Annotated in this window: 36 protein-coding genes and 2 riboswitches; of the genes, 19 read left to right on the top strand and 17 right to left on the bottom strand. The window is 46.9% G+C overall.

The annotated features are described in order from the left end of the window. Positions 1 to 452: 452 nt before the first annotated feature. From AB5542_RS06410 to AB5542_RS06365, 10 genes are all read right to left on the bottom strand, one after another. Positions 453 to 3,524, bottom strand: coding sequence for a DUF4906 domain-containing protein (locus AB5542_RS06410; protein WP_279038563.1), 3,072 nt, complete (start codon positions 3,522 to 3,524; stop codon positions 453 to 455). Positions 3,525 to 3,542: 18 nt separating this feature from the next. Beyond that, complete coding sequence (locus AB5542_RS06405) at positions 3,543 to 4,619, bottom strand: hypothetical protein (RefSeq protein ID WP_279038564.1); 1,077 nt, start codon at positions 4,617 to 4,619, stop codon at positions 3,543 to 3,545. After that, complete coding sequence (locus AB5542_RS06400) at positions 4,616 to 5,623, bottom strand: FimB/Mfa2 family fimbrial subunit (RefSeq protein WP_279038565.1); 1,008 nt, start codon at positions 5,621 to 5,623, stop codon at positions 4,616 to 4,618. Before AB5542_RS06400 ends, AB5542_RS06405 begins: the two co-directional genes overlap by 4 nt. Positions 5,624 to 5,631: 8 nt before the next feature. Next, a complete protein-coding gene (locus tag AB5542_RS06395; RefSeq protein WP_279038566.1) occupies positions 5,632 to 7,551 on the bottom strand; it encodes an Mfa1 family fimbria major subunit in 1,920 nt (639 codons plus the stop codon). An 11-nt stretch (positions 7,552 to 7,562) separates the two neighbouring features. Then, positions 7,563 to 8,984, bottom strand: a complete 1,422-nt coding sequence (locus AB5542_RS06390; protein WP_279038567.1) for a DUF3868 domain-containing protein — start codon at positions 8,982 to 8,984, stop codon at positions 7,563 to 7,565. A gap of 10 nt (positions 8,985 to 8,994) precedes the next feature. Continuing rightward, on the bottom strand, positions 8,995 to 9,579 hold the full coding sequence (locus AB5542_RS06385) for a DUF3575 domain-containing protein (protein WP_279038568.1): 585 nt from the start codon (positions 9,577 to 9,579) through the stop codon (positions 8,995 to 8,997). A gap of 478 nt (positions 9,580 to 10,057) precedes the next feature. After that, positions 10,058 to 10,819, bottom strand: coding sequence for an adenosylcobinamide-GDP ribazoletransferase (locus AB5542_RS06380; RefSeq protein ID WP_279038569.1), 762 nt, complete (start codon positions 10,817 to 10,819; stop codon positions 10,058 to 10,060). 250 nt (positions 10,820 to 11,069) lie between these two features. Further along, the gene (gene cobT, locus AB5542_RS06375; protein ID WP_118303650.1) at positions 11,070 to 12,110 is read right to left on the bottom strand and encodes a nicotinate-nucleotide--dimethylbenzimidazole phosphoribosyltransferase; all 1,041 of its coding nucleotides are present in this window, start codon (positions 12,108 to 12,110) and stop codon (positions 11,070 to 11,072) included. Between the two features lie 76 nt (positions 12,111 to 12,186). Beyond that, the gene (locus AB5542_RS06370) at positions 12,187 to 12,699 is read right to left on the bottom strand and encodes a bifunctional adenosylcobinamide kinase/adenosylcobinamide-phosphate guanylyltransferase (RefSeq protein ID WP_279038570.1); all 513 of its coding nucleotides are present in this window, start codon (positions 12,697 to 12,699) and stop codon (positions 12,187 to 12,189) included. A gap of 64 nt (positions 12,700 to 12,763) precedes the next feature. Beyond that, a complete protein-coding gene (locus AB5542_RS06365) occupies positions 12,764 to 13,159 on the bottom strand; it encodes a DUF2809 domain-containing protein (protein WP_340279694.1) in 396 nt (131 codons plus the stop codon). 148 nt (positions 13,160 to 13,307) lie between these two features. On the opposite strand from AB5542_RS06365, the gene AB5542_RS06360 reads away from it, so the two are divergent. Genes AB5542_RS06360 through cbiB form a run of 5 tightly spaced genes read left to right on the top strand, consistent with a single transcriptional unit; the run spans position 13,308 to position 17,939 of the window. Next, the gene (locus tag AB5542_RS06360; RefSeq protein WP_279038571.1) at positions 13,308 to 13,844 is read left to right on the top strand and encodes a histidine phosphatase family protein; all 537 of its coding nucleotides are present in this window, start codon (positions 13,308 to 13,310) and stop codon (positions 13,842 to 13,844) included. A gap of 17 nt (positions 13,845 to 13,861) precedes the next feature. Then, on the top strand, positions 13,862 to 14,434 hold the full coding sequence (locus tag AB5542_RS06355; RefSeq protein WP_087419669.1) for a cob(I)yrinic acid a,c-diamide adenosyltransferase: 573 nt from the start codon (positions 13,862 to 13,864) through the stop codon (positions 14,432 to 14,434). 60 nt (positions 14,435 to 14,494) lie between these two features. Next, complete coding sequence (locus AB5542_RS06350) at positions 14,495 to 15,973, top strand: cobyric acid synthase (RefSeq protein ID WP_279038572.1); 1,479 nt, start codon at positions 14,495 to 14,497, stop codon at positions 15,971 to 15,973. A 1-nt stretch (position 15,974) separates the two neighbouring features. Continuing rightward, complete coding sequence (locus tag AB5542_RS06345; protein WP_087419667.1) at positions 15,975 to 16,991, top strand: pyridoxal phosphate-dependent aminotransferase; 1,017 nt, start codon at positions 15,975 to 15,977, stop codon at positions 16,989 to 16,991. 9 nt (positions 16,992 to 17,000) lie between these two features. Further along, a complete protein-coding gene (cbiB, locus tag AB5542_RS06340) occupies positions 17,001 to 17,939 on the top strand; it encodes an adenosylcobinamide-phosphate synthase CbiB (RefSeq protein ID WP_279038573.1) in 939 nt (312 codons plus the stop codon). Between the two features lie 53 nt (positions 17,940 to 17,992). Here cbiB and AB5542_RS06335 read toward each other — a convergent pair whose 3' ends face one another. Beyond that, complete coding sequence (locus AB5542_RS06335; RefSeq protein WP_087419665.1) at positions 17,993 to 18,475, bottom strand: ferritin; 483 nt, start codon at positions 18,473 to 18,475, stop codon at positions 17,993 to 17,995. 109 nt (positions 18,476 to 18,584) lie between these two features. Beyond that, positions 18,585 to 19,901 (bottom strand): cobyrinate a,c-diamide synthase, encoded by a 1,317-nt coding sequence (locus AB5542_RS06330; RefSeq protein WP_279038574.1) that lies wholly within the window; start codon positions 19,899 to 19,901, stop codon positions 18,585 to 18,587. A 177-nt stretch (positions 19,902 to 20,078) separates the two neighbouring features. Between AB5542_RS06330 and AB5542_RS06325 the strand changes: the two genes are divergently transcribed. The 4 genes from AB5542_RS06325 to AB5542_RS06310 are packed head-to-tail and all read left to right on the top strand — an operon-like array spanning position 20,079 to position 24,271. Then, entirely contained in the window at positions 20,079 to 21,566 is a 1,488-nt protein-coding gene (locus AB5542_RS06325) for an amino acid adenylation domain-containing protein (protein ID WP_279038575.1), read from the top strand. 6 nt (positions 21,567 to 21,572) lie between these two features. Continuing rightward, positions 21,573 to 21,815, top strand: a complete 243-nt coding sequence (locus AB5542_RS06320; RefSeq protein WP_279038576.1) for an acyl carrier protein — start codon at positions 21,573 to 21,575, stop codon at positions 21,813 to 21,815. A gap of 3 nt (positions 21,816 to 21,818) precedes the next feature. Beyond that, on the top strand, positions 21,819 to 23,258 hold the full coding sequence (locus AB5542_RS06315; protein ID WP_279038577.1) for an MBOAT family O-acyltransferase: 1,440 nt from the start codon (positions 21,819 to 21,821) through the stop codon (positions 23,256 to 23,258). Between the two features lie 35 nt (positions 23,259 to 23,293). Next, positions 23,294 to 24,271, top strand: coding sequence for a histidine kinase (locus AB5542_RS06310; protein ID WP_279038578.1), 978 nt, complete (start codon positions 23,294 to 23,296; stop codon positions 24,269 to 24,271). 297 nt (positions 24,272 to 24,568) lie between these two features. Here AB5542_RS06310 and AB5542_RS06305 read toward each other — a convergent pair whose 3' ends face one another. After that, a complete protein-coding gene (locus AB5542_RS06305; protein WP_279038579.1) occupies positions 24,569 to 25,786 on the bottom strand; it encodes an aminopeptidase C in 1,218 nt (405 codons plus the stop codon). A gap of 390 nt (positions 25,787 to 26,176) precedes the next feature. Continuing rightward, positions 26,177 to 28,534, bottom strand: a complete 2,358-nt coding sequence (locus AB5542_RS06300; RefSeq protein WP_279038580.1) for a TonB-dependent receptor — start codon at positions 28,532 to 28,534, stop codon at positions 26,177 to 26,179. Between the two features lie 105 nt (positions 28,535 to 28,639). Continuing rightward, a riboswitch (cobalamin riboswitch) is annotated at positions 28,640 to 28,841 on the bottom strand. A 180-nt stretch (positions 28,842 to 29,021) separates the two neighbouring features. Beyond that, positions 29,022 to 29,232: riboswitch (cobalamin riboswitch) on the top strand. 52 nt (positions 29,233 to 29,284) lie between these two features. On the opposite strand from AB5542_RS06300, the gene AB5542_RS06295 reads away from it, so the two are divergent. The 10 genes from AB5542_RS06295 to AB5542_RS06250 all read left to right on the top strand — a co-directional run bounded on the left by AB5542_RS06295 (position 29,285) and on the right by AB5542_RS06250 (position 42,328). After that, positions 29,285 to 31,498, top strand: a complete 2,214-nt coding sequence (locus AB5542_RS06295) for a TonB-dependent receptor (RefSeq protein WP_279038581.1) — start codon at positions 29,285 to 29,287, stop codon at positions 31,496 to 31,498. Beyond that, on the top strand, positions 31,498 to 32,424 hold the full coding sequence (locus tag AB5542_RS06290) for a sirohydrochlorin cobaltochelatase (RefSeq protein WP_087419657.1): 927 nt from the start codon (positions 31,498 to 31,500) through the stop codon (positions 32,422 to 32,424). Before AB5542_RS06295 ends, AB5542_RS06290 begins: the two co-directional genes overlap by 1 nt. Positions 32,425 to 32,431: 7 nt before the next feature. Next, the gene (locus AB5542_RS06285; RefSeq protein ID WP_279038582.1) at positions 32,432 to 33,925 is read left to right on the top strand and encodes a PepSY domain-containing protein; all 1,494 of its coding nucleotides are present in this window, start codon (positions 32,432 to 32,434) and stop codon (positions 33,923 to 33,925) included. A 132-nt stretch (positions 33,926 to 34,057) separates the two neighbouring features. Further along, positions 34,058 to 35,464, top strand: a complete 1,407-nt coding sequence (gene cobJ / locus AB5542_RS06280; protein ID WP_279038583.1) for a precorrin-3B C(17)-methyltransferase — start codon at positions 34,058 to 34,060, stop codon at positions 35,462 to 35,464. A gap of 121 nt (positions 35,465 to 35,585) precedes the next feature. Beyond that, on the top strand, positions 35,586 to 36,002 hold the full coding sequence (locus AB5542_RS06275; protein ID WP_279038584.1) for an endonuclease domain-containing protein: 417 nt from the start codon (positions 35,586 to 35,588) through the stop codon (positions 36,000 to 36,002). A gap of 125 nt (positions 36,003 to 36,127) precedes the next feature. Further along, positions 36,128 to 37,312 carry a precorrin-6y C5,15-methyltransferase (decarboxylating) subunit CbiE gene (gene cbiE / locus AB5542_RS06270; protein WP_279038585.1) on the top strand — a complete coding sequence of 395 codons (1,185 nt, stop codon included), beginning with the start codon at positions 36,128 to 36,130 and terminating at the stop codon, positions 37,310 to 37,312. A 4-nt stretch (positions 37,313 to 37,316) separates the two neighbouring features. Further along, the gene (gene cobM, locus AB5542_RS06265; RefSeq protein WP_279038586.1) at positions 37,317 to 39,137 is read left to right on the top strand and encodes a precorrin-4 C(11)-methyltransferase; all 1,821 of its coding nucleotides are present in this window, start codon (positions 37,317 to 37,319) and stop codon (positions 39,135 to 39,137) included. 194 nt (positions 39,138 to 39,331) lie between these two features. Further along, a complete protein-coding gene (cbiD, locus tag AB5542_RS06260; RefSeq protein ID WP_288215286.1) occupies positions 39,332 to 41,122 on the top strand; it encodes a cobalt-precorrin-5B (C(1))-methyltransferase CbiD in 1,791 nt (596 codons plus the stop codon). 216 nt (positions 41,123 to 41,338) lie between these two features. After that, complete coding sequence (locus AB5542_RS06255; RefSeq protein ID WP_340279706.1) at positions 41,339 to 42,019, top strand: hypothetical protein; 681 nt, start codon at positions 41,339 to 41,341, stop codon at positions 42,017 to 42,019. A gap of 69 nt (positions 42,020 to 42,088) precedes the next feature. Beyond that, entirely contained in the window at positions 42,089 to 42,328 is a 240-nt protein-coding gene (locus AB5542_RS06250; RefSeq protein ID WP_279038589.1) for a hypothetical protein, read from the top strand. A 48-nt stretch (positions 42,329 to 42,376) separates the two neighbouring features. Here AB5542_RS06250 and AB5542_RS06245 read toward each other — a convergent pair whose 3' ends face one another. From AB5542_RS06245 to AB5542_RS06235, 3 genes are all read right to left on the bottom strand, one after another. Continuing rightward, positions 42,377 to 43,387 carry an ABC transporter ATP-binding protein gene (locus AB5542_RS06245; protein ID WP_279038590.1) on the bottom strand — a complete coding sequence of 337 codons (1,011 nt, stop codon included), beginning with the start codon at positions 43,385 to 43,387 and terminating at the stop codon, positions 42,377 to 42,379. Positions 43,388 to 43,594: 207 nt separating this feature from the next. After that, positions 43,595 to 44,641, bottom strand: coding sequence for an iron ABC transporter permease (locus tag AB5542_RS06240; RefSeq protein WP_117721651.1), 1,047 nt, complete (start codon positions 44,639 to 44,641; stop codon positions 43,595 to 43,597). Positions 44,642 to 44,645: 4 nt separating this feature from the next. Beyond that, positions 44,646 to 45,377: ABC transporter substrate-binding protein (locus AB5542_RS06235; protein WP_368243018.1), on the bottom strand; the 732-nt coding region annotated here is incomplete at its 5' end.

Genomic DNA, 45,377 nt, shown 5'->3' with positions numbered 1-45,377 from the left:
ATCTGAGGCATCGCCAAACGCCCGGAAATAAATAGACAACGATCCACGCCTAACCAGCGTGAATTCACCGTCTAATCCTATTTCCTTCAATTGGCGATTTTCAGATAAAGATTAGCACTAACTCACAATATTTTAAAAGGCAGGCTCTCCCACCTATTCGTATCATACCTGCAAATATATAAATACTTTTTCATTTTTCAATACTTTTTCTATTTTTAGAATTAACCAAAAACAGACTATATTGCTAAATCTAAAGAGATGGCATGATTACTATTTTTCAACAAGAAATACTATTTTTTCCTCTGTTTCCTCGTTATACCCCAAACAACGGCACATTCTTCCCTAGTTATTACAGCCATAATCGTAAGAAATGTAGCACACTCTCATCAAATAAAAACGACCGCAACTAGTATCCCAACAAGTCACGGTCATGATATATGATTGCAAAAAAATTAATCTTCCACGCAACGGATAAAACAAGCATCACTTTTGCCATCTCCACCACCGTCTTTCGGAAAAACATTAGCATGATCTAACGAGTTAAAATCAAAAGTAAAATAATTTATATCCCAAGCAACTATAGAACCTGGGTTTACTTTATTATTCAACCAATAAATCGCACCTGGTCGCCGGAATAGATCATAGAATAAAGGATTACTTTTAGGACTGGGATAATAATCTATCCTCCCGGAAGCATATCTAAGTACTCCCCTTGCATTAGTATTCGCATTAAAGGGAGTTCCCCCCCACGGCTCATAATCATAGTTTCTTCGGTGTCCATATCCCGATGCTCCTACAGGGAAAAACACATGCTTACCATTACTCTTGTTATACACGAAACATCCTCTCATGCCATAACCACTAACACGTTTTCCATCCGCTCCCACACGATATTCATAAACGTCTTGAATCTTTGTACAAGTTGCATTAGCCTCATCGCCATAAAGTACCCCATACCCCTGTTGGATATTTTTATCATCAAAAAGTGCTTTATAATCCTCGTACTTTGCAATTCTTACTCCATCCCCTAATTTCACCTTCCACGTGGGAGATGTGTTGGAAGTGCCAGCGTTTATTTCTTCCCATCGCAAAGTTTTTTCACTTCCAACTATTGTAAAAAGCTTGTCTTTAGCATTTTTAAAATCTTCTTTTTTAACATTAGTCCACGGGCTTCGGGAATTTTCCTGATTGGATGACGCAATGGGTTGCTCTAAGTTATTGAAGCGAAACAAGGAACCTTCGTCAAGAGGATTCGCAGCCTCTTGCGTCTCGCTAACTAAATTACTGATATGCCATTTTGCTCCATTATCCACAAGTTGCACCGGAGCCTCTCCCCGTGTCACAAAAATCAGGTGTTGGCAAGTGTAATTATGATAGTCCACACGTATCACCGTGTGATAACCTTCCCCCTCATTGGGTCTCTTTGGAAAATTCACCCTAAATTCAATAGGACTTCCTGTCTTCCCAGTTACCTCCTTCTGACCGCCATTGAATGTAATAAAATCATCGCCTTTAAAAGGAAGTCCATCCACCTCTTGGGGAATATACGCCCGCCAAGGACCTTCAGATGGGAAAACTTCAAACTCCTCAGCTTCCTCCTTCGGCAATCTCATTAGTTTGACATCAAAAGATTCGCTATTATCCGCACTCCGATAAATTCCCTTGGGATTAACGACACGTCGCACCTGAAAGATTTTTGCCGTATCTTTCAATGTTTGCACTCCCCTCTCATCATCAAATTTAATTTCTGCAGTAAATTCCACTTCTGCCCGACGTTGATAAGCAACATAAGGATTATTACCAGTATAAGCGGTAGTGGCAATCATCTGTTTCGCCCGGGTGTACATCGGAACCATCACATTGACAGTCTTATTTCCTTCGGTAGGTTTTATACTATAATTACCATCCTTATCATCTATGTAATCTATTTGTCCCTTAGTGACGGAGTACTTTCTTATTCCCCTGTTTTCTTTTTCATAGTAGAGCTTATTACCAAGATCTTTTTCCTTAGTTCCAACATATTCCACACCTGCAGCCTCTGACGCTTGTTTTTCGTCAACTGTCAGCACCTTAGCTGTTGTCTTGCGAAGAGAAAGAAAACCGTTCCAAGGCGCATTATTTTCAGCAGTAGGCGTCACGGCATAATCATAATCATGAGCATAATCAAGCGTCGAGGCTCCCTCCGGAGCCCAATTGTTGAATATAATTCTCGCATCCAAAGATATAAGTTCAGCTCCGGCAGTATTGATTTTTAAAGGGAAATCCATGGTACGATTATAAAGATAGGAAATGTAATAAGGCTGTGGTACTTCGATTCCGGGCACTTCCTCTTCATACTCGATATGCCAATCCACATCATTGGCAAAGTTCTTCAATACTAACGTAAGTTTATAGTGATAATTTCGTTCGGCATTGTAATCAGTTGTAACATTTTTGCCAAGCATGAAACGATACTTAATAGGACCACTACCCACTTTTTCGGAATTAATGGAAACATAATAAGCGTCCACTTCGATATAGGTACCACAAGGCACACCATCTTTAGGGCGATAGGTCGGGGCACCAGGCAAACCGGGATAATCTAGTCCTTCTTTTCCATCTGCATCTTGACGTTTATCAGGCATATCATCTCCCCCTCCCTGCATATTTTCAAAGAAGAACAAAGCATCGGATGTTTCACCATGTTCGCCATACGTGAACTTACCGCTTGATAATCGCGCATCATAGTTTTCGTTAAATGTCGGCTTCTCTCCCTCATAATAACGTATAATTTCCCCTTCAATAAGATCACCCTGCTCCTCTATTTTATTCGTATTGCCCAAAAAACAAGTCTTAGGAATATCTCTAATCTGAACCGATTTAAGGTAAACGAAAACACCTTCATTCAATCCGGAGGCATCATAAGCAACAGTCACCTTCGATGCAGCACGCCGCACCCACGCATGCAACTTCGCTGTATTCTTATTGATTAACACCGATTCTTCCTTGGCAAGTACTTTTTCATCCACTGAAAAATGACCAAACATTTGGCTGTTATTTGCTATCTCCTTGGTGTCCCAATCGAAAGATATTCCTTTCAACCCTTCCCGTGTTTGAATTGACGCTTCGTATTTGGGGTGATCCAAATCCAGATTGGCAACTGCATAAACATAGTACCTCCCCTGAGGAACAACCAATCTAAACGATACACGGGAAGTTTCCGATTCCGCATAGGGTTCTCCCGGTTTAAGATCCTCCCTATTAACCGGAATTGGCTGCAAACCTTCAAATTTTTTCATTTCAACCAAATTCCCATCCTCCGAGTACAACAATACCCACAAATCGTTAATCACTTTTATCGCATCTCCCGCAGTCCTGCTCGCCCCATTCAATGCGGGCACCAACGGTTTGAATTCCACGATAGCAGTCACCGTACTTTTGGCCCCGGGAGTAAAATCATCTTCTTCTCCCAGTGGTTCATCCTCGCAAGCAGTAAAACAAATGAACAACATGCATAAAAGACTATATATTAAATCCCGTTTCATATTTCCAGCTATTTTCTGTTATAACCCGAAACCCGGCTTTAATTCAACTTCCCTATAAGGCTCAACATTAACTTCGAATTCTAACTCTTTATCGGTAAGAGTGATATAAACCACGACATGCGTGTTTCTTGGTAGTTTATCAGGCAAATTATCGAGTTCCCCTTCTAGATAAACTCCGTTCACCGTGATACCCACGGAATACTTCCCTTCTCGTTTTCCCTCCAGTAAATAAATAGGCGACAATTCTGTAAGTATCGGAGTATCCCCTTCTTTCATCGCAGGTAACGTGATCTCTAAATCCTCGTTGTAATCGTATTCCCTGACAAATGAAGGTACATCAAAACTTTTTATCGTTAAATACTCTTTTCCCTCAATATTCTCGCTCTCGTATTTAGCGTTACGCGGCAAATAATATTCTTTATCCGCCATATCTTTAATAGTCAATCCGGTCAATTTTTTCTCGACCGCACTACTGTTTGCTATCCTGAACGTGAATTTCACGGCAGCCCTTGTCACGAAAAGTTTACACTCGCTATCCGTTTTGGGTACATACACTTGATGGCACTCGCTCATGGGCAAAGCCCCCACGAGCTGCCCGGAAGGCACGTCCACCCGAACAACCAGATTGGTAACTTCTTCTGTCGGGAATACTTCCCCGACCTTTATATTATCAAGGAAACGAGCCAAGGTGAGTGCATCATTACTATCTCCTTGACCAACCTTGATTTGCTCATTATCCTCATTCACGAAAAGATAAATCCGTTTCCACTCCCTACTAACCACCTCAAATTTACCCGACACACGATCACTCACCATGGTGGGGGACAAAGGACCTATAAAATCATTTTTCTCGACCACATCATTCTCCCGCACTACGATCACCCGCAATCTTTGCATCTTCTCGTGTTCCCCTTTCGCCCCCGCATCCTCCTCTACACCGCGAGCCATGGATTGTGCCACATCGGACAACGCCACACTGATATTAAGGTTCACCAGAACCTCTTCCCCGGCATCCTCCTTCGCATCCCGGCTACATCCCCCTATCAACAAGGATGCCGTCAACCAAGATATGATAACACAAGCAACCTTTTTCATTCTTGAATCTCATTGACTCTAACAACCCAATCGTTAATCTTTATCTCCGTTCTCAGCCACACGTGGTTAGCATCAAGAAAAAACAACATCGACCATTCGCTCTCCCGATCCAAGAATTCTTGTTTGTCCATATCTCGATGAAACTCACTCCTAAACGCCAACAAATAATTATTCAGCGGGATGTTCACTACCTCCCCGCCATCCGCCTTCCGACGAATCACGAGCTTCGGGCTATTCTTGAGCATCAACCGTGAAGTCGAGAACTCCGCGTACGCCATAATAACCTCCTTGTCATTCCCCATCAATCCTGCCGAAACTTGTCCTCTCGCCCAAGGCGTGTACACGATTTCACCATTGGGGATTAAATCATTATCACAAGCAAATAACGTGTTGTCGTCCGTAATTTCGAAATCAAAATCCTTGTCATCTACCGGATCGCCGTTCATCTGTTGCAACATGATCCGGATATTGTTCGTGTTCTTCATCATCTCCACCACCCCCTCTTGATACAAGTCCGCCGTGGTGAGCGTAAGCTGCCCCCAATACATATCGTGCAATTTTTTCCGGTCGGGATTCGTCAAACAATCCTCATCCATCCTTGCCCGTGCATTGCGATACTCGCTTCCCCCTGTCGGTGTCTGCATGGAAAAAGAACTTTTCTCGCAGGCCATTCCCCCGTAAGCCACGAAGCGATAATTCCCCGGCTCCAGGTCCAACGTCATCCGGTAACTTTCGTCCCGCAATTCCGGTCCCGTCACCACGCGGGTATCCACGTAATTTCCTTTCTCGTCGTATATATAAAGCGTCAAGCAATCCACCTTTTTGGGGAAAGCATTGGCAAACTCCATGTTGTAATCGTAGATAAAACGAAGCGATACTCCGTGTGCGCATGGGTCAAGATCTTCATATATATTCTCGCACGAAGAGAAAGCAAAGCTCATCGATGCAACACAGAGTGCCGCACCGATGATTCTTGAAACTATATTTCGTTTTCTACTTTGCATGTTAATTTTTAAAATTCGATATTATTTATACGAACTGTCCAAGGCAATACTTCCACGGAAAGCGTCAAGTAAACATCACCACTTTCATCCGGATCATCCGGATTTATTGGGTCCGGATCGTTATCCGAGATACGCGGGTGACCGAGTTTGTTTATTCCCGTAACTGCTAACTTGTAAACATTATTACGTACCACGGCAAACTCCATCGGCCCCATTTGTCCGAGTTCTCCATTATCGTTATGCCGGTTCCAATAGAAATAATAACAATAATACCCGGGAACACTACCCTCTTCACTACTAGACTGGTAAATGGTAAACAAGGATTTTACCGCAGCCTTTCTGAAGCTATCCCAATACGCATTATTATTTATGTTATTTTCATGCCATTGATTCCATAAATAATCAGGACTCTCAGGATCATTACTATATACTGCCGCTTTCTTTACGTCACCATCTTCCTCTACACAAATATCTTCCGCATTTGTAGGTGCTCCAAATACAGCCTTATAAAATTCTCTGCTAGCCCCAGATTCTAATGCTGCGGCACGTACTTCTTTCCAAGTCACATAAATATTCGTCAAATACGTGTAAAGTATTTTATCTTTCTTAGGATCTCCCGTAATATTTTTAGAATCAAGAGCCTGTACCAAAGAAGATTCTGGATCTGCACCTTCGGGTGCCATCATTTTACCTTTAAAAACAATTCCGGTAGAAAACCCTTGTTTTTGCTGTGGTATCCCGGGTATGGTATTTTCCGTTACATAACGCCAAATCTTATATTCTTTTTTATTATAATTATCTTCTGTACCCTTCAATACATCAGCAATATCATAAGTATCCCATTGTCCGCGTGCCGCCACATCTATTTTCCACACACCATCAGTCACATTTCCAAGAGGATACATGAAATGCTCCTCATAAGTATTTACATCAACATCCGTCACTTTTTTATAATCGTAATCTGTGTCTACCACGTAGTTCTCTGCAGTTTCTACTCCACAAATATTCCAACCTTCCTTCTCTCCATTTTCAGAGACACGGCGCAAGTAATAGAATTCCTTACTCATGTTCACCAATGCCATCTTTTGCAATTGAATTTGCATGATGGTTTGATCATTTCTTTTGACAACATTATAAGTATTATCCCCGACTTCACTTGCATCTTTAAAATCAAAACGAGCAACGGAACGTTCCACTTTTATAGCCCCAGCGTTATTAACTTCCTTATCGGTACCATTACCGTTATTCCCGGACAAATCGAACGCTTTACTCTCGGATGTGTAATCATTCCAATAATCCAATTTTTTAGGTAATTTCTTTTTCGCAATTACGGCATTAGACATCAAAAAACTTTTTTCTTTCCAAATCTCTTCCGAAACATTGGCGATCGCATTCACCCAATCTGTTGCCCCCTGTGTTGCTGCAGTAATTACAGTTTTCAAGTCCTGCGTGGGATTACAGAATACATAAACGTGAATTTCATCGTTTTTCAAATTCCCGTTGGGATCTACATTATCCTTAGAATAATAATCACCCAATATCGATTTACTGATTTTTTTAGTCGTGTTGAAAGATGACTCCGTCAATACTTTTATGGCGTTATTCGTTTCCTCCACGATACTATGAGCGATAAATTTGTCATCTGTTGTTGCCAACACGAGCAAAACTTCTCCCACGTTATTCTCGTAGTCCTTCCCCTCTTCAGTTCCACCCGTACTGGTTCCATAATCTCCATTTTCCGGTGTGTCCGTTTCACTACGAGCAATCCCTCCCCCGGCAGGGAGCTGTACCGATACATTCATGTAAACGGCATCTTTAGATCCATTCAGTTCTCCGTTTGGATCATCACCTGTAAGGGTGTCATTGCTACACCCGGCGAACAGACCCATCACGAGAATGCTCGCGAAATAATTCCACATTCTTTTCATTTTTTTACTTTTTATTTAAATTGGTCATTTTTTACTTCTTCTATTTGGTGCAGGGCATCTTCAGCTTCGGCTATACCACCTCGGGCAGCCTCAGCGAAAAACCTCATTGCCGAGTCGTAATCCCCCGAAAGAGCAGCATAAACCCCTCTAGCATAAACCGCTTCTCCGCAATCGCCTGCCTTATCCAAGTAACGAGCAGCTCCCTTCAAGTCACCCTTTACCATGGCAGCATTAGCAGCATTCAGGTTAGCAACCTCGTCTCCCGGAAACATTCGTACCGCAATTTCGAAAGCTTCGTTGTACTCGTCGCTACCCGGTTCCAGATCCTGCACCGCAATATACAACTCGCGTAAGCTGAGTTTCTGCGGCTGTGTTTTCATGATTCTTCTGATTTCTGCAACATCCGTGTAAGTACGCACCACGTATTGCACCACATAATCCGAATGCCTGAGACCGGGGTACACGTTTTGCAAAAGGAAACGGTAATCTTCCGGGTAAGTCGATTTTATAGCCTTTTCTTTGGCATCCGGTTCCATGTCCGAACGGATAAGTGCCAGTATCGCATCCCGGTTTTTCAAATTTGTACTATCCACGTACGCTTCCAACCCGGACCAATCTTCTGGTTCATAGGATGTCAAGATTACGCTATCCGGGAAATGGTACAACTCCCGCACATACGTTTTCAACGTTGCCGTTCTCCCCTTAGCAAGACGGGTATTGTTAGCGTAAGTACCCTCTGGAGAAGCGTACCCCTTGATACTTAACGAGGTTATACGAACATCCGGATCATTCCGCACCACGTCTATCGTCTGCCTGATCTTTCGTAATTCCACCGGGTTATTCCGGTAATCTTCGTGAATTTCCGTACGATTCACAGGAAAATCAATGTAAGCAGATCCTTTCACCTCACGCACCTTCACGGGTTCAACATCAGGAGGCAAATAAACAAACACGGGCGTGTAAACTTTCGGCTCAAACCGAAATAGTGTCACACGGTGATCATCTCCCATCTCTTCACCTCGACACCCGCACGAACTTTCGTCCATCACAAGCACTGACGTCGACATCCAGTTTTCAAAAGGAATCACCGCACGGTAATTAATCGTCTCCGTCTTACCCACACGCTCTAAAATACTACCATCCGTAACAGGGGTGTTACGCAAATGATAATAATACCGGTTTCTCCCTGCAATAATCATAAACGGAAGTTGAATACTATCTTGCCCCCCTCTTAACACCGGAATAAGGAGCAATTCTCGATTACTGGCAACATCCAAAGCAGACACATCCACGGTCATCGAAACAAACAAGGAATTCTCCCCACGTACCACATCAATATTCCTTACCTCTCCCCGACCATCAGCAAATTTTTGTCCATATATACTTGCCACGCATGATAATAGCAACAAGCTTAAACACCATATCTTTCTCATAATCGTTCTTTTAAAACAAGTAAACAAAATTCAAAGCTGCCTTTGTAGGCCCCACATAGTGATGTGTCCGATCTTTCGCCATACTGGTACCACATGAAGTACAAGGGTAAACATCATACCGTGTATAGACATACCCGAAACCTATTTCCGCTTCGAAATTCCAATGTTTAGAAAGTATCCACGAGTAACCATAAACAGCCCCGATTCCAAGAAACCATCCTTGGTAACGACGATCCTTCAAACGAGAAAAGTCTGACCCCAGAAAAGAAATATTGTTTTTTAACTTTCCGACATTGTATTTCCCACCTAAAAGATGTCCTCCCAAAAAATGCCCGGAAAAACGGTCACAAAACCAATAACGGGCTTCCGGCTGCACGAGCCAATGTTTCCACTTACGATCCCCTGAAAAAGTCCACCCGTTATAATTACCGGAAACATCCAATGTCCACTTTGGAGCGAGCCGAAACTCTAGTCCAAGGTTTACCGTTGCCGTTGCATCATACAATAAATTACTTTTTATGGCAACCTCTTGGCTTCTTGCTCCCACGCCGAGAAACAAACATGAAAACAAGACTACATAAAATCTTAGATTCATCTTCCTTATATTTAAATTTGCTATTACGCCTTCATTTCATTTACACGCCCTCACACCTGTAAATGGTTATTGTCCAAATCAATAACTCTATACAAAAAATATCTTTAAACGTTCGTTTAAAGATATTTGGGGAATAGAATAAAAAATAATATTTTATAATTGTTACTTGTTTTGTATATCAGATTATTACATAAAGTTTTGATTTTTGCGATAATGATATTACCTTTGTGTCATAAAACGAAGGTTTTAAGATACACAAACAAATATTAAATTGTTTCGTTAGTATTATATCTACTCGTAAGACTGCGAAATGTATTTACCACTTCAACACGATGTAGGCTCTATTACACTAAAATCAAATCCTCATAATATACCTTTCCCATGAAAATGAGTAGTTTCTCTTTGCTACACATTTCACAAGTAACTTTCTCGATCTTCTTGACAACGTTAACGGAGTGATCCCGAAGAATACAAAGTATTAAAACAAAAATTGATGGCGACACCAAATCACTAACACACTCAGATAAAAGACCTGTTCGATGATTAACACGGATGCACCGCAACAATCTCCCGTGTAACCCCCGATCTTGATTTTCAAGAAGAAACGCAACCCGATGGCAGTCAATATGGCGGGGATCATTGCGAAACAGAAACTTGCATCTTTCAGGAAGAAAAAGGGAATCAAGGTGATCAATCCCACGATCACGAATATGAACGCGCGTACCTTGCTGTAAACAAGTTTTATTTTACTCTCTTCCTCTTTCCGGACATAAGGTAACGTATTTACCATCACGGCCGCACAGAGTTTGGAAAAACAATCTGCCGCAATCACGATCGGGAAAATCATGGCCGGGTCGAAACTGGACAATAAGGAATAATAGAGAATAAAGTAGAGTACCAAACCGATGGTCCCGTAACACCCGATATGCGAATCTTTCATGATGGCTAGAATCTTCTCTTTAAAAGTTCCTCCACCAAACCCGTCAAAAAAGTCCGCCAACCCGTCCTCGTGCAATGCCCCGGTCAACAGGATTCGGGCAATAATCGCCAAAATACACGCCACCTCCAAAGGCACAATCTGTGCCGACAGCCATAAAACACCCCCTGTCACGGTCCCCGTCAAAAAACCGACCAAAGGCCAGTATTTAATAACATCCGTGAAATAACGCTTGTCCACGTTGACAATCCGCCACAAAGGTAGTCGAGTAAACATCATGATTGCTGCCAAAAGAGAACGCATACTAATTTTAGATTTAATGATTTATGATTTTAAATTTGGTAATTATATATTACTTTACAGTCCATTAAGGTAATGCTTGTTTTCATACTCAAACTCCTCCGTCACTTCGTGCCACCTCCTCTATAAACAGAGGAGGAACTGGTGACTCTTCCCGAATATAGAGAGTATTTTAGCTCTCCCTCTGTTTATAGAGGGAGTACCCCGAAGGGGGGAGGGAGTTCATTTTCAATTTTCCACTTTCAATTTTCAATTACTTAAAGTATTTCGTTACTGCCGCTGCCTTGAAAGAGGCCATTTCGTTGATCATATTCACGGCTGAAACAAGTAAGGGGTAAGCGCAAATGGCTCCCGTCCCTTCACCTAAGCGCAAACCGAGATTTAATAACGGTTGGGCGTGTAGGAAGTCCAAAACTAATTTATGCCCACACTCGTCACCTTGATGACCATAGATGCAATAATCCGTTAAGGCGGGGTACAACATCTTTCCGGCAAGAACACAATTCGTCATGATAAAGCCATCCACGATAATAACCATACCCAATTCGGCAGCACGCAGCATACCTCCCACGGCAGCCACCATTTCAAAACCGCCAAAATAACGGATAATGTCTTTCGGAGTTCCATCCCCCTTGTAATTTTCCATACACCGTTTCAACACGTTATACTTGTGTTCAACGCCTTCCCTAGACAACCCACTACCCGCTCCGACACAATCGCTCAAAGGAATACCTGTCAGGTAAGTCATCCACAGGGAAGAAGAAGAGGTGTTGGCAATACCCATTTCCCCGAAACTCACCACGTTCGAACCCTCATCATGAACCATATCCACGATCTCCACTCCGATCTCGATTGCCCGGTCAAATTCTTCCGGAGTCATGGCGGCCTCGTACAAATAATTTGAAGTTCCCTTACGGATTTTACGATCAATCAGCCCTTCCATAGGTTCGAAATCCGCATTTACCCCACAATCCACCAATTTAATCCCGAAATGATGTTGACGGGAAAACATATTCACCCCGGCCCCCCCTTTGATGAAATTAAAAATCATCTGGGCGGTCACTTCCGGAGCCGAAAAGCTAACCCCCTCTTTCACGATCCCGTGATCGGCAGCAAAAATAATATTCTGGGGGTTCCGTAACTCCGGGGAAAGCGTTTGCTGTATCAACCCAATCTGGTGTGCTGTTTTTTCAAGTAATCCCAAAGATCCCTTGGGCTTGGTCAAATTATTAATCTTATCTATCAAAGCCTCCGACAAAGCCTTGTCGGTCTCTTTTATTGTAAAACTTCTCATACAATTGAAAATTAAAAATTGAAAATTGAAAATAAGATATACACTTTCAGGTTTCAATTCAGATTATATTATCATTTTATTTTACTCGCATGGCAATACCGGAAACCATCAGGACAACTTCGTCCGCCCGATCTCCTATATATTGATTCACCCATCCTTGCAAATCCGTGAACCGCCGCTGAACAGGGTCAACAGAAACTCCCCCCATACCGATCTCGTTCGTGACGAAAATAAAGGTTGCCTCCTGCCCGGTGAACCGGTCGAACTCTTCCTTTATCTCCCGCAAAGATTTATCCACGTCGGAATCATTGTCAAAAAAGAAATTGGTACTCCACAAGGTCACGCAATCAATGACCACGACCCGCCTCGACACGTCACATCGACCAATCGCTTTTTCTTCTTCCAAATTGGTCCATCGCGGTCCCCGGTCCTGTTGATGACGTCTCACCCGTTCCCGGAATTCATCATCCCACACCCTCGAAGTAGCCAGATAAACGGGATTCTCTGCCAACTTTAGCGCAAGCTCTTGGGCATAACGACTTTTCCCGGATCTTTGTCCTCCCGTAACTAAAATTATTTTTCTTTTCATCATGACGACAAATTTCTCTGTTTTTTCAAGAAATACAAAGTAATCGCCCGAAAAATCTACAACTTTATTTCCGGCTCCATCCCAGCAAGCCATCCACGATGATTCCCAGCAAAACACCCACGGTATAACACAGAATATCACTCCACAAAAAACCGAATCCCAAGACCAAACCTCCTAACGTGGTCTCCCGGATGGCGTCAATCCAAGGAGCATGATACAATTGGCTGATCTCGATCAAGTAGGAAAAGGCCAATGCCAACACACAAGCCACCCTTTTCCTAGTATTCACGAACAAAAAACGACATCCGAAATACACCATCATGGCCCACAAGACATCCCCTAGGTATAATTTTACAAAATCAAGCGTGCAAGCACTCATTTTCCGGGAAAGTAATCCCAGTATAACCACGAAAAGGGTTAACAACAAATATTTCAACCGTTTATTCTTCATCCCTATCATACATCCAACGTTTCCTTTTGACAACAAATTTAGGAAGAATCTCCCATAATACCACGCCACACGCAAAAACAATCAAGCACCCCGACAAATACTCTAAAGATTTAAAATTGTTTACTAACTTTGTGAGTTAGAAGTCTAAAAAGAAGTGATGATGGAACTCATATTATCCCGACACGGGGAAACATTAGAAAATCAACAACATATACTCCAGGGCCAACTTCCCGGGACCTTATCTCCATTGGGGATAGCCCAAGCCGAGAAACTGGCGGAGATGCTCCAAGAGGAAACGATTGACAACATTGTTTCCAGTGATCTGGCCCGAAGTTATAACACGGCAGTCGCCGTCGCCCGGAAACACGGGCTGACTCCTCACCAAACTCCTCTCCTGCGGGAAATGGACTGGGGCATATACACGGGTAAGCGCTTGGATGACGTGGACTGGACCAACCTGCCTCCCAGCGTGGAATCCCTAGATGCACTCTTCCAAAGAGCTATCGATTTCATTGCCTATTTAAAAAAGAATTTCTCCGGCCAACGGGTAGTGGCCATTGGACACGGAGCATTCAACCGGGCAATTATCGCATACCTCAACGGGAAAAAGGCTATTGACATGATCGACCTTCCTATCATGGAAAACACGAGTTGCCTACGTTTTACATTAGTGGACGACAACCAAACAGTATAACTCAATTTTCAACTAACATGAGAATATACACGAAAGGCGGGGACAAAGGAACAACGGGAATATTCGGCGGGAGCCGGGTGGATAAAGATGATATTCGTATTGAAACAAACGGGACCCTTGACGAGCTGAATGCCACACTAGGTGTCATTCGAGCCTTACTGGACGAGAAGGATGAACGGCAAGAAATTCTGGCATACATACAGCGCACGTTAATGATAGTCATGTCACAAGTAGCAACTCCCTCAAACATCCGGGAACAAAACCAGAACATCCTACCGGAAGATATAGACCGGTATTGCGAACAACAAATCGACCGCATGAACAGCGAGATGCAACACCCGTCCACCCATTTCATCCTGCCGGGCGGAACGCTGATTTCAGCCCAATGCCACGTGGCCCGCACGATCGCCCGCCGGGCAGAAAGAAGATTGTGTACCCTAAACAAGACAGACGAGGTTCCCCCACTTATCCTGCGATTCGTGAATCGCCTCTCGGACTTACTGTTTACCATGGCCCGCTGGGAAATGGACCAGCAAGGTGCAGAAGAAGAGAGATGGAAAGCGTTCCTTTACAAAAAAAAGAATCAATGAATAGCGTTCGCCTTGTGCGGCTGAAATCTAAAATCTAAAATCATTAAATCTAAAATATAAATGTCTTTTCTTCGTTCAATCATGTTTGTCGGGACCTGCTCGGATGCGGGTAAAAGCATCATCAATACGGCGTTTTGCCGAATTTTCAAACAAGATGGTTACCACCCGGCCCCCTTCAAGGCGCAAAATATGTCGCTAAATTCATATTCCACTCCCGACGGGCTGGAAATCGGACGGGCGCAAGCGGTACAGGCCGAGGCATGTGGCATTGCCCCGGAAAGCGACATGAATCCTGTCCTGCTAAAACCCACGAACGAACAATGCTCGCAGGTCGTACTCAACGGAAAACCGGTCGGAAATATGTCTGCCAGAGAATACTTCATGTCCAACAACAAGGCCGAATTATTCAACCAAGCATACGCTGCCTATGAACGTCTGCAAGCCCGCTACTCTCCCATCGTGCTGGAAGGAGCCGGGAGCATCTCGGAAATCAACTTGCGGGAAAGAGACATTACGAATATGCGGATGGCATTGCGCACGAATGCCGCCACGTATCTGGTGGCGGACATCGACCGGGGGGGAGTGTTTGCCTCCGTCTACGGTTCCATCGCCTTGCTTTCAGAGGAAGAAAAAAAATTGATTAAAGGAATTATCATCAACAAATTCAGAGGGGACATATCCCTTTTCGACGAGGGAAGAAAGATTATCCACGACCTCACGGGTATACCTGTTGTCGGCGTGATTCCCTATTTCAAGGACATTTATATCGAAGAAGAAGACTCCGTCTCACTGGAAACCAAAAACACCAAAGCCGGGAGCGGCAAGATTAACGTGGCCATCGTACTCCTGAAACGCCTTTCCAATTTCACGGACTTCAGCGTGCTGGAACGAGACGAACGATTCCATGCTTACTACACGAATAACGTGGAAGAAATAGGCAAAGCCGACATCATCATTCTACCGGGAACGAAAAACACAATCTCCGACCTGCGGAACATCCGGGCAAACGGTATCGCGGAGGCAGTCATCCGGGCTCACAAGGAAGGTAAAAAAGTGATCGGTATTTGCGGGGGATACCAGATGATGGGCGCCCGGATCGAGGACCCGGATCAGATAGAGGGGGACATGACCGCCATTCCCGGCCTGGGCATCCTTCCTCTTGTCACGATCATGGAACCTGAAAAAATCACCCGCCAAGACCAATTCACCTTCCGAAATCACCCGGAAACCTGCAAGGGATACGAGATTCACATGGGCCGAACAACCTTGTTGGACGGGGCTTCGGAATCTCCCTTGAACCGTTTACACGACGGACGGACGGACGGCTATATCTTAAACGAAAGATGCTGGGGTAGTTACCTCCACGGAATTTTAGACAATGACATCGTCCTCAACGAGCTGGCAGAAGGACTGACCCAAGCAACCCCCACCACATTCAATTATACCGATTTCAAAGATCAACAATATAACAAACTGGCCGATCACGTACGTGCACACGTTGACCTACCATACATTTATTCCACCCTTAAAACCAAGTAATATGCTGAACGGACACGGAGATGACATATACAAATCAAACACGGAAATAAAAGCTAATTTCTCCACCAACGTATGGTATGACGCAGACACGGATATTCTCCGTTCCATGCTGATCACCCAAATCGACAAAATATTCCATTACCCGGAGCCTGCCGCCGAATCATTCGTGCGGGAAGTTGCCCGGTTCCACAATCTGCAACCGCAAAACGTGATTGCCGGAAACGGTGCCACTGAACTGTTTTACTTGATCGCACACGCTTTCGAAGGGAGTAAAACCATCCTTCCCATTCCCTCTTTTTCAGAATACGAAGATGCTTGTACCCTTTACAGGCACCAACAGATATTCGTACCCATAAAAGACTTCCAGGCAGGCCCCGCAGACCTGATGTTTATCTGTAATCCCAACAATCCCAATGGACACGTGTGGAAACTGGAAGAGATCGAAAATATTTTACAGCAATACCCTCAAATGACGCTTGTCGTGGACGAATCGTTCATTGACTTTGCCCCCACGGCACAGCCATCCGAACCGTTATTAGCCAGTTACCCTAATCTACTGGTCATTCATTCCATGACGAAAAGTTATGCCATCCCCGGATTACGCTTAGGCTATATGTTGGGCAGCGAAAAACTGATAGACCGGATCAAACGCTTCACCCACCCGTGGAACGTGAATGCACTAGCCATCGAGATCGGGAAATTCCTACTGCAAAACGGGAAGTACCTCCTACCCGACACGGACAGGTTGCTCAAACGTAAGGAAAATTTTGTCCGTGCTTTCGATGAACTTCCCGGTTACTCTCCCGTCCCCTCGGAAACCTCGTTTTTCCTCATTCACACGATTCATAAATCCCACGTGTTAAAACAGGAACTATTGAAACAATTCGGGATTCTGATACGGGACGCCTCGAACTTCAGAGGTCTGGACGAACATTACTTCCGGGTAAACACGCTCTCGGATGAAAAAAATCAGATGCTACTCCGGGCATTGAGGTTATTATCCATCAATGATTTATAATTGGTTGTTATGCTCTCATTTTCAATCGTCATCGTTCCCCTCATCATCGGGTATCTTCTCGATCTCATTTTTGGAGATCCCCGGAAATTACCTCACCCGATCGTAGCCTTTGGAAACATCATCGGGTGGTGTGAACGTCACTTTAACAAAGGGGAACATAAGAAACGAAACGGGTGCCTGATTGCCATTATCCTGCCACTTTCCACCCTTTTCTTAGGGGGACTTCTCGCCTGGGGAAGCTGGATACTCCATCCCTTCGCGTATTACTGCGTCGCCTCCGTGTTCGTTTTCTACGGATTGGCGAACCACAGTCTTATACAAGAAGGTGGAGAGGTTATTCGAACCCTTGAAGAACAAGGATTGGACGCCGGACGAAAACGCCTGTCGTGGATTGTCGGTAGAGACACTAGCCAACTTCCCCCGAGAAAAATATATACCGCTGTGCTGGAAACCATGGCGGAGAATTTGAGCGATGGAGTGGTCGCTCCCCTGTTTTTCTATGCACTGGGAGGATTTCCTGCCATGATGGCTTATAAAATGGTAAACACGCTCGACTCCATGATCGGGTACAAGGATACACGTTACAAAGATTTCGGGTGCTGTTCAGCTCACCTGGATGATGTACTGAATTATATTCCAGCTCGGTTAACGGCATTTTTGATCGCCTTGTCCGGCTACCGGAAAGGGATCTTTTCCTTCATCCGAAAATACGCCCGCCAACATGCCAGCCCCAATTCCGGCTACCCGGAATCCGCTATGGCCGGAATCCTCGATTGCCGCTTCGGGGGACCGAACATTTATCACGGAATACTCGTGGAAAAGCCTTACATCGGAACGAACGACAGGGAATTATCGATTAGGGATTACAAACGTGCCGCCCGCATCAATCAATCGGTATGCCTGATCACGGTAATCCTTATTTGCCTTGTTTTCACACCATTGATATAAAAGAACGAGGGGCCACCGATGTTGAAGTGACCCCTCGTTTTTTTCGAACTAATTTATTTCCGTTCTCCTAATTTATCATCCAGATAAATCAAGTTATGACCGTTCATCATCTTGATTCTATCAACAATAGTCTGTGCAGTAGACTCTTCTTCCACTTGCTCATCTACGAACTCATTGATAAAATTCTGGGCAGCTTTGTCATTCTCCTTGATAGCCACATCCAATAAATCATCAATCAATTTAGAAACATGACACTCGTGTTGATAAACATGCTCGAATACTTCCAAAACAGAACCCCATGCTGTCGGTACCACGTTGATCTGACCGATTTCTACATTTCCGTTCCGTTTGATCACGAAGTCAATCATTTCATAAGCATGATCCAATTCCTCTTTTGATTGCGCTCTCATCCATGATGCCATTCCGTCGTAACCATTCTGTGCAAAATACACGGACATTGACAAATACAAATTGGATGACCACATCTCAGCATTAATCTGAGCATTAAACGCCTTTACTAAATTTTCGCTCAACATAATTGTTTATTTAAAATTTGATATTCATTCTTCCAAATCATTTGAAGAACGAACAAATTACATGCCATTCCAAAATTATGTCATTAAAAATATAGCTTAAGACATTTTGTCATTTTTGACTCATTAACATTAAAAAATGATCCATTCCACACTCTCCCCAGTAAAAATGAATATAACTTGCCAACACATTTTTATAGGTATATACCGGAGTATCAACCACCATATCCTTAGCATTATATATCGTGCCAATCACAGGTATTTTCTCATTCGTAGGCAATATTCGGGAATAGTGAAACTCATGCCCCCGAATACGTTGACCGTTTACACGAACTTCCCGGTAGCCCAATTTCAATTTCATCTGTTCCATCGTCGCCCCTTGTTTCAACACGCCTACCATGGGGTAAACCTTCCCGTCGTCACCTGTAATCGTGTCACACAAATACATCATCCCACCACATTCTGCCAACACCCGCCCTCCGGTTTCGCAATACTTCCGGACAGACTGCCTCATTCCCTCGTTAGTCGCCAACTCCGCCAAATGTAGTTCCGGGTACCCTCCGGGGAAATAGACCATATCGGCCTCCGGAAGACTTTTATCACGCAGCGGACTAAAAAACACTACCTCCCCGGCTCGTTTCAATGCCTCCACGTTCTCCCGGTACATGAAATTAAAAGCCTCATCCCGGGCAATAGCGATCTTCCTGTTCCCGGAACAAACGACATCTTCCGTCTGTTCACCGGAAAATTCCACTGTACAGAGTTCCAGTAAACGATCGACATTCACGGTTTTGTCAATCACCTCTGCCACCCGGTCCGCAAATGCATCAAAACAAAACGTCTCATCAATCGACAACCCCAAATGACGGGACGGAATAACAATACTTTCATCCTTTGGGATATACCCCAATGCCTCCACCCCGGCATCCGCACAAGCCTGCTGCAAATAAGCATAATGCGCCACCGATGCCACGAAATTAAACACGACCCCGACAACCCGGATTCCCGGATAGAAGTGTTTAAAACCATACAACACCGGAGCCACGGTATAGGCCGTGGATTTCGCATTAAGTACCAACACGACGGGAATACCGATTAACTCGGCAATCTCCGCACTACTTCCCTTCATCCCATCGTACCCATCAAACAACCCCATCACCCCTTCCGTCACGCAGACATCACTCGCTGCTCCATAGCGGGCGTACAGTTCCCGCACATGCACCGCCGATGCCATATAAGTATCCAGATTCACGGATTCCTCTCCTGCAGCCATGGCATGATGTTTCGTGTCTATATAATCCGGCCCGCACTTAAAAGGTTGTACCTTCATTCCCCGGTTCCGTAACAATCGTAACAGACCTAACGTGAATGTCGTCTTCCCGCTACCGGAACCTGCCGCCCCGATCATGATGAATGGTTTCTGTTTCATTTCTTTCAGTATTTACACACAAAGATAAAACTTCTCGAAATAATAAAAGTATAATAACATTGGATGTTTCTAATAAAAGGCTATTTTTGTAGCGTTACGATATTTGAGGCGGTTGCAACATTGGTAAACTCTCGGAATGGACGCCGGGAGCGGGCCTCAGGTATAAAGGAATGATTTATGAAGGAAATGGACATGATTAAAGACATCGTCCGGGCTTACAGAAATTACCCGGATCATGTGGCTTTTGTAATTGATGATACCTCTTACACCTATCAGGAGGTATTTGCCCGAGTGCAAGGAATTATGCCCTTCGTGCAGGATTGCCCGGAAGACATTATCGGAATCATTGCGGAAGATTGCATTGAAACATATGCCTCTATTCTAGCTGTTTTATTGGCCGAAAAAACTTACGTAATCCTCCATCCCAACTACCCGGACAGTCGGAACAGGACCATTGTGGAATCCACCGGAATGAAACGGGTATTATACGGTCACGAATCCGGTACGCGGCAAGGTCTCCCCAACGAGATCAAATGTATTTCAACATTAGAGATACGGGATGAAAATACAGACCATCTAACAGGAGAGCAAACGCAAGATACAAACAAGAATGCCTACATCATTTTCACCTCCGGAAGTACCGGGATTCCCAAAGGAGTCCCGATCAGCCGGAAAAACTTGAATGCGTTCTATGCTGCCTACCATCAACTGGGTTGGCAACTTGGGCCGACAGACCGGATGTTGCAAATGTTCGAACTGACATTCGACGTTTCAGTCGTGTCCTCCCTCTACCCGTTAACCCTCGGAGCCAGCGTTTACACGGTGGGAACAAGCAAGTTGAAATACATGAGAGTATACGAATTGATGGAAGATGAGGAACTGACTTTCGTGGCCATGCCTCCCTCCCTGTTACAATTCCTGTCCCCTTACTTTGACGAGATTCACGTTCCAAAACTCAAATACCTTATCGTGACGGCAGAAGCGGCAAATGCCGATCTTCTCCAACGTTTCAGGGCTTGCGCCCCCAACGCGGAGTTCGTAAACCTGTACGGTCCCACGGAAGCCACAATTTATTGTACGGCTTACCGGATTCCTCCCGAAGGTTGCAAGCAACACAACGGGATGATCGCCATCGGCCACCCCTTCTCCGGAATCGACACCCTGATTATGGACGAGAAGGAAATACCCGTGCAGACCGGAGAACAAGGAGAATTATGGGTAAGCGGAGAACAAGTCATGCGAGGCTATTGGCAGGATGAGGATAAATCCCGACAGGCATTCGCCCGTTTCAACGGGAAAGTGTACTATAAAACAGGCGACCTCTGTTCTGTCGATCCGGACGGGGACATCATCTATCGCGGACGTAAGGACTACCAAGTTAAAGTGCAGGGTTTCCGGGTTGAACTCAGCGAGATCGAATACCGGACAAAGAAATTCTTCCCGAACGAGACCAATGCCGTCGTCGTTCCCAAGAAAGAGGATGACGGGGGATGTCAATTGCACTTGTTCGTCGGGACAACTCCCCACAAACGGGACGCTTTGCTCCATTACCTGAAGGAACACTTACCCGTCTATATGTTACCGACCGAAGTTCACTTTTTAGAAGAATTCCCGTTGAACACCAGCGGAAAAATTGACCGGAAAGCATTAACGACATTAATATAAAAAACTATGGAAATCGAAGAAATCTTACGCGAACTGGACACGATTTTTCGTGACATTCTAAAAAACGAAAACATCACGTTAACTCCCGAGACCACGGCAAAAGACGTGGACGGCTGGGATTCTCTGACGAATATGCGCCTCATCACGGCCATCGAAAAACATTACAACATTCGTTTCGGCCTGCGTGAAATACTGAAATTCAAACACGTGGGAGACCTGTGCGCGTCTATCCAAGCTAAAAAGAAGTAGCCTATGATGTTTCTCTCTCTACCGTTTGTCATTCTGTTTACTTGTTGCCTGATCCTATATTACACGGTAAAAGGCAGCTACCAGAAACCGGTCCTGTTACTAACCAGTTGCATCTTTGTCGGTTATTTCAACATCGCATACCTACTGATAGCCGCACTCATTGCGGCAATAACTTTCTACTGGGGGCGCTGGATCGGGATGCAGGAACAGGAAAACAAACGCCGGAGAGTCTTCGTCGGGGGAATAGTCTTTCTCGTCCTGTTCCTCGTGGCATTCAAGTACCTCAATTTCATCGGGGAAAACATTGCCGTACTACTCGGTTGGTTCGGCGTGGACTGGAAAGGAGCCATCACCTCTGTTTTCTTCCCGTTGGGAATCTCGTTCTATACCTTCCAAGCACTCGGCTATCTTATTGATGTCTACTGGGAAGAGGAAGAACCTGAACGCTCGCTACCGGACTTCATGCTCTATATGCTATTTTTCATGAAATTCCTTTCCGGACCGATCGAACGGGCCTTCGATATGCTCCCGCAGTTGAAAATCGAGAAACGTTTCGACTACGACACGGTTACCTACGGTCTGAAACTCATGCTGATCGGTTTGATGAAAAAAGTCCTGATCGCCGACCGACTAGCTCCGCATCTGGATAATATATTTGCCTCCGTACAAGATGCTTCCGGGGCGCAGCTATTACTCGCCGGGTTATTGTATCCGATCGAGCTTTATGCCGATTTCTCCGGTTACACGGATATGGCTATCGGTGGGGCCATGATGTTCGGTTATCGTCTGTCTCCGAACTTTAATCGTCCGTTCGTGGCAAAGACAATCACCGACTTTTGGCGCCGCTGGCATATGTCCCTCTCCTTCTGGGTCAGGGATTACCTTTACCAACCCATCGCGGCAAGTAAACGATATTGGGGACAGTGGGGCATCGTCTACGCTCTTGTGGTCACCTTCGTGTTACTCGGCGTGTGGCACGGGGCTGGTTGGAACTATGTGATATACGGGTTAATCCAAGGACTTATCATCAGCTACGAGATGGTGACCGTGGCCTACCGGAATAAAGTGGAAACAAGCGTGGGGAAACACGTGTTCGGGGCTTACTCTATCCTCCGGACCTACCTGCTCTTCGCATTCTCCCTGCTATTTTTCCGTCTGCCCTCGTTATCCGATGCCGGGTACATGATCAGTCACCTCTCCTTCAACCTGCACACCTCTATTAAAGAACTGCGACTAGGGATGACCGACCAAGAATGTATCGTTGCCGGGGTTGCCGTCGTAGTGCTTTTCCTATACGAATACTTTATGTCGAAACGGGACCTGCTACAAGCCTTGAGCGAGCGTCACAGAATCATACGCTGGGGGGTCTACTACCTGCTCGTACTACTCATGTTCCTATTCGGACAATTCGGATCTGAAGATTTCATCTATTTACAGTTTTAGCCATGAGAACTTTCAAAGGATTTATAATAAAATGCATGCTTTTTCTTGTTCCCTTCTTTGTCCTCGCTGGGTTCTATTTCTACGATGATCCCTTCAAGGTCCTACGGGAATATAAAAAATATGACAATGACCCGATCTTCCTGAACGAAGATTACATCGGTTGGAAAACATACAAGAATTATCGGGACTCCCTGCACTTCGATTCCTTCATCCTAGGAAATTCCTGTACCATGGCATTTCTTACCTCCGACTGGGAAAAATACCTCAACGGAAGTAAGGCTATACGCTTGTACGGGACGGCTGAACGACTGGCTGCCGTACACCGGAAAGTGATGGCTCTTGACAAGGAAGAGGAGCGTATTGCAAATGTCCTGCTCATCGTCGATGCCACCCTATTGCGAGAATATCAGTTATCCACGGGCTATATGCACCTACTTCCCCCGGAAGTCAGCGGGATGAATAAATTCAAGTTCCAATCTCAGTTCGCACAAGAATTCTTCAACCCAAAATTTCTGGTTCCCTACATGGATTACCGGGTATGCCAACGCTACCGCAATTACATGAGAGGAATCGTGAATCCCGACAAAAACATCCGCAATGTTGTCACAAACGACTTGTGGAACCCGCGGGAACACGAGATAGAACAACTCGGTGAACATTACTGGGAAAAACATAAAAAGAGATTCCGCCCCCGTCCCGGGGAAGAACGGGTTCACCCTCCGGTACTGATGAAACCACAAATCAAACTGTTATCGGAAATCGCAAAAGTATTCCAGGATCACCACACGAAGTATAAAATCATCATTAGCCCGGAATACAAACAAATACGTCTGAACCCGGCGGATGTGGAACAATTGAAAGAAATATTCGGAGCTGAAAACGTTTATGACTTTTCCGGCATCAACAAGTACACAAATAACATCCGGAACTACTACGAAGGAGCCCATTATCGCCCCTGTCTCGGACGCCAACTACTGGATAGCGTGTATGCCACGCACGAAACAACTGACTAATTTTAGATTTAATAATTTTAGATTTTAAATTCCAGCCGCACAAGGCTGACGCTTTTTGAGACACGATCATCAAGAAACTCCTCCGTCACTTCGTGCCACCTCCTCTATAAACAGAGGAGGAGTTGGTGACTCTTCCCGAAAACAGGGAGTATTCCAGCTCTCCCTCTGTTTATAGAGGGAGTACCCCGAAGGGGGGAGGGAGTTTGAGAAATGACTTTTTGAACAGCCCCGGAGGGGTAGTTAAAGCGTCAGCCTTGTGCGGCTGGAATCTAAAATTTAAAATCATTAAATCTAAAATTAATTGATTCCCAATTTCTTCCTTATCGCCTTCGGGATAGCGTTTTTGTGAACCATAATATCCATTGTCTTCAAAGCCATATAAGGATAAGATGCGTAGAAATACCCTCCGAATTTGTTATACTTATTCCAAGAATTCTTCACGATGAAATAAGGAGTTCCGTTCTGATCTTTTGCTTTACCAATGATATGCATTCCGTGATCGTCCGTTGTCAGGTAACGATCGAACTCTTCCTGTCTCATCTCCTGCGTGATCGTCTTTTCGGGAGCCGGACCTTGCTTGAAAGCATCCATCATCTGCTGTCCCTTCGGCAACTTTTCCCATTTAGCAATTTCCGCACCGCTCATCTCCTTCGTGTCCGTTGCCGGAATCACGGCAACCCCTGCATCCTTCGTGGCAAATCCTTTCTCGCTCACGTCAGCACCCCAGACGAAAGTATAACCGTTATCAATAGCATAATCCATCACTTGCATCAACTCTTCCAACGGAAGATTATAAGCCTTATCCCAAGACCAGTTATCCTCAACCTCAATAGCGAACTCCGTGTAGAAAGGATGGTGCGTGAAAGAGGTTAAATTCACATAGTCATCCATGTTTAAACCAACCACCTCTTTAGCAAAAGTCTGCGGTGTATATTCTTTTCCTTGATATTCAAACTTCTCCGGCTCCGGTCCGAGATAAGTATCCAGAATAGCATCGAATCCCCGTTTCCACGCCGTACTCAACCGCTTGTTGTTATTTTCCACTACCGCCTGCACGTAAGCTTTCAAAACAGCATCAATCTCTCCGAAAACATGACTCGGTTCTCCGTAATTCAATCCTTGATACACCTCAAGAGGCACAATCCCATATTTCTTCGCCATATTCGTCACATCCGAAGAGGCTCCTCCCACCGCAAAATTCAACACCCCGTGCAAGCGAACATATTTATCCGCCTTATCCGAATAAGCGTGTTTCACGAAATACATGGCCGACAAATTCACCGAATCTTTTCCCATTCGCATCATTTCCGACTCTAGGAAAGAGGACGTTGACCATGACCAACAAGTCCCGGCACGATACTGATCCTTCACGGACGTAGCGGGCAATCTCTTAATATCTGTAAACTGGTAGCCTACAGGCTTTGTCGTGTCCTGTGCTGTCGTATTTTGCTGCGCATAGGCCATCATGTACTCTCCGAAAACGAGGGCGAATAAAATAAATGCTGTTCTCTTCATATCTTTTATATTGATTGTGATTTAATTGTCTGCCTGCAAAAGTATAAAAAGAACCGCAAAACAAGCTGACAAGCTGAATATATTTACGTTAGCCAATAACAAAAAGAGAACTGCCTGAACAGTTCTCTCTATTACAAAATAAACTCCTCCGACCTTCGGCCACCTCCTCTATAAACAGAGGAGGAGCTGGTGATTCTTCCCAAAAACAGGGAGTATTTCAGCTCTCCCTCTGTTTATAGAGGGAAATCGGCGAGTAAGCGAGAACAGACTGAGAGTTTACTCGTTGTCTGTCGAGCGAGAGCCGATTCGAGACTGCTTGCAGGCTCAATACCCCAAAGGGGGAGGGAGTTTGACATCCTCCTTGACTTCTTTCAAATTCCCTTTCTTTAATTAAAAAGTATAGGAAACCGATGCCTGATAATTCCGGGGTTTCGCCATGATCGTGGTTCTCTCGAAATATTCCTTGTCAAACAAGTTGTTAACATTCAATGCCAGTGTTACGTGATTCTTGATCATGTAGAAAATACCCGCATCCATCAACCACAAGGCCGGATCGTACAACCGGTTATCTATATTCCGGAACACCTTATCCTTGAAATTCCCACTTAAATGGAATGACAAATTCTTTAGCACCCCGCGCGGTATCGTGTAATCGGCATAAGCGTAGAATGTCGTACGAGGCACACCCGTGGCACGAACATTTTTATTCTGTTCCTTATATTTAGAGAAACGTCCGCTCTCGGCAATTTCCCGCAAACGATAGTCCGACCAACCGAGACCTCCCGTAACTTGTAAAGTCGGTAACGGACGAACAACCACCTCAATATCAAAACCTCGCGAGTCGGCTCTTCCGACTTGTCCCCGAATACTCTTCTCGGTAGCAACACCATCCACCAACACCGTCGTGTCACCCAGACTCTTCACGATATTATACTTACGAATATAAAATACACTCGCATTAATATCCACCATCTCGTTCAAGGTGTAACGTACACCGACTTCCGTGGAATACCCTTTTTCCGGCTTGAACACTTCGCCCCCATCCTCGTCAGGATTGAACTCGTTACCCTTGCGGTCCAAATACATCACGGTAGGACTATATGTTGTGGTTACAGGATTGAAATAAGAAGAAATAGAACCGTAGAATGACAATTCAGGCATAGGGAAATACACGACACCCACCCGATACGTGAATGCCGAGGTCTCCACCTCTTTCCATTCTTTCCTGTTCTTCGTTTCATATTTCTGTTTCCCGTCGTCAATCGTAGCACTTGATGTTTTCCGGCTATACAAATCCACACGTCCCGAGGCCATCATCTTCCATTTATCATTGAATTCGATCACGTCATGCAAATAAATTCCATGCGTTCTCTCCGTGCGCAGAGAAACGGCTGAAACTTTCGTGTCCCACCATCCCTGCACGATATGCGGGTCCCGCACAGGCAAAAGTGCATCCAAACCGGGCCCCCACAAATCGTCATCTCCATAACCGTTATACTGGGCGAAATCAAAACAATTGTACGTCCATCCCAACGTGTAGTTATGCAACACGGAACCTGTCTCGAACTTCCCGGTCAACTCGATCGTGTTATTCACGTTTTTGTGGTCCGGATTAAAATTCAACGGATTCTGACGGGCAGCATTTCCTCGTTGAACCGTATCCAAGTCAACATACACCTTCTCGTCTTCTGACTTATAATAATACCATTTATATATCGGGTCCTTAGAGGTACGATAAGAAAGCCCCTCAATACAATGATAATCCAAATCACTGTGGAAATAGGAAAAACGTTCTTTCAACTTCATCCAATCCGTGATCTGGTAAACGTATGACACAGACATATCCCATACTTTCCGTTTCATGTAATTATTGGCAAAGTCATTATAAACCTCGCGGTAATCCGCCTCCGGGTGGCGATCCCCCTTCAGCGCATACGGTTTGTCTCCGTCCACGTAGAACATATCACCGGGCATAACGGGTGCAGCCCCGATCTCGGTCGTGTAATCATCATCGGCATAACTACCGGTCACATCAATACGTCCCCACTTTCCTAAATCAGCTCCCAAAACACCATACACGGAAAAACGATTTGCATTCACCTCACGCCATCCGTCACCCGTTGAATAATTGATATTGGCACGATATTCAAGAGGTCCCACAAGTTTTCCCCCGAAACCAAGAGTAGCCCGTCTCTCATCCCAGCTACCATAACTGATACGAGCGTTAGCCGAAAAATCGGGAGACGCTTTCTTGCGCACGATATTCAACACTCCGCCCATAGCCGAATGTCCGGCCAAAATAGCGGCGGGTCCTTTCAACAATTCGATAGACTCCACGGCAGCCAAATCCCCGTAAGGCACGTTATTATTCAACGTCCGCTCATCGCGAATCCCGTCAATCATAACAACCGCACTCCCCTGGCCGCGAATAGAAAACTGTTGAAACTGCCCGTATTGCTTGTCTTTCGCTACAATTCCCGGCAAAAACTTAACGGCATCCATCAGATCAACAATTCCCTTCCGGTCAAGCATCTGGCTAGACAACTTGCTCACCGTTATCGGAACGAAACGTAAAGGCACATCCAATCCCAACAAATCAATCCTCTTCTTTTTCTGCATCACATCCACCTGATCGATACGGAATAAAGAGTCCGTGATACTCTTTTTCTTTCGCTTATCGTCCTCTTGAGCGAAAAGCGAACCGACGCACACAAACAGCAACAATGCTAATACAACAACTTTTTTCATACAACTATATATTAATAATGAATAAGCATTATTAACATAGTCTTTTGGGCAACATGAGTTTAAGGTAAAATCCATCTTTTTCCCTCTCGCTTTTTTTCCCGAAAGCTATGGTTTATCTTGTTCGGCAGGTCTTCTGACTTGTTCCGGATTTTGTTGCCTTCCCAGTTTATAACCAGTGACATTTGAAGTACAAAACCCCTTGTATAGGAACTTACAGCTGCGGGTACAGTCCCGGATTCACACCGGATTCCCTATTAAGCATCACCTCCATGACCGAAGGCTCCGCACCAAAACATGGCGCGAATGTAATATATTTTTTTATATTATACTTTTCAACATGATTTTTTTATTTCCATAATTCAATCATCATAACAAACTGACAACCAACCTATATAATAAAAACTCCAACAATATCCTTAACGAATCTCTATACCTTCTCCAGGTATCATTTTTCTCACCCAACCGTAACCTTTTGTCAAAAAATATATACATTTGTGCCGTCTTAGGTGATGTGTTAATGCTCAATTAACATACAAGAGGGAAACCGGTTAGAATCCGGTACAGTGCCCGCTACTGTGATGCCCGTTTCTCCCTAACGAAGAGATTCAAAGAAAGGTTCTTACACCACTGTTCGTAAGGACGGGAAGGTATCTTTCTTAGGCGTAGTCAGGAGACCTGCCGAGACAAACATAGGTAATAGCGTATTCTCGGGGCCAGGAATACTATTATAAACTTTAAAACTTAACCCGAATGAAAAGAATTGTAGTACTGACTACATTATTCATGCTGACTTTGGCAAGCGTCTCGCTAGGGCAGATCACGTTGAGAGGGAAAGTGATCGATGCAAAAAGCGGGAAAGCACTTATCGGGGCCAATGTACGATTAGTCGGAACAAGCATCGGAATCGCCACGAACAACAAGGGCGAATTCGTCCTCGAAAAAGTTCCCGACGGTACCTACACGCTCCGGGCCAGTTACTCCGGTTACGAAGTCAGTTCCATAAAAGTCAGTAGTAGCAAAAGTGACATTCTGTTCCAACTGAAAACATCACTGATCAACCTCGATCAAGTCGTTGTTTCGGGAACGGGAACTCACCGAAAATTAAAGGACTCACCAGTCCCCGTCGAGGTCATGACAGCCTCGGACATCAAAAAAGGTGGAATCTCCACCATCGAGGATGCCCTCGTGATGCTAAATCCCTCGTTTAGTTTCCGCCCAACGGCTATGAGTACAAACATGACCCTTAACGGAATGAAAGGAGATTATATCCTCGTTCTCGTGAACGGGAAGAAAATGACCGGAGACATTTCCGGTTACGTTGACCTCTCCCGGATCGACATGGGTAGGGTAAAACGAATCGAAGTCCTTAAAGGTGCAGCCTCCTCCCTCTACGGATCGGACGCTATTGCGGGAGTGATCAACATTATCACAGATCAGCCGCATGACGCCCTGAACATCGTGTCCACGACCCGATTAGGAGGCAAGGGCAGTTTTATCGAGAACGTCAACGCAGACATCAACGCTGGCAAATTCTCGTCCTCAACCTCTTATCAAAGGCGCCAATCTGACGGCTGGCAACTCAGTAATATCACAGAAGATAGTGTACCTACCCGTCGCAAAGTGTCTGATAAATTTCACTCGGACATCGTGAACCAACGTTTTGCCTTCGATCCATCAAAAAATCTGAACTTGTACGTGGAAGGAAGTTACTTTACCAAAGAACTCGACCGTCCCGTGAACAAGGATGCTAAAGACCCTTCCGGATTCGACTATGATATGTCATACGAGAACTACGCTGTGGGATTGGGGGGAAAATATCTGTTCGGTAATTCCGCTTATATTAGCTTGGATGTCAACGCCAACAACTACGAGTACTACAAAGTATACACCCGTGCCATCGAGTCCAAGGGCGACACGACCACCCACGTCGGAGATGAAATCCTGACCAAACGTCAACGCTACTTATCTACCAACCTAAAAGGAGTATTCAAGATCGGTAAGTACAACAAAATTTCCATTGGAACCGAGTACATCAAGGACTACTTAAAGAATCCCACCGATCTGGCGGAGAGTAAAGATGTCTATACGCTGGCTCTTTATGCACAAGACGAGATTCGTCTTTTCAAAAAACTCCAATTAGTACCCGGTTTCCGTTACATCTACCACGAGGCATTCAAGAATCAGTTTACGCCCAAACTTTCAGCCATGTACAGCCTAGGAAATTTCAACTTCAGGCTCTCTTACGCGGCCGGATTCAAGGCTCCCTTGTTGACGGACCTCTATTATTATAAGGAATCTGCCAAGAAAGGAAAATTAACCGTCGTTATCGGGAACCCCGATCTGAAACCGGAGAAATCGAATTACTACGCTTTCAACACGGAATATGCGGGAAAGTACTGTAACATCTCCGTAAACGGGTATATCAATGACCTCCGTAACGTTATAGAGTCAAAGAAATTACCCCTAACACCGGAAGACGAAGCCAACAAGGTCACTTCCCGAGAAACTTACGAGAATCTGGACAAAGCCCGGACACAAGGAGTTGATATTTCCGTTAACAGCTACCTCGGTGCGGGATTTTCTCTAGGTGGTGGATATAGCTACGTGGATGCCCGGGATAGGAAAACCAAAATTCGTTTGGAAGAAAGCATCCGTCACTCGGCAACCGTCAAGGCGAATTACATGCACGAATGGACAAACTATCGTCTTAACGTGAACCTAAACGGACGAATTCAAGGCAAAAAATTCGTGAAAGCCAAAGAGATTGACGCACCCAAGTACCAAATCTGGAATCTGACGACGAACCACTCTTTCTCTCCCGTGGGTATGTTCCTTTTCGAAATCAACGCGGGAATCGAGAACCTGTTCGACTATTCCCAGAACCTGCCTTACGGCTCTAATCTCGGAACATTAAGTCCGGGAAGAACATTCTTTGCAAGTTTAACTATTAGATTTAAAAAATAATGAAAACAATTATCATCATACTATCCCTCTTTATCAGTCTTAATGTATTAGCCCACGGTGGCGGTGGTTTCAAACATTCCGATATATTCAAGACCCTCGGTCCTAATGACAAAGTAGCCATTCTCATGGTTCACTTTGGTACAACTCACGATGACACCCGAGCCTTGACCATCGATGCCATCAACAAAAAAGTGGCACAAACATTCCCCGGAGTGGAAGTACGTGAAGCCTACACTTCCCGCATGATCATGCGCCGTCTGAAAGAAAAAGGAATAACCAAACCCAACCCGACGGAAGCCATGAACAAACTGATTGCCGACGGTTATACCCACTTGATCCTTCAACCCACGAACATCATCGAAGGAATTGAAATGGAAGCCCTGCAAAAAGAAGTTGCATCATACCAAACGAAGTTCAAAGACATTCGCTTAGGGACAGCCCTTCTTCATTCTCCCGAGGATTACCAAGCCGTGGTAAAAGCGATTGCCGCATCAATCAAGGACAAGGAAAAAGGGGATTGCGTCTTCGTGTGCCACGGGACCTACCACCCGGCAAACTCAACCTACGGGATGCTCGACTACGTGATGAAAGCCCAAGGACACAAGAACTACCACGTGGGAACGATCGAAGGTTACCCCACGATGGATGATGTAATCCGCGAACTCGAAGCGAATAAGGCAAAAGAAATAACACTTGTTCCTTTTATGTTCGTAGCCGGAGATCATGCCAAAAATGACATCGCCGGGGACTGGAAAGACGAACTGGAAAAGAAAGGCTATAAAGTAAACGTCCTGCTCAAAGGACTGGGAGAATATCCCGCCATACAGGAACTTTTCATCCAACACGTGAAATTCGCCACCAAACACCAACGGGAAGACATCACCGTGAAGAAAAAGAAATACGAGAAAACAGACGATATAGACTAACCCGCCCATGTTAACCAAATTGTTTATCCATATCCACCGGATACTGGGATTAATTCTCTGTATCCTGTGCTTTTCATGGTTCATATCCGGAATCGTGATGATCTACCACTCCTTTCCTCGTGTAAGCCAAGAAGATCGGTTCACTCGTGCGGAAATTCTTGATACGAATGGCTTGCCCGCCATCCAAGACGTGTTACTCCGTCTCCCTGCCAAAACGCCAACCCACGGCCTCTCTCTGAACAACCCGTATGGAGATCCCGTATTCAGTATAGGAGGGGGACGCCAAAGCGTTGAGTTATACGCAGACACGAATGTCGTGGCTCCCGTTATTAACTACGCACTCTGTGAAAACCGGGCTGCTCGTTGGTGTGCCGATCGAAAGATTACCCGGGTGGATACCTTACGCACCCTCGACCAGTGGATACCCCTCGCCCACAACAAGCGGGAATTTCCCATCTACAAATTCTACTTCGACGGTCCGGAAAAGTACCAGCTTTACGTCTCTTCCCGAACCGCCAATATCCTGCAGTTTACCGATTCCGACAATCGTTTCTGGGCATGGTGCGGGGCCATTCCCCATTGGGTGTATTTCACCGTTATCCGAGGTAACCAGAACTTATGGACACAATTCATGTACTGGGCATGTTATCTCGGAATGTTCATGTGTTTTACCGGATTCGTTCTCGGCATACGTTCCTACTGGCTCGCTCGCCGGAAAGGCTTTCTCCGTTCCCCGTACAAGAAACAGTGGTTCAAATGGCACCACATCACGGGCTTCTTTTTCGGTATATTTGTCTTCACGTGGATACTGAGCGGCTATATGTCCATGGCCCCGCTTCCCTCGTGGCTCTTTGGCAAACAGGACTCCCGCGGATTCCGCCAAAGCCCGGCCGAAAGACAAGCCCCATCACCTGCCGACTATGCCTTGGACTATCGAAAAGCCATCGCACTCACAGCCACGTCGGATGATCCTGTCAAAACCATCGAGTGGACCCACTACCAAGGTATTCCCCTCTATCGTCTCCGCACGGTCAGCAAGGAAGTGACCTTGGACGCCTCCACTAACACGATTCGTCCTTTCCGCATCACGGAAGAGATGATACTTGCTGCCGTCAAACGTCTCGCCGGGGACTCAACCACCTACTCTATCACCAAGATGAACGAGTACGACAACTACTATATATCCCGTCGTCGTCCTCTACCGCTCCCCGTCTACAAGGTCACGTTCGACAACAAGGCGAAGGATTGTTATTACTATAACCTTGAATCTTTCCGCCCCGTTCACTACGACACCAACGGACGCTGGAAACGCTGGCTTTACCGTGGTCTTCACACCCTTGACATCAAATTTCTCGTCGAGCGCCCCGCGCTATGGACCGTGGTCATTTGGACCCTTCTCCTTGGCGGAGCTGTTGTCTCCTTCACGGGAATCGTACTTTCGGTGAAATACCTCAAAAACAGGTTTATAAAGTTCGTAAAGTTTATAAGGTTCATAAAGTAGTGTCTCCCCGCAGGTACCTTTTGGGACAGCCCAAAACTCCGTCCGAAGGACGCCCGGCACTTTATAAACTTTACAAACCTTATAAACTTTACAAACTAAATCGTAACTTTGCTCGAAATAACGTCTTTATTTATGAAACACGGAAAAATATATGTCGCCGGCATCGGGCCGGGTAGCGAGGAAGACATTACCCCAGCCGTACGGACAGCCATCATGCAATCGGACGTTGTGGTGGGTTACAAATATTACTTTAACTTCATCCGATCCATCGTCCGCCCTGAAACGGAGTGCATCGATACCGGGATGAAAAAAGAGAAAGACCGGGCAGCCCTCGCCTTCGAGTATGCCGAACAAGGACGCACCGTCTGTGTTGTCAGCTCCGGAGATGCCGGAGTATACGGGATGGCACCCCTCGTTCTTGAAATGAAACGGGATAAAGCGAGTGATGTTGAGGTAGAAATCCTTCCCGGAATCAGCGCCTTCCAGAAAGGAGCCGCGTTACTGGGAGCCCCTATCGGGCATGACTTTTGCATCATCTCCCTTTCCGACCTCATGACCCCGTGGGAAAAGATCGAGTGTCGCGTAATAGCCGCCGCGTCTGCCGATTTCGTGACCGCCGTCTACAACCCCAAAAGCGAGGGACGCTACTGGCAACTCTATCGCCTGAAAGAACTATTTCTCAAATACCGTGAACCGGAAACCCCTGTCGGCTACATCCGCCAAGCCGGACGTGAAGAACAAGAAATTAAGATCACGACACTACATGATTTCGACCCGGAAGGGATCGATATGTTCACGATCGTAATCATTGGAAACTCTCAGTCCTACACGTGGAATGACAAAATTATCACTCCCCGCGGTTACTACCGGGAACAATGTACCGAAAACATTGGTATCGGGCAAGAAATCATGATGCGCAGTTTCCGCACCATCGAATCCGAACTAAGGGACAAAAACATCCCCCTCGGCCGTAAATGGGCGTTATTACACGCCATCCACACCACTGCCGACTTCGACATGGAGAACATTCTCTACACCGACAATGACGCCGTGGAAACACTCCATACTGCCCTGCACGATGGCAAGGTACGCATGATAGTAACCGACGTCACCATGGCAGCCTCCGGAATCCGCAAGGGAGCCCTCGAACGCCTCGGCATTAAAGTCAAATGCTACCTCGACGATCCTCGTGTGGTAGAAATGGCATCCCGTCTCAAAATCACCCGCACACAAGCCGGCATACGCCTTGCCGTGGAAGAACATCCCGAAGCACTCTACGTTTTCGGTAATGCCCCCACGGCTCTCATGGAACTATGCAAGCTCATGCGCCAGGATAAGGCCTATCCGATCGGTGTTATCGGCGCACCCGTCGGTTTTGTCAACGTTCGGGAATCCAAACATATGCTGAAATCTTTCACCCATCTACCCAAGCTCGTCATCGAGGGGCGCAAGGGAGGTAGTAACCTCGCCGCCACCCTCGTCAACGCCATCCTTTGTTTCGATGATGCCGCACAGCTACGACCGGGAAGAGACCTTTGAGGAACTAAAAATGGAGAATTGAAAATTGAAAATTTCCCGAAGCCAGTGAGTAACCCAGCTCTCCCTCTGTTTATAGAGGGAGTACCCGAAGGGGGAGGGAGTTCAACATAAAAGATAAACCATGACAAACCCAAAAATTACCCACAACACGAAAAAACAACGGGACATTCGTAGGGAACTACGCCAGCACGGAACACCAGCGGAAGCGACTCTTTGGAAATTCCTCAAGGGACGACAAATAAATAATTTAAGATGGCGTAGACAATTTAGTATCGAAACCTATATTCTCGATTTCTATTGCCCGGCGGCCCGACTTTGCATTGAACTAGACGGGGCAAGTCATTTCAGTCCCGATGGCGGATATAATGATGAACGCCGGACAGAATCTCTTTGGCAAAAACATGGAATCCGTACTCTCCGTTTTGAAAACAAGCTAATTTTTGAACAACCGGAAAATATACTCGAAACGATAAGGATAGCACTGGCTGAAGGAACGCAACAAACTCCTCCGTCAGCTACGCTGCCACCTCCTCTATAAACAGAGGAGGAGCTGGTAACCATTCCCGAAGACGGTGAGTAATCCAACTCTCCCTCTGTTTATAGAGGGAGTACGGCGAAGCCGGGAGGGAGTTAAATCTAAAATCTAAAATCATTAAATCTAAAATGAATAACTTCACCATCATCGGTATAGACGACAAGGATCATCCCGAATTACCGGAACAGGCCCGGGCGGCCATCGCCACCCATCACGTTTTTTCCGGGGGGAAAAGGCACCACGAGATCATGCGTGACAACCTGCCGGAAGCCCACCTCTGGATCGACATCACCGTCCCGTTGGACGACGTGTTCCGCCAGTACGAGAACCACCCGGACATCGTTGTTTTCGCCTCCGGGGACCCACTCTTTTTCGGTTTCGCCAACACCGTACTCAAACGTCTACCCGACGCCAAGATCACCCTGATCCCCACGTTCAACTCCTTGCAGATACTGGCTCACCGCCTTCTGCTCCCCTACCATGATATGCACGTTGTTTCCCTCACCGGGAGACCGTGGCACGAGTTCGACCGGGCGCTCATCGAGGGACAGGAGAAGATCGGCGTGCTTACCGACCGGGAACACACGCCGGCCACCATCGCTGAACGTATGCTCCGTTACGGGTACGACAACTACATCATGTACGTCGGCGAGGCCCTCGGCAGTGACACTGAAACAGTCCGCATCCTCGTTCCCGATGATGCCACGGCCCTCACCTTCCGCCACCCGAACTGCCTTATTCTCTGCCGCACGTACGAGCGTCAGCGGCATTTCGGCATTCCCGAAAGCGACTTCGAATTGCTCGACGGACGTGTCAACATGATCACGAAAGCCCCGATCCGCCTGCTCACGCTGGCACAACTGGACCTTCGTCGCTATCAAACCCTGTGGGACATCGGGTTCTGCACGGGTTCCATCTCCATCGAGGCGAAACTCCAGTTCCCTCACCTGCACGTCGTGGCTTTCGAGCAACGCCCCGAGGGCAAGCGCCTCATGGAACTCAACGCTACCCGTTTCGGGACGCCCGGTATCATCACCCGCATCGGAGACTTCCTGCAGGCTGAACTAGATGACCTTCCCGTTCCCGACGCCGTATTCATCGGCGGGCACGGCGGTCACATGGACCAAATCGTCCGGAAAGTCAGCGAACACCTGCTCCCAGACGGAATTATCGTCTTCAATTCCGTCTCTAAGCAAAGTCAGGAATTATTCGCCGAAACCGTCAAACAACACGGCTTCACTCTCGTCAGCACCCAACACGTGACCATCAACGACCACAACCCCATATTAATCATGAAAGCACAAAAAATATAATCCCATGAAAAAAATAGCCATTATCATAGCCTCCCACCAAGGACTGGCACAGGCCCTTACCATACACCGGGAACTTCCCGAAACAGAACTATTCTACGCGGGCGAAGGACAGGAAAATCCCTGTACCTCCATCAACTCCATCCCGGCCTTCGTCGCCACCAACTTTACCTGCTACGAAGGTCTCGTCTTCATCGGCGCTCTCGGCATCTGTGTCCGGTCCATCGCCCCCTGCATCCACTCCAAATACACGGACCCCGCCGTCGTCAACATCGACTCCACGGGCAAACATGTCATCTCCGTCCTCTCCGGTCACGTTGGGGGTGCCAACGAACTCACCCGCCGACTTGCCTCTATACTCGGCGCCGCCCCCGTCATCACCACCCAAAGCGACAACAACGACCTCTGGGCCCTCGACACCATTCACGAAAGATTCGAGGGATGGATCCCGGAACCCGTCGGGCCGATGAATGAAATCATCTACAAGTTCGTCAACCGTCGCCCCGTGGCCCTACTCCTAGACATCCAAGATAGCGGAACCCGGAACCTCGAACGTACCGCACCGCCTCACGTTGACATTTACAACTCCTTTCAGGAAATAGACCAGAATCGTTACGAGGCTTTAATCATCGTCAGCCCCTTCATCTACCCCGTCGTTATCCCCACCCTCTACTATCGCCCACACGTGCTTTCCCTTGGTTTTGGGTGTCGGGAAAACTGTGACCCGTCGGGTATACGGGAATACATCACCGCACGTCTCATCGAGGCGGGAATCTCCCCGACCAGTCTCACGAACCTCGCAACGATTGACATCAAAAAGGATGAACCTGTTGTCGACCTTCTTACTCACAGTTTAATACTTTCAATGGACTCGTACTCGCCCGACGAACTCCGGGACATCACCGTTCCCAACCCCTCGGAGAAAGTACGTGAAGTAACTTCTTCCCCCAGCGTCGCCGAGGCCGCCGCCCTAAAATCTACCGGAAATACCCGTCTGCTCCTTGAAAAACAGAAAGGTAAACTCAGCGAGGGCAATGACTTTACTTTTGCCGTTGCCATGAATCGTACTGTCGAACGCCGGGGATTCATCGAGATTGTCGGGGCCGGTCCCGGAGACCCGGAACTGATCTCCGTTAAAGGCAAACACTTCCTCGAACAAGCCGACCTCATCCTCTACGCCGGTAGTCTTGTCCCCGTGGAACTCACGTACTACGCCAAACCCGGTGCCACCGTGCGCAGTTCTGCCGACATGACCCTTGAAGAACAATTCGCTCTCATGAAAGAATTCTATGACCGGGGCCTCTTCATCGTGCGCCTACACACCGGGGATCCCTGCATCTACGGAGCCATTCAGGAACAGATGGCTTTCTTTGACGAATACGGCATGGATTACCACATCACACCGGGTATATCCTCTTTCCTTGCAGCAGCAGCGGCCTTGCAGTCACAGTTCACCATCCCCGAAAAAGTGCAGACAATCATCCTTACCCGCGGAGAAGGGCGTACCCCGATGCCGGAAAAAGAGAAACTCCACCTGCTGGCCCGTTCGCAAAGCACGATGTGCATCTTTCTCAGTGCCTCAATCGTTGATCAAGTGCAATCCGAACTGATGCAACACTACCCGCCAACCACCCCCGTCGCCGCCTGCTACCATCTCACGTGGAAAGACGAGCGGATATACCGGGGAGAATTGCAAGACTTGGCGAAGATCGTGAAAGAGAACAACCTCACCCTCACCACCATGATCGTCGTGGGTGACGCCATCGACAACCGACAAGGCCTGTCGAAACTCTATTCACACCAGTTCAAACACCTGTTTAGAAATTGAAAATGGAGAATTGAAAATTGAAAATGAAAAACTACCCCCTTGGAAGATAAAAGTTAAAAGATAAAAACTAAAAGATAAAAGTAAAAGAAACCTGTAACTCGCCAAAGGCGAATCCCAGTTGGAATCTAAAATTTAAAATCTAAAATTAGCAAGGCCTTGTGTGGCTGGAATCTTAAATCTAAAATTAAAACGTCATGATTCTCATTTTCGGAGGGACAACAGAAGGAAGAACAGCGGTAAAAGTACTCGATGAGGCAGGTAGTTCCTACTACTACTCCACCCGTGGCAATGCCCAGCAAATCGAATGTAAACATGGGACCCGGGTAGCGGGAGGCATGGATCATGACGCCATGATGGAATTTTGCTCGACACACGACATACGCCTCATCATCGACGCCGCCCATCCCTTTGCCTCTTTGCTCCACACTACCGTGGCTGCCGTTTCCGAACAACTGGATCTCCCTGTCATACGCCTCGAACGTCGTTACTCGCCACGAGACGAATCGCTCGTGTGGTGTGACACCTTCGATGACGCCATTGATTACCTCGAATCTCACGAAATACGTGATCTGTTGGCCCTTTCCGGGGTCCAGACCATAACCAAATTACAACGTTACTGGGAAAAACATCCCTGCCATTTCCGTGTACTCGACCGGGACGACTCCCGGGAGATCGCCCGCCGGGCCGGATTTCCCGCGGAAAACCTCCTTTTCTGGCAGGAGGGACAGGACGAACTAACCCTGTTCCGCCAGCTACGTCCCGGGGCTATCCTTACCAAAGAAAGCGGTGAATCCGGGTACTACGAGGAAAAAATCACCGCAGCCCGGCAACTGGGCATCCCGGTCATCGTCATTCGCCGTCCACCGCTCCCCGACAGTTTCTACGTCGTGAACGGTGAACATGGCTTGCGCTACCGCGTGGAACGCCTCCTTCCCGGTTTTTACCCTCTCCGTAGCGGGTTCACCACCGGATCGTGTGCCACCGCCGCCACCCGTGCCGCTCTCGAAGGCCTTCTTTCACGAATTCCGCAACACTCCGCCACGATTACCCTTCCCGATGGAGAAACGGTAACGCTCCCCGTCAGTTCGTGCGTTCTCACCAAAGATAGTTGCACCTGCGGGGTTACCAAGGATGCCGGAGACGACCCGGATGTCACGAACGGCTACACCATTTTTTCCACCGTCTCTCTCACAGACATTCCCGGAGTACGATTCTTGCCCGGCGAAGGTGTCGGTACGGTCACCCTTCCCGGCATCGGCATACCCGTTGGCGATCCCGCCATCAACCCGACCCCCCGCCGCATGATCACCGGTGAGATCGAACGGTTGCTCCACACTCATGGTACGTTGTCCGGCGTGTCCGTCCGCATCTCCGTACCCGGAGGTAGCGAACTCGCTCAAAAAACCTTCAATCCCAAACTCGGTATTACCGGGGGAATCTCTATTATCGGTACTTCCGGCATCGTCCGTCCCTTCTCCTCCGAGGCTTTTGTCAACTCCATACGCAAAGAGATACAAGTAGCCCGGGCCCTTGGATGCACGGAACTCGTTATCAACTCCGGAGCCAAGAGCGAAAATTACCTCCGCTCCCGCTTTCCCCACCTCCCACCGCAAGCCTTCGTACATTACGGCAACTATATCGGAGACACCCTCCGTCTTGCCGAAGAGGAAGGTATCGCCCACCTCACGATGGGCATCATGATCGGTAAAGCCGTCAAGCTCGCCGAGGGACATCTGGACACGCATAGCCGCAACGTCATCATGAACCGGGACTTCATCGCCGCCCTCGCCCGTGAAAGCCACTGCTCCCCGGAAAGTGTTGCCCGTATCGCCGGCATCACCCTTGCCCGTGAACTTTGGGAACTTTTTGCCGACACCCCGGCCTTTTTCGCCCTGCTTGTTGATCGCTGTCTCGCCGTCTGCCGTCCACTACTTCCACATGCAAACTTGGATATTATACTGGTTCCCGAACATAATCAACCATAGCCCCACCCGTAAGCATCCCCTAGCCCTCTTCCCGCTCTCCTCTCCTTTATCTACTGCTCTTCTACTGCTCTTGTACTGCTCCTATACTGTTTATACAGTATAAATGTTGTTTATATTGAATTAAATGCTTATTTTTATCTTCGTGGAGAACCGGGAGAGACCTAGAGGATTGTTAAAGGATCCAGGGACTCTCCAGGAAACACTAAAAACACAATCATGCAAGTAGAAGGCACCTCGTTAACTCCCAAAAAACGCTTCCGGGTGGGAGGCATCACCTATTATTACAGGCTTGGCAAACTGCAGGCCTGCCCCAGCAAGCGCTCAACACTCAAGAAAAAGAAGAAAAAAGACGAGAACGGCAATATTATCCCTGATCGAACACCGAAACAAAGGAAAAATAACATCAAATTCACCTTTGCTCGCTATATGTTCGCCTTCATTCGTGAGAGATTTGGAGACCTGCCCGTCTGGAAAATTGCCGCAGCCCAACGAGGGATGACCGATGATAATCTGATACACGCAACTAACTATAAATACTTGGACGAAAAGGGTGAAATCCTTGACATGGAAGGTTTTCAAGTCAGTCTTGGCTCCCTCGCCCTCCCCCTCAACCTACGAGCGACACGGAACGGTACGCTTGTCACCATCACGTGGGACGATCCGCGGGATGAACCCTCCGCAGCCCCGACAGATCGCATGATGGTAGGTATATTCTACGCAGATTACCGCAACACTTTCACGCTCGAAAAAGAAACCGGGGCTACCCGTAGAGACGGGAAATGCGAAATCTCCCTTCGCGATGATGACGGTGAAGTATGTATCCACCCATTCTTTGCACGCGCAGATAACACGGCCTTTTCCGAGGATAAAGCGATCACACTTCCCGACACGGAATAATCCCGAAAAAAAATGCTATCTTTGTACTTGGAAAACACGTGACTGGAAACACGTTAAAACAATTGAAGTATGAAAAGCAAGTTTAAAATTACCCGGGCCGACTACCTCAAAGCCATGAGAAAAGCCCGGCGGGACGAGGAGATCCGAGAACATCTCCACCCGGTGAACATCAACCGGGTACACAAATCCAAGAAAGTGTATAACCGCAAAAGAAATAAGGCGGATCTGAATAAGGATCTGCCTTATTTTTTTGCCTTCGGCAAGTTACAGGCTAGCAAGTTACAGGTTTCTTCAACTTTTATCTTTTAGTTTTTATCTTTTAACTTTTATCTTCCAAGGGGGTAGTCTCTTTCATTTTCAATTCTCCATTTTCAATTGTTCCAGTAGTTCCTCGATTGTCCCCACTTCAATCACGTTTTCCCCTTCCCGGCAGATCCGGAAACCGGAAGTTGTTAAATCTCCCGTTTCTACCCACACGCTCGATTCCACGTTCCGGTTTGCCAAGATGCCGTTACGCTGTAACGCCTTACGCACCATGGCGTATTTATGTCCGTGTCCCACCAGGCGTACCTGGGATGAATACTGATTTTCCACGCGGAACAACCCGGTTTCCATGTCGAAAACAATTCCTTTGCGAGCGAAGAAACCGCTCAAATGTCCTTCGAGAGCCAAATCCTCCGGCGTGCCGATCGTGATGCCATGCTGGCGATCCATGAGCCAGATCTTATCGGCAATCTGCAAGGCCAGTTCCAAATCATGGGTCGAGAGGAATATTGTCTTCCCGGTCTCCCGGGTCAACTGGTGAAGTAACTGCATGATTTCCACCTTACTTGGAAAATCAAGGAATGCCGTCGGCTCGTCAAGGAAAATCACGGGCGTTTGCTGTGCCAACGCTTTGGCGATCATCACTTTTTGTCGTTCGCCATCACTTAACGTGTGAACCATACGATCCGCCAGATTTTCGATCTTCACGAGAGCGATTGATCGTTCGACAATCTCCCGATCCTCCCCGTGCAACGTACCCCAGAAACCCGTGTAGGGACTACGCCCCATCTCGATTAATTCCCGGGCTGTCATGTTCCGGACATCGCATTTTTCTGTCAGAACCACGCCAATCGTACGGGACAACTCTTTGTCTGAATACGAGCCAATTTCCCGATTCATAATGTCAATCTCCCCTTCCAACTTGGGCTGAAAAGCGGATAACGTGCGCAATAAAGTGGATTTTCCCACCCCGTTCGCCCCTAACAAACAAGTTAGTTCCCCGCCATTAATCGCCGTGCAAATATCGCTCGCCACCACCTTCGTGTCGTTCTTTCCCTTGTACCCGATCGCCAGATTCCTTAATTGAATGGTTGCCTGTTTCATACTTGTTATAACTGAAAACGTATTAATTGTGAATTAAACTCCTCCGTCAGCGCTGCTGCCACCTCCTCTATAAACAGAGGAGGAGCTTAATTACTCTTTATCTTCGGGAAAGGATAATCCAACTCTCCCTCTGTTTATAGAGGGAGTACCCGAAGGGGGGGAGTTCTTTTTTCACGCTAAGATCAAAATCACGAAATCACTGAATCCCTAAAACTCCACCGCATCCCGCCTTTTCCTCTTCCTAAACAACACCGACGCTACCACGGGCGCCCCCACCAATGCCGTCACGGAATTCACGGGTAGCGCACCCTCGAATCCCGGCAAGCGGGCAATCAAGTTGCAGAGCAACGCCAGCGATGCCCCGACAAGCATCGAGGCCGGCATCAGCACCCGGTGATCGGATGTCTGGAAAATTGCCCGGCACAAGTGAGGTACCGCCAACCCAAGGAAAATAATCGGCCCACAATACGCCGTCACGATTGCCGTCAACACCCCCGCACAGGTAATCACCCACACCCGGGCCCGGTTGATATTCAACCCCAGATTACGGGCATAACCATCACCCAGCATCAGCAAATTCAATGGTTTGATCAACAAAAACGATAACGGGATAATCACGGCCATGATCGTCACGAACAGCATCATCTGGTTACCCGAAACCCGGGCAAAGCTCCCCAATCCCCAGATCACGTAAGCCTTAATATCCTCTTCCACGCTAAAAAACTTCAACACCCCGATCACCGCATTAGCGATATACCCGATCATAACCCCGATAATCAACAACGTCACGCTCCCCGCCACTTTCCGGGATGCCAGCACGATCAGCCCCATCACCGACAAGGCTCCCACGATAGCCGCAATCGACAGGGCAACCTCCCCGATAAAACCGAGACGACTTAATGCCACCCCACCCAGTTGACCGGAAAGCAACACCACGAAGGCCACGCCGAGACTTGCCCCCGAGCTGATACCCAACACGGACGGCCCCGCCAGCGGGTTGCGGAAAATCGTCTGCATCTGCAAACCGCTTATCGAAAGTCCCGCACCTGCCACCAAAGCGGTCAACGCTTGGGGAAGACGGGATTTCAATATAATATTCTGCCATGCCACCGGATCTCCCTCGCCTCCCGTCAAGATATTCCAAACCGAACGAAACGGGATGGCCACTGAGCCCAGTAACAAGTTTAACAACAAGAACACGAGAATGGAAATCGTGATCGCGAAAACGAGTATCGTGTACTTACCTCTCTTCATCGGCTCACTTTTTTAAAATATCATAATACACCGGTTCATGATCGGGAAGGATTTCCGGGTGGAACACCCGTATCATATCCGCCAGCACGACTTCCGGTTCGGCAGGCATACTCTCGTAGAACGGTTTTTCCCGCATATTACAATAGACCACGTGTTTCTCCTTGAACGCCTTGAAGTCCGCGTAACGCTCATCCTGCGCTTTCAGGGCATCGTAACAATACTCCCCGGCAAAGCTATTCGCTATCCGCCAGTAATCGGCACTCTCTGCCTGATTGTACACGGTCTCGAAATCAAGCGTCACACCACCGGAACGGGGATCATCCTTCAAGAAATAATCCGCCCCCGCATCATGGAACAATTGCGCCAAAAAGCTCTTTCCTCCCACGGCATACCAAACACCCCCACGTAACTCCCCACTAAATACCACCGGACGCCGTTTCACCTCCCCCACCATCGCCTTCAAAGAATTATAACGTTGTTCGATACGGTCGAACTCCCGGTTTGCCACATCCTCCATGCCCAGTAACAGACCGACAAACTTGATCCACTCCGCCTGACCGAGAGGCGTCATCTCCTTGTAACCGAGATGAGGCACCAGCGGGATTCCAATATCTTTCACGGCATCATATCCCCCGCGCTTGAACGGGGAGATCAACATCAGGTCGGGATTAATACTCATGATCACCTCGTTATCGAAATTTCCCTCGATACCGATACGACGGGTTAGCCCCTCGTC

This window comes from Butyricimonas sp. RTP31003st1_G1_RTP31003_210430 (genome assembly GCF_040920905.1).
Classification (GTDB): domain Bacteria; phylum Bacteroidota; class Bacteroidia; order Bacteroidales; family Marinifilaceae; genus Butyricimonas; species Butyricimonas paravirosa.
The sequence above is the reverse complement of the archived record's forward strand: the minus strand, read 5'-3'. Positions and strand labels throughout refer to the sequence as shown.

Excerpts from the sequence above, each read along its gene's own strand:
- AB5542_RS06350 (WP_279038572.1), top strand. The coding sequence starts at position 14,495 with ATGTCTTTTCTTCGTTCAATCATGTTTGTCGGGACCTGCTCGGATGCG.
- AB5542_RS06355 (WP_087419669.1), top strand. The coding sequence starts at position 13,862 with ATGAGAATATACACGAAAGGCGGGGACAAAGGAACAACGGGAATATTC.
- AB5542_RS06390 (WP_279038567.1), bottom strand. The coding sequence starts at position 8,984 with ATGAGAAAGATATGGTGTTTAAGCTTGTTGCTATTATCATGCGTGGCA.
- cbiE (WP_279038585.1), top strand. The coding sequence starts at position 36,128 with ATGAATAACTTCACCATCATCGGTATAGACGACAAGGATCATCCCGAA.
- AB5542_RS06345 (WP_087419667.1), top strand. The coding sequence starts at position 15,975 with ATGCTGAACGGACACGGAGATGACATATACAAATCAAACACGGAAATA.
- AB5542_RS06400 (WP_279038565.1), bottom strand. The coding sequence starts at position 5,623 with ATGCAAAGTAGAAAACGAAATATAGTTTCAAGAATCATCGGTGCGGCA.
- AB5542_RS06245 (WP_279038590.1), bottom strand. The coding sequence starts at position 43,387 with ATGAAACAGGCAACCATTCAATTAAGGAATCTGGCGATCGGGTACAAG.
- AB5542_RS06250 (WP_279038589.1), top strand. The coding sequence starts at position 42,089 with ATGAAAAGCAAGTTTAAAATTACCCGGGCCGACTACCTCAAAGCCATG.
- cobT (WP_118303650.1), bottom strand. The coding sequence starts at position 12,110 with ATGAGAAGTTTTACAATAAAAGAGACCGACAAGGCTTTGTCGGAGGCT.
- AB5542_RS06380 (WP_279038569.1), bottom strand. The coding sequence starts at position 10,819 with ATGCGTTCTCTTTTGGCAGCAATCATGATGTTTACTCGACTACCTTTG.
- AB5542_RS06405 (WP_279038564.1), bottom strand. The coding sequence starts at position 4,619 with ATGAAAAAGGTTGCTTGTGTTATCATATCTTGGTTGACGGCATCCTTG.
- AB5542_RS06255 (WP_340279706.1), top strand. The coding sequence starts at position 41,339 with ATGCAAGTAGAAGGCACCTCGTTAACTCCCAAAAAACGCTTCCGGGTG.
- AB5542_RS06290 (WP_087419657.1), top strand. The coding sequence starts at position 31,498 with ATGAAAACAATTATCATCATACTATCCCTCTTTATCAGTCTTAATGTA.
- AB5542_RS06330 (WP_279038574.1), bottom strand. The coding sequence starts at position 19,901 with ATGAAACAGAAACCATTCATCATGATCGGGGCGGCAGGTTCCGGTAGC.
- AB5542_RS06395 (WP_279038566.1), bottom strand. The coding sequence starts at position 7,551 with ATGAAAAGAATGTGGAATTATTTCGCGAGCATTCTCGTGATGGGTCTG.
- AB5542_RS06370 (WP_279038570.1), bottom strand. The coding sequence starts at position 12,699 with ATGAAAAGAAAAATAATTTTAGTTACGGGAGGACAAAGATCCGGGAAA.
- AB5542_RS06300 (WP_279038580.1), bottom strand. The coding sequence starts at position 28,534 with ATGAAAAAAGTTGTTGTATTAGCATTGTTGCTGTTTGTGTGCGTCGGT.
- AB5542_RS06275 (WP_279038584.1), top strand. The coding sequence starts at position 35,586 with ATGACAAACCCAAAAATTACCCACAACACGAAAAAACAACGGGACATT.
- cobM (WP_279038586.1), top strand. The coding sequence starts at position 37,317 with ATGAAAAAAATAGCCATTATCATAGCCTCCCACCAAGGACTGGCACAG.
- AB5542_RS06385 (WP_279038568.1), bottom strand. The coding sequence starts at position 9,579 with ATGAATCTAAGATTTTATGTAGTCTTGTTTTCATGTTTGTTTCTCGGC.
- AB5542_RS06365 (WP_340279694.1), bottom strand. The coding sequence starts at position 13,159 with ATGATAGGGATGAAGAATAAACGGTTGAAATATTTGTTGTTAACCCTT.
- cbiD (WP_288215286.1), top strand. The coding sequence starts at position 39,332 with ATGATTCTCATTTTCGGAGGGACAACAGAAGGAAGAACAGCGGTAAAA.
- AB5542_RS06320 (WP_279038576.1), top strand. The coding sequence starts at position 21,573 with ATGGAAATCGAAGAAATCTTACGCGAACTGGACACGATTTTTCGTGAC.
- AB5542_RS06335 (WP_087419665.1), bottom strand. The coding sequence starts at position 18,475 with ATGTTGAGCGAAAATTTAGTAAAGGCGTTTAATGCTCAGATTAATGCT.
- AB5542_RS06295 (WP_279038581.1), top strand. The coding sequence starts at position 29,285 with ATGAAAAGAATTGTAGTACTGACTACATTATTCATGCTGACTTTGGCA.
- AB5542_RS06310 (WP_279038578.1), top strand. The coding sequence starts at position 23,294 with ATGCTTTTTCTTGTTCCCTTCTTTGTCCTCGCTGGGTTCTATTTCTAC.
- cbiB (WP_279038573.1), top strand. The coding sequence starts at position 17,001 with ATGCTCTCATTTTCAATCGTCATCGTTCCCCTCATCATCGGGTATCTT.
- cobJ (WP_279038583.1), top strand. The coding sequence starts at position 34,058 with ATGAAACACGGAAAAATATATGTCGCCGGCATCGGGCCGGGTAGCGAG.
- AB5542_RS06240 (WP_117721651.1), bottom strand. The coding sequence starts at position 44,641 with ATGAAGAGAGGTAAGTACACGATACTCGTTTTCGCGATCACGATTTCC.
- AB5542_RS06325 (WP_279038575.1), top strand. The coding sequence starts at position 20,079 with ATGAAGGAAATGGACATGATTAAAGACATCGTCCGGGCTTACAGAAAT.
- AB5542_RS06285 (WP_279038582.1), top strand. The coding sequence starts at position 32,432 with ATGTTAACCAAATTGTTTATCCATATCCACCGGATACTGGGATTAATT.
- AB5542_RS06315 (WP_279038577.1), top strand. The coding sequence starts at position 21,819 with ATGATGTTTCTCTCTCTACCGTTTGTCATTCTGTTTACTTGTTGCCTG.
- AB5542_RS06410 (WP_279038563.1), bottom strand. The coding sequence starts at position 3,524 with ATGAAACGGGATTTAATATATAGTCTTTTATGCATGTTGTTCATTTGT.
- AB5542_RS06360 (WP_279038571.1), top strand. The coding sequence starts at position 13,308 with ATGATGGAACTCATATTATCCCGACACGGGGAAACATTAGAAAATCAA.
- AB5542_RS06305 (WP_279038579.1), bottom strand. The coding sequence starts at position 25,786 with ATGAAGAGAACAGCATTTATTTTATTCGCCCTCGTTTTCGGAGAGTAC.